The following is a 57,671-nucleotide window of genomic DNA, read 5'->3' as shown; positions in this document are numbered from 1 at the left end:
CAGCAATTCAATATAAAGGCTTATCCGACTTTTATCATTGCCGACCAGCAAGGTAATGCAAAAGTAACCATTACCGGTGCTTTCCCCGCCGATGCTTTCATCACGAAGGTAAAGAACGAACTAAATCCTGAGCTGACTCCTGAGCGTATGAAACAACGTTACGAAAGTGGTGAAAGAACTCCGGAGCTCGTTAACGCTTATGCCATGGATTTCATGGAAAAAAAGAAATACGATGAAGGGTATAAAATCATTAATGACTATTTCAATTCACTGACTGACAAACAGAAACTTTCGGCAGAAAATCTGTTTGTTTTCTCACGATACACTTTTGACATCTCCGACCCGAAATGTCAATATTGGGTAAAACATATCAATCAGGCTGACGCAAAAGTAAAAGAAGAAGCATTAAGCCATATCCAGAAGCTATATCATTCGGCTCTTTCTACTTATCTGTCAGGCTATACGTTCGAAGAAAACAAATATAATGAAGCAGAATATCAGCAGACGAAAAAGGATATCCGTTCACTGAAACTTGACAAAAAATATCCTTTCGCACCAATGTTCGAACTGATAGAATGTTATGCCAAAGGAGATAAAAAACAATTTTTCGAAATGGTAAAAAACAAGAAAGGAGAATTAGACCAAAAAGATTTCGAGCTTATCCTGCTCAATGTAACTCGTCTGTTCCCCAACTCACCGGAATTGACACCGGAGATTATCAGTTACATCAGAACTTCGCTTCCTGAGCTCCGTGGATCAACTATCATGATGCTGGGACGTGTATTAATGAATTTGGAAAAAAATTAATTGTCAGCTTTTTTAAAATTTCAAGAGAAACCTTGGCTTTTTGTCGGGTTTCTCTTTTTTTATATCCGGTACTTCCCAAAGTACGGACATAAAAAAAGGAGTACCGCTGTACTCCAACCTTTGTTAACCTTAAATCTAATACTATGAAAAACACAGTGCAAAGATACGGAGTATCTGGGAATTAGCAAATAATCAGGTCAAAAAACTGTGTTTTACAACATAAATTAAGAAAACAGCCTCAGTTTGTAACAGTGATTCACAAATAAATGATTCCTTACAGCCAGGAAAACAGACACAGCCACAAAAGAAAACTGAGTTCCAAGAGGCAACATGCCATCTTTAGAACTCAGTCTATCTTAAAAAACTATGAAGCAAAAATATATTTTAAAGAAATAAAACTCATTGTACAGTAACTTCATCGATAAAGAACCAAGAAGGATGTCCTACTCCGTAATGCCAGTGAGGACATACCTTTGTTCCGGTGACCTCTACTTTCAGATAACGAGCCTGCAAAGGTACTTCCGAGTCGGCTTTTACACCTCTGAAAAGCACCATACCCGAACGCTCTTCAGGCATATCGATGGTCTTCCACAAATGATATTCTTTTCCGTCGGTTGAATAGCTGTATGACACACTCAGCGGGAAGAGAATCCACTGCCCTATCTGATGCAAGAAGTCTGTTTCAATACTTCTCACCTCTTTCACCTTGCCCATATCAAGAACGAAAGCTCCATCGGTTCCTTCCCAGCCTACCCAGCTCTCAACAAAACTGGAACCACCAAACAGTCCGTCGGTCAGTGCTGTTTCACCTAATTTCATATAACGGTCATGAGGTTTCTCCAGCCAGGTTACTTTGGCACCTTTAGCCAGATTGACTTCTTTTCTCGGCAAATAACGCTCGCGGTACAGTTTACAATAATCCATTGCATGATTATTACGTTCGTTTAAAGCCGGATCACCCATACGTTCTACTTCTTTTTCAAAATAATCCAGTTTCTGAACAACAGCAGTAAAGTCTTTTTCCTGCTCAGTACGCAAAAGTTCCAACTCAGAATAGAGCAACGGAAGACGTGCTCTCTTTACACGTTCCAACAGCACCGGATCATTGCTTACCGAAGCTTCAGCCTCATCGAAAAGCTGCTGATAGCGCTTCATCAAAGCCGGACGAAGCATACCGTTTTTATGTGATACCGGAGAGTCGTAAATCCACAGACGCAATCCACTTCCCAGTAAAGCTCCTTCCATCACTTTGATATAACGGTATAAATAATCTCCTGCTGCACCATAATAACCGTTCAGAAAATGCTTCATCAGCTTATCAACATCAGCATCCGGATTCCACATCAGTTTGGCAACAAGATAAGCTCTCAATTCGGCAAAATCGCCACACCAGCTACCTGCTATCTGAGAGAAATGCATCTTTACATGATGATCACGGAAGGTACGTATATTATCCTGCAGAATATGAAAATTCGGGAAAGGTGACAAATAATTGTCGAAATTAATTCCATAGTCCCATACAAAGAGATTGTCTGATATCTGCGACCAGCCTTCGAGGGCTTTCATAAACTGACGTCCACTGGCATTTTCGGTCAACGAAACTTCTCTCTCGCAATCAATATCACACAACATCACCGTTACATTAGGCAAAGGTTTAATATGCTTGGGAGGATTCATCGTATACAAATAAGCAAGTGTAGCAAACTCCTTGTCGGGGAAACGTGCAGCCAACTTATTCAAGAAATAAATCATAGAGCCAGACAAAGCTCCTTCTTCCTCGTCTATTTTCCGGCAGTTTTCACATGTACAGTTTGTATAATTTCCATCATTCTGACTTACACAAATCAGCTTCTTGTCAGGATTTGCCTTAAAAATAGAATCTATACGCTGCGATACTATTTCGAATACATCCGGATTGGTCAGACACCACTGACTGGCTTTTCCCGGATGTCTTTTTCCGTTGAAATATGCATAATACTCGGGATGTTTCTCGCCATATACTTCAGCCGGAAGCAACTTGTCGAAAGTATGTACCCAATATCCGGCTGCAAATGTTTCCTGAGGTTCTTCCAGGCGGTTCCACCATTTATAAATGGAATCGCTCCGCATGGCATAGCACTGACTCTGACGATAGCGGAAAGCCGGGTTATCCACTTTCTCTATCATGGGCAGGGAAATATCAGCCGACTGCTTCAGTGAATACTCGTTTTCTCCCCAATAATCTACTCCCAGATAATCTTCGAGCAGAGAAACCGCTCCATAAACTACTCCATTAGCCTCACCGGATATTTTTAAGATACCACCGGCAGTAGACAAAGCATAGCCGTCTTCTTTCACTCCGGCAGGAGCCTGTCCACCAATCAGTATATCCCCTTTCTTTACTTTACGGTTTGCTACAACTGGAATATCAGCTCCCGAAATACGTCCTACAAAAAGTTGCAGGATATTTGCTGCTGTACGGTTCTCTCTGGTGTCATCTTGTAGAATAATTACCGATTTAGTCTTACCACCCCTGACTAAATCAACTTGTGCTTCTGCTTGCAGGCAGGAAGAAGCCAGCAAGGCACAAAAAGCCAATTTTGAAAATTGTCCTAGTGTTTTCATAATATTTTATCAACAATTAAAAAAAGGTACGGTCTTTCTTAATCAAACAGACAAGAATATAAATCCCTATATATTTTGCCATTTTTTATATTCAACGACAAATATAATAATATTTTTCATAAAGCATAAAATCAATAAACAACTACATCGGAACTAACAAGGCTTATTTATAAAAATCAATAAAAACCCTTTCACCGTCACTAACATAATATGAAAGCAACAAAAAGAACCATATCATTCCCAATCAAGAGTCTGATACGGTTCTTCTATGTTTATTTTTATCTCTTTCTGTTATCGTTGCTTACACAGTACTACATGTGTCGGAAAGGAGGTTTCACTACTTTGGCTTTCAGGCGACGCCCGCGATTATCCAGATAAATCTCTGTATCCGGTTTGGCAAATGCAATCTGTACATATCCTAATCCGATTCCGATTTTACGGGTTGGCGACATCGTTCCAGATGTTACATGTCCGATAACATTTCCCTCGCCGTCCGTCAGTGCATATCCATGACGAGGAATACCACGGTCTATCATCTCAAAGCCTACCAACCGGCGAGTTACACCTTCTGCCTTCTGTTTCTCCAGTGCCTGACGATTGGTAAAATTCTTGCCGTCGACAAATTTGGTAATCCATCCCAAACCGGCCTCCAAAGGAGAAGTAGTGTCGTCTATATCATTGCCATACAGACAGAATCCCATTTCCAGACGAAGCGTATCACGTGCTCCCAGTCCGACAGGTTTAATGCCATATTCAGCTCCAGCTTCAAATATAGCATCCCAGATACGATCGGCATCCTGAGGATAAAAATATAATTCAAAACCACCCGCACCGGTATAACCTGTATTCGAGATTATCACATTCGGTACTCCGGCAAAATCACCTACACGGAAGGTATAATAAGGTATTTCCGAAAGATTAAGAGAAGTGAGTTTCTGTAAAGTATCAATAGCCTTTGGTCCCTGAACAGCCAACTGAGCAATACGGTCGGATGAATTTTCGAGTTCCGCCCCTACCGTATTATGAGCCACACACCAGTTCCAGTCTTTTTCTATATTAGCTGCATTGACCACCAGCATATATTTATCGGGTTCATAAAAATAGACAAGCAAGTCATCGACGATACCTCCGGTTTCATTTGGGAAGCAAGTGTACTGCACTTTTCCCGGAGTAAGTACAGCCGCATTATTGGATGTAACCTGCTGAATAAACTCGAGTGCATGCGGTCCCTTCACCCAAAATTCTCCCATATGGGAAACATCGAATACTCCTACCGACTGACAGACTGTATGGTGTTCATCAAGAATACCCGAATACTCGATAGGCATGTTATAACCAGCAAATTCATGCATTTTGGCACCGAGAGCAATATGCTTCTCGGTAAAAGGAGTAGTTTTCATCAGATAGAATGTTTAAGGTTAATATTTTATATAATCACCACAGATTCCTCGCTTTCCTGTAAAAACCGACGGTTCATCTGGAAAAGCCAACAATCTGTGGTGAGATTGTGATAAATTTCTTTATCGGATCAGCTTTCTTAGTATCTCTTGGCAGTCAGTTCGGCTATCTTGACAATCACGTTCATAGCCTTTTCGATAGACTGAATAGGAACAAATTCGTAACGTCCGTGGAAATTCAGTCCGCCGGCAAAGATATTCGGACAAGGCAGTCCCTTGAACGACAACTGAGCACCGTCTGTTCCTCCACGGATAGCCTTCACTTTCGGTTCCACTCCGGCTTCCTGCATGGCGGCAAAAGCAATATCGATGATATGCATCAACGGCTCTACCTGCTGGCGCATATTGTAATACTGATCTTTAATATCTACCCTAACCGTACCTTCGCCATATTTTTCGTTAACCTTTTCGGCACATTTCTGCATAAAAATCTTACGTGCCTCAAACTTCTGGCGGTCGTGATCGCGGATGATATAAGATACAGTAGCCTGCTCTACCTCACCTTCCATACCGATCAGGTGATAGAATCCCTCATATCCTTCGGTTGTAGCCGGTGTTTCGTTTTCAGGCAGCATACCCACAAACTCGTTGGCTACCAGCAGCGCATTAATCATCTTTCCTTTAGCATAACCCGGATGTACATTTCTACCCTTTACATGTACCTTGGCAGCAGCTGCATTGAAGTTTTCAAACTCCAGTTCACCTACTTCACCTCCATCCATTGTATATGCCCATTTACATCCGAATTTCTCTACATCAAACTTATGTGCTCCCAGTCCGATTTCTTCATCCGGATTGAAACCTATGCGAATTTTTCCGTGTTCTATTTCAGGATGTTCTTTCAGATATGCCACAGCAGCAATGATTTCGGCAATACCAGCCTTATCATCAGCTCCCAGCAATGTACGGCCGTCGGTTACAATCAGATCCTCTCCTACATGATCGAGCAGTTCTGGAAACTGCTTGGGAGAAAGAATGATTCCCTCTTCTTTACACAGTGTAATATCCTCGCCTCCATAATTACGGACGATATTAGGATTTACATTTTCTCCCGACATGTCGGGGCTGGTATCCATATGAGCTATGAAACCGATTGTAGGTATATCTCTATCTACATTTGCAGGAAGAGTGGCAAACAGATAACCATTGTCATCCAACGAGATTTCCTCCAGCCCCAATGCCTCAAGTTCTGTTTTCAGATATTTGGCAAAAACCATTTGTTTGGGCGTACTAGGAGTTACACCGGTTGACTCGTCAGACTGTGTGTCGAAAGTTACATACTTCAAAAAACGTTCTATTACTGTCATTATTCTTTCGTTGTTAATAATTCTGTTGTGTAAAAATAGGAAATAGCTTTCGAACAGCCAAACGCATTACCATTTTTTAGCCGTTATTTATAAACGATACTCCCGTTTTAGCATAAAGCAGTTAAAAACACGTACCATACCACAAAGTCTTATAAAAAGACGGGAGCTATAACGCTTTTTTTCTTACTTTTGTCATCGAAATTTATAATTTATGAAAAAAATAATTCTACTGTGCACCGCATGCTTGCTTACCATTGCCTGTCTTGCTCAAGAACCCACAGGCATCTTTGCAAGCGATACGCTTTCCATTCCATCTTCAAACATCAAAAAGAAGCATCAGAAAAAATCAGCAGAACGCAATTTACACTATAACATTCTGGGAGGTCCGAGCTTTAGCCCAGACTTCGGTCTTCTGGTGGGAGGTAGTGCGCTGATGACATTCCGCATGAATCCACAAGATACAACCATGCGGCGCTCTGTACTGCCCGTCGCAATGGCATTCATGTTTAAGGGAGGGCTGAACATCATGGTTAAGCCTCAGCTTTTCTTCAAGGATGACAAGTTCCGCATCTTCGGACAGTTCAGCTATAAAAATACTCAGGAAAATTTCTACGGAGTAGGATACAGCACAAACAAAGACTATGTGCGCAGCGATACTACCAGTCAATACCGGTACAGCGGTATACAGATAAACCCATGGTTTCTGTTCCGTATAGGAGAAAGTAATTTCTTCGTCGGTCCGCAAATCGACTTGAACTACGACAAGATAACTGATCCCGCCAAGTATCTGACAGAACAGGAAGATTACAAAAGAGCTGGAGGAGGTACAAGCGGATACAGCAATTTCAGCTCCGGACTGGGATTCTTGCTGACTTACGATACACGCGATGTTCCCGCCAATCCGTACAAGGGAGTTTATCTGGACTTCCGTGGAATCATGTATCAGAAATGGCTGGGAGGTGATGACAACTTTTATCGCTTCGAGTTCGACTACCGGCAGTACAAATCAGTTGGTCAGCGAAAAGTGCTGGCATGGACGGTGCAGACCAAAAATGTTTTTGGGAACAACATACCTTTAAATAAATATGTGCTTAGCGGTACACCTTTCGATCTGCGCGGTTACTACATGGGACAATACCGTGATAAAAGCTCGCACATCGCTTTGATGGAATACCGCCAAATGTTCAATACTGATCAAAGCAACTGGATAAAGAAGGTCATTCATCACCTGGGATTCGTGGCCTGGGGAGGAGCCGGATTCATGGGACCAACTCCCGGAAAAATTGAAGGAGTATTGCCTAACGCCGGAGTAGGTCTGCGCATAGAAGTGCAACCTCGCATGAATGTCCGACTGGACTTCGGACGTAATTTCATCAACCGACAGAATTTGTTCTATTTCAATATGACAGAAGCATTCTGATATAGTGTAAACCTGCTTCAGAAGTCTATAAAAAGAATAAGCGCAGAATCCATAATTCCGGTAGTTCCGGATGGATTCTGCGCTTATTTCATATCAGAAAAAGCTGTTTAGAAGTGGCTTGAACCATCGAAACAGTGTGTGCACACCTTGCATTTCGGCAGACCGATAGCCTCTATCAGCGTTTCCAGTGTATTGAACTTCAATGATGTCAGTCCGAAGCGGGCACGGATGCGTTCTACCAGTTCCTTGTATTCAGGTGAGTCGGTAGTAGCATACTTATCCAGCTTAGCATTTTCATCACCTTCTATTTCCTTAATGATACGGCGGGTAATCAGTTCCATATCGCTCTTTGAAGAAGTGAAACCGATAAACGGACAACCGTAAATCAGCGGCGGACAGGCAATACGCATGTGAACCTCTTTAGCTCCGTAATCGTACAACACATTCACATTGTCACGAAGCTGAGTACCGCGTACGATAGAGTCATCACAGAACAGAATACGCTTACCCTGCAACATGGCACGGTTGGGAATCAGTTTCATCTTTGCCACAAGCGAACGCATAGCCTGATTGCTGGGAGTAAAGCTACGTGGCCAGGTTGGTGTATATTTCGCAATGGCACGATGATAAGGAATACCCTTTCCTTCGGCATATCCCAATGCCATACCTACACCTGAATCGGGAATACCGCAGGCACAGTCCACTTCCGACTCATCGGTCTTACCCATTTTGTAACCGCTCATGAAACGAACTTCTTCTACATTACGTCCTTCGTAGCAAGATACCGGGAAGCCATAATAAACCCACAGGAACGAGCAAATCTGCATGTCTTCATTCGGCTTGCGAAGCTGCTCCAGTCCGTCAGCACGCATACGGATAATTTCTCCCGGACCTACATAACGGTCGATTTCGTAATCCAGATTGGGCAGACTGCTTGATTCGCTGGTAGCTGCATAAGCACCATTTTTCTTTCCTATCACAATCGGAGTACGCCCCCATTTGTCGCGTGCCACAATAATGCCGTCTTCTGTCAGAATCAGCATCGAGCAGGAACCTTTGATTTTCTTGTAAACATTTTCAATACCGTCTACAAAATCTTTTCCCTGTACAATCAGCAATGCAATAAGCTCTGTCTGGTTTGTTTTTCCCAAACTCATTTCCGCAAAATGCATATTTGCATCGAGCAAATCTTTTTCAAGTTCAGCCACATTGTTGATCTTCGCAACCGTTACAATGGCGAATTTTCCAAGGTGAGAATTTATCATGATAGGCTGAGGATCGGTATCGCTGATTACACCTATACCCGACTTGCCTCTGAATTTTGGAAGTTCCGATTCAAACTTGGTGCGAAAATAAGAACTTTCCAGACTATGAATAGAACGAACGAAACCTTCGCCTTCCGAATATGTTGCCATACCGGCACGTTTCGTACCTAAATGTGAGTTATAATCCGTACCGTAAAATAAATCGGTTACGCATTCAGCCATTGAGACTGTACCGAAAAAACCACCCATTCCTTTTTTATTTTATAATTAATAGTTCGATTTTCGAGTGCAAAAATACGCAAAAGACAAGAAGTACAGAAGAATGCAATGCGAAATCTTAATACGGTATATTGAAAATTTTCACTTCAAATGTTTTACAGAAGACTAAAGATTCAGTATATTTGTTTTATTGCCTGCTTATTAACCTCTCTAATAATCAAACAAATGAGAAAGATCTCACTTACAAGGTCCGCGTTAGTTACCGGATGTATCCTTACCTCTTTCATACCACTTCAAGGGAAAGCAAAAAATCTCTTTTTGGAACAAGACATACAGTCTTTCTCGGGACATGCCCGGGCAGATACAAGGGTGGCATACAAGGAAAAAAGAGATACACTCATACAAAATGACCATACGTTACTGATAGCCGGACAATTTGTAGAAAATGATACACTCTTTTTTGTGCAGGAATACGACTGTGAGGCTGGAAAAATGTCACGAAACACGTATATCTTTTTGGAACCGGACCGACAAAGCGAGTATTTCCAACCGGACTACTGGATTAATCGTTTCGAAGGTAACCATGAAGATTACCTACAGCAAATCAAGGAACACAGAAACTATCACCTGAAAAACAATGGTACTCCTTACCAGAAAGTAAACACCTTCGGACTACCTGCCGACTGGATTCCTCTGCATTATTTCGACGGAAAGCCCTATGCCTACATTCCGCCTGAAGCAGACAGTCCAGCTCCCAGAAGATTAACAGACTCTCTTCTGATACAGAAAGATTTTGAAATCTATACCTTTCCACTCAGAGAAAGCCGAAAACTGTCGCCTACTCTCTATCATTTCCGACTTGAAGAAACAGATCTGTTCATCCATATACTAGACGAACAGACCCAGACCGCTGTCTGGGAATATAGGCAAGGAAAGAAAAACAGGTATCACCTGATGATACCTGTCGCTTCTGTTCGCTATTTCGATCTGATGCATAGCATCGCACCTAATCACAAATACTTTGAAACACACCGAGCACCTGTATTCGACTCAGTCAACATAAAGGCTTTATTACAGCAGAAACAACAAAGCAATATTCCCGAAAAAGAATAAACCTAATAACGGAATCCATTTTCCGCTATCAGGATACATCATACCATAGGCATGATTGCTGATATAATGTTTTTTAACAAATAAACATAGGGGGATTCGGTTGCTTTGACGTTTATATGAAAAAGACATTAAAGACTTTCAGTCAAATCCGAGAAAACAATTATAAACCCAAACCATTAGCAGTATGACAAAGATTATTTTACCACTAGACTTTCTTTTTTGGGGAGGCATGCAGACTGCCGCATGTGGCGATGAAGAACGAATGACTGAACCGACTGGTTCATCTGGCCTTCTGCCGAATCAGGGCAATCAGGAAATTCCTGCGAACGAATTGCAACAGTACATAGACTAAAATGTTAGTTGACAAACTGACATTTTGCATATTTTTCCCTTCGAGATTCGTTTCTTTTCAGCCTGCACCGAAGCCGATATTTTCAAAGGAACAATCTCGAAGAGATACTGCTCATAACCAAGATGATAGATAAAATTTTAACACTTTATGAAGAACAAAACAGCTCCTTCCAGAAACATTAAAGCACCTTTTTTAAGGGTATCTGTACATGTTACCGGAAGAGTCAGCCAACTTATCGAGTCATTTTTTTAATTTATCTCGATGTTTTTTTTAATTTTCCACAATATTTTTCCAAAACATGAGGGAGAAATACGCATAAAAGCAGACTTTTCTTTTATCTTTTATGCAGGAATCTGAATAATTTTTCAGTTTTCACTAGCTTACTTTTCTCTTGAACAACAAAATTTGATACAGGCCATGTCAATAATCTTCCGTTTTTCCTAACAAACAGACAACCGTTATCGCTTTATGCTTTCTTTTGGAATCCGGTTGTATACCTACGGCAAAGCCTGACTGAAAAATTTTAATAAAAAAACTGGAAGTTTTTAAAACAAAAACGAAACAAGATTGTTTTATATGCAGAAGAATTAAAGAGGAAAACAATTAGACTAGACTAATTTTATGTACACAAATGTCACCGCTACAACACCGGTGACATTTTTTTGTACTTAAATAAATTCTTCGGAGGGAATAATCGAGTAGGAGGAAAACGAAGTAGTTTTCTTCCTACTTTCGTTTTCCGACCTCTCACACCACCGTACGTGCCGTTCGGCATACGGCGGTTCTTTACTATGGATGCCTTTCGTATTCTTCGAAAGACACTTCCACGACATCTTCTTCAACCATCCATTTGTAGGTCTGCGCTCCTTTATACCCTTCGGATTCCGTCCTATCTCTTTAAAGGTAGCCCAATACTTCTGTTTTGGTTTTATGCATTCGTTCCAACAAACGGTAGTTTTCAGTTATGCCGTTTAAATAAAGTTTGGTCCTTCCCTATAGGCATACATGCCTTGGGTACTACGACCTCTGCTGACTTCTCACGGCAAGCTTTACTCCATCATGGTACTTCGAATCATTCATCCTCACCATATGTCCGTGAGACCTCCTCGGATAAGGGTATTAACTTTCAATCTTATGTCTGCTCCATTTACACTAACCGTCCCGAATAGCTATAGGGCTTTAGTTTGTTTCGCAACCTTACCCACGGTCATATGCCTTATATGAAGTTTCTGTTCGTCAGACCAGATGTTTGCCGCCAGCTTCTTTCAGATTCCAACTCGCGATGGACACCCTTGCTTTTGGCTGTATGATTCCCGCTATTAGGGCTCATTGGGGGTCAGTAGAAATTTCGTGGGGATTATTTTTTATACTCGTAAAGTATTGCTTACTTCGCATTATGAAAAACGATTATTTGAACATGCTAGCCAGCCTCGTGTTGCCGGCTCAGATATTAGATTACTTTCTTATCTCTGGAGTTGAACAAACCTCTCAAGAGATTCATATTAGTCTGGATGAAAAGATGAATCCCAAGTTAAGCAATGACGAACATTTTGAATCCAAAGGTTTTATGGAAGCTGTTAATGTGACAGACTTTCCCATACGGGACCATAAGGTAATCCTCAAGATCAGACGTCGTCGTTGGACGGACTTGCGCACAGGTAAAAGTTTCAGTATTCCCATCGACCTCGATGTTGTAGCCAAGGGAACCAGATACTCCAAAGAATTTGGGGCTTTTTTAAAAGAAACGTATGGAGACATCCCCAGTGACCTGCCGTACGCTTGAGGAATTCTATCATATAGATGGTCATACATTTGAAAAACAGTACAAGGAGGTCCTCAGCGGATATCGTAATTGGGAACAGTTATCCCATGCCGGTGAATGGATGCTGTTTCCGGAAAATATGGGACCGTATCTGGCGATTGACGAGACCTCACTCTCCAACGGTGAACTTTACACCTTTGTAACCAACCGTGATGCCTGTACGAGAGAGTGCTCCCTGGTAGCTGTCGTGGCAGGAACTAAATCAGAGGATGTAATAGCTGTGCTGCAACGAATTGACGAGGAAAGCCGTTATGCCGTTAAAGAAGTGACACTTGACCTTTCAGACTCCATGCGCAAGATTGTACGGACTGCATTTCCTGAAGCCAGCCGTGTGATAGACCGTTTTCACATTCAGAGATTAGCTTGTGATGCTGTGCAAGAATTACGCATCAAACACCGTTGGGATGCCATACAGCAGGCCAATGAGGAAATGGAAGAAGCTAAGCGGAAGAACGAAGATTATGTCCCATACCGATATTCCAATGGCGACACCCGTAGGGAATTACTTATACGCTCCCGGTATCTGCTTTTCAAGTCAGCTGATAAATGGACGGAAAAACAGAAGCAAAGGGCAGCAATCCTATTTGAGGAATACCCTGACATCAAAAAGGCATACGGTTTGTGCCATTCCCTGCGGATGATTTTCTCTAAGAACACCATAAAGGACGCTGCACGTTTGGCTATGGCACGATGGTATAATAAAGTAGAAGAAGCAGGGATGCATTCTTTTAATGTCATTGCTGCTACTTTCTATGAGCACTATGATGAAATACTGAATTTCTACAACCATCGTTCTTCAAATGCGATGGCAGAATCGTTCAATGCAAAAATTAAACTGTTCAGAGCAAATCTAAGAGGAGTAGCTGATAAGAAGTTCTTTTTATTCCGCATTGCGAAGCTATATGCGTATCCCCACTAAATTTCTACTGACCCCACAAATGTCACCGCTACAACACCGGTGACATTTTTTTGTACTTAAATAAATTCTTCGGAGGGAATAAAAAAGAAAAAGGTTGGATTCATATTCCAACCTTTTCGAGCCTCTTGTCGGATTCGAACCAACGACCCCGAGATTACAAATCACGTGCTCTGGCCAACTGAGCTAAAGAGGCAATAAATATGTTTTTTTCGAGCCTCTTGTCGGATTCGAACCAACGACCCCGAGATTACAAATCACGTGCTCTGGCCAACTGAGCTAAAGAGGCAGGTGGGCAAGCTTGCCATATCGCGCCGCTACAACCAACTACCTTTGCTGCGATCAAGCCCTGGAGGATTCGAAGGGAGCTGGCCGTATGGGACTTACCCATGTTATGTCTGCATCAGAGATTCATCATCGATGTTTCTCGATTGCGGGTGCAAAGGTACACATATTTTTTGAACCTGCAATACTTTGCCACAAAAAAATGCACAAAAATTGAAAGAAATACGTTTTTTACAAGTTTTATAGCCCGGAATATCTCCAAAAAGCGTACTTTTGTAGTCTTAATATATAAAGTTATAAAGTAAAGACAGAGATGCCAACAGACAAACCGATTACACTTCAGGAACACGCTATGCGGTTCGGTACTTTTATGGGAATATTCTGGATATTCAAATTCATTTTTCTTCCCTTGGGATTCACTATCCCTCTCCTTCAGCTATTGTTCGTACTGCTTACCCTGTTCGTTCCTGTGTTAGGATACATTTACGTACGCAAGTTCAGAAATACATACTGTAACGGTGAGATTTCATTTTTCCGTGCTTTTTTATTTACCCTGTACATGTATCTGTTTGCCGCGTTGCTGGCAGCAGTAGCACACTATGTCTATTTCCGCTTTATCGATCAGGGATTTCTGGCAGACTCATACCTGCAACAGCTGGAAAACATCAAAGCAAGTGCCCAGGGCGAAATGGTATCTTCCATCGACCAGCTTATTCAGGCTTTTGATACGATTTCATCGTTGACTCCGCTGCAACTTACATTTCAGTTGATTTTTCAAAATATATTTTACGGCATCCTGCTGGCTATACCTACCGGCCTGGTGGCAATGAAACAAAAAAAACGTTTTTAAACTATGGATATATCAGTAATCGTTCCTTTATATAATGAGGAAGAGTCTTTACCCGAACTGCATGCATGGATAAAGAGAGTTATGGACGCGAACGGATTCAGTTACGAAATCATCTTCGTAAACGACGGAAGTACCGACGGTTCATGGAAGGTCATCGAATCTTTAAGTAAAGACAACAAGGAGGTGAAAGGAATAAAATTCCGCCGTAACTATGGAAAGTCTCCGGCACTGTTCTGCGGATTCGAACGCGCGGAGGGAGATGTGGTCATCACAATGGATGCCGATCTTCAGGACAGTCCCGACGAAATACCGGAACTCTACCGCATGATTACTGTCGACGGATATGATCTGGTTTCGGGATGGAAGCAGAAACGGTATGATCCGCTGTCGAAAACAATTCCGACCAAACTGTTCAACGCTACGGCCCGCGCAGTTTCAGGTATCCATAACCTGCACGATTTCAACTGTGGACTGAAGGCTTACCGCAAGGAGGTTATCAAGAACATTGAGGTATATGGCGAAATGCACCGCTATATTCCTTATCTGGCAAAAAATGCCGGTTTCAGCAAGATAGGCGAAAAAGTGGTTCACCATCAGGCACGAAAATACGGAAAGACAAAATTCGGACTGAACCGTTTCGTCAACGGTTATCTGGACTTGCTCACACTCTGGTTCCTGTCTAAATTCGGTATCAAGCCGATGCATATCTTCGGCTTCCTGGGTTCTATCATGTTTATTCTCGGTTTCATAGCCGTAGCTATCATAGGAGTCAACAAGTTGTACGACCTGTATGCCGGTAATCCGTACAGACTGATTACAGACAGTCCGTATTTCTATCTGGCTCTTACAACCATGATTATCGGTACACAACTCTTCCTTGCCGGATTCATCGGAGAACTGATAGCCCGCAATGCTCCTGAGCGAAACAAATATCAAATAGAAAAAGAACTGTAACCATGAAGAAACTACCGGCCATATTAGGCTTGCTTTTATTAATATGCATATTCTTCCCGGGGTGTGAAGTAGAAAACTGTCCACCCAACTCCATGTCGTATGCATATTTTTCATTAGTAGACCAGCACGGAAGGTCTTTCAATACATCGGACACCATTACGATTGTGGGACAGACACATGCCGACATCGTAGTATACGATACCCTGCCCGACGGAAGCCTCCAGCCCCGTACCGTACAGGATTCACTCGTATCGGATACACTCATCAACAAGGAAGCGGGTGCCAGCAGTTTCGAACTCCCGTTCAGCTACGGCACTCATACACGGTTTGTCTTTATTTATCGCAGTCTGGAAAGACGGTATGCCGGTACTGATACCATCAATATCGAACACCGGAACATCCCGTATTTCACCAACCTGGACTGTGGCTCCATGATGTTTTACGAGGTCACCAAAGTAGAAAATACCCGTCACCGCCTCGATTCATTGACTATAACCAATCCGAATATAGACAATAATGAAAAAGAAAACTTTAAAATATATTTCACTGTTCTTGATACTGACGAGTAGTCTTGTCCTATTGCCGTCGCATGCATATGCACAAAAAAAGGACAAAGAGACATTGAAGGCAGAATACAAGGCTTCTCCACTTTATCAGGGAACTTCCGTCGGCATAGAAGTTGCCGGCGCAGGAGGATATTTGCTGGGAGGTGACATTTTGAGCAGTGAAATCATCGTTCAGACTAACTTAAAAAACCGCTTCCTGCCCGTAGTGGAAATAGGATATGGAAAAACTGACGTCATCAATGATGCCAACGACATGCATTACAAGACGTCGGCTCCTTATTTCCGTATTGGTATGGACTACAATGTCTTCTACCAGAAACCTTATCTGCCGGGATACTTATATGTAGGCTTACGATATGGTATGAGCAGCTTCACTTATGATGCCAGCGGTCCTGACATGACCGACCCAAACTACGGAGGACATATAACAGTTCCTTTTGCCGATCTGGGTGTAAAGAGCAATGCCAGCTGGTTGGAAGGAGTTGTGGGGATTAAAGTTAAAATATACAAGCGTTTCCACATGGGATGGGCTGTACGATATAAAATGCGTATGAGCGTAGACAGTCATGAAAACTCTAACCCATGGTATGTTCCCGGTTTCGGTAAAAACGCTGGAAGCAGCTTCAATCTGACGTATAACTTAATATACAATTTACCTTTTTAAAAGCACATGAGTACACTTGAAATATGGTTGCTTGCCGTCAGCCTGGCTATCGACTGCTTCACGGTTTCGGTGACAAGCGGCATCATACTACGCCGTATCCAATGGCGGACATTTTTAAAAATGGCTTTTTTCTTCGGGTTCTTTCAAGCTTTGATGCCACTGATAGGATGGTTCGGAGCCAGCCGTTTCAATCACCTTATCGAATCGTACGACCACTGGATAGCATTTGCCTTGCTGGCATTTCTCGGTATCCGTATGATACGCGAACATTTTAAGGACAGCGAAGAATGCAGTTTCGACCCCACCAGCCTGAAGGTAATCCTTACCATGGCGGTAGCTACCAGCATCGATGCACTGGCAGTAGGAATCTCTTTCGCATTTACGGGATTCAACTCTATCGGCCAGTTGTTCTCTCCACTCATTATCATCGGCATCGCTTCATTCGTTCTCTCGATAGTCGGAAACCTGATCGGTATCTTTTTCGGAAAACGCTTCAACCTGCGTATGGAACTTTTCGGAGGTCTGGTATTAATAGGTATCGGTGTAAAAATTCTTGTAGAACATCTTTTTTTATAAATTAAACTCAACGATATAATCTATGGCAAACAACAAAGGTTTAAAATGGCAACTGCCTTTTCTGGCATTCCTGATAATCGGAACGGTATTGATTCTCCGGAAACAAGCTCCTTTCCAGACAGACGAAGGACTGGTGTTCGGCACAATGTACAAGATAACTTACCAGTCGAAAGAAAACCTGAAAAAAGATATAGAAGCTGAATTGCAGAAAGTAAACAATTCGCTCTCTCCATTCAGCAAGGAATCGGTTATCACACGCATCAACAACAATGAAGAAATGACGGCCGACAGTATGTTTACTTATGTTTTCCGTCTGGCGAAAGATATTTCTCAGGAAACTTACGGAGCTTTCGACATTACCGTTGCTCCGCTGGTAAATGCATGGGGATTCGGATTCAAGAACGCCACAAACATACAGGCACATACCATAGACAGCATACGTCAGTTTGTCGGATTCGAGAAAATAGACCTTATCGATGGAAAAATCGTCAAGAAAGATCCACGCGTAATGCTCGACTGTAGCGCCATAGCCAAAGGGTTCGGAGTAGACTGTGTGGCACGCCTGCTCGACAGCAAAGGTGTAAAAAACTATATGATAAACATCGGAGGAGAACTGGTTATGAAAGGAGAAAACCAGAATCTGGAAAGCTGGCGCATCGGTATCAACAAACCGATAGACGACTCACTGGCTGTAAATCAGGAATTGCAGACTGTGCTCGAAATCACCAACGCCGGACTTGCCACTTCGGGTAATTACCGCAACTTCTACTATAAAGACGGTAAAAAATATGCGCACACTATCGACCCGCGTACGGGCTATCCGGTACAACACAATATACTCTCGTCTACTGTCGTAGCAAAAGACTGTGCAACAGCCGATGCTTACGCCACTTCGTTCATGGTGCTCGGACTTGATTCGGCAAAGGCAATCTGCAATGCTCATCCTGAACTCGATGCTTATTTCATCTACGAACGTAAAGACGGGAAAATGGATATTTACTTTACCAATGGCATGAAGAAATATTTAAAAAACTAAATACCTGAAAAACCATGAAAGAAACAAACGAAAAACAGACAGGACTGCCGGAAAATGCATTCCGCCCACTGAAACCGGGAGAGCAGTATCATCCGCTGATGTCGCCCGACAAAAACTATCCGGAGGTAAACCTCTGGTCTGTATTATGGGGTATCGCCATGGCGATACTTTTCTCTGCCGCCTCAGCTTATCTGGGACTGAAGGTCGGTCAAGTATTCGAGGCTGCTATTCCTATCGCGATCATTGCCGTAGGTGTTTCGAGCGCAGCCAAACGTAAAAGTGCATTAGGAGAAAACGTCATTATACAATCCATCGGAGCCTGCTCGGGAGTTATCGTAGCAGGAGCTATCTTCACCCTGCCCGCATTATACATCTTGCAGGACAAATATCCGGAAATGACAGTCGACTTTTTCCAGATGTTCATCAGTTCACTGCTGGGAGGTGTGCTGGGAATCTTGTTCCTGATTCCGTTCCGCAAATATTTCGTCAGCGAAAAGCACGGAGAATATCCGTTCCCTGAAGCTACCGCCAGTACACAAGTGCTCGTTTCGGGCGAAAAAGAAGGAAGTCAGGCTAAACCGCTGCTCTTTGCCGGACTGATAGGTGGTCTGTACGACTTTATCGTAGCTACCTTCGGATGGTGGAACGAAAACTTCACAACCCGTGTCTGCGGATGGGGAGAAATGATAGCCGAAAAGGCCAAACTGGTTGTAAAAATCAATACCGGAGCTGCCGTACTGGGACTGGGTTACATCGTAGGTCTGAAATATGCTGCCATTATCTGTGCCGGTTCGCTTGCCGTATGGCTGATTATCGTTCCGGGTATCTCACTGATCTGGGGCGATCAGGTACTGAACGCATGGAATCCGGCTATCACCGAAACTGTAAGCAGCATGTCGCCTGAAGCTATTTTCTCTCAGTACGCCAAAAGCATCGGTATCGGAGGTATCGCCATGGCCGGTATCATCGGAATCGTACGCTCATGGAGCATCATCAAGAGTGCCGTAAGTCTGGCTGCCAAGGAAATGGGTGGCAAGAAAGCGGAAGCCAATGTAGTACGTACACAGAAAGACCTTTCGATGAAGATTATTGCAATCGGCTCTATCATTACGATTATACTGGTAGCTCTGTTTTTCTACTTTGATGTAATGCAGGGCAATCTGCTTCACACCATTGTAGCCATTGTCCTGGTAGCAGGTATTTCCTTCCTGTTTACTACCGTTGCAGCCAATGCCATTGCCATCGTTGGAACGAATCCGGTATCGGGTATGACACTGATGACACTGATTCTGGCCTCTGTAGTGATGGTAGCTGTCGGTCTGAAAGGTGCAACCGGAATGGTAGCCTCACTGGTCATGGGAGGTGTAGTTTGTACAGCATTGTCAATGGCTGGAGGTTTCATCACCGACTTGAAAATCGGTTACTGGCTGGGTAGTACGCCTGCCAAACAGCAGACCTGGAAATTCCTGGGTACACTGGTATCTGCCGCTACCGTAGGAGGTGTCATCATGATTCTGAACAAGACTTACGGATTCTCATCGGGTGCTCTGGCTGCTCCTCAGGCTAATGCCATGGCTGCCGTTATCGATCCGCTGATGAACGGTGTAGCTGCCCCGTGGCTGTTGTATGGCATAGGAGCTGTACTGGCTCTCGTACTGACTTACTTTAAAGTACCGGCACTGGCTTTCGCTCTGGGTATGTTTATTCCACTAGAACTGAACCTGCCGCTTATCGTAGGTGGAGCAATCAACTGGTATGTAACAACCCGCAGCAAAGATGAAGCTGTCAACACCGCACGCGGAGAAAAGGGAACACTCCTCGCTTCCGGATTTATTGCCGGAGGTGCACTGATGGGAGTAGTCAGCGCTGCTATGCGTTTCGGAGGAATCAACCTCGTAAACGAAGCATGGCTTGAAAATCCGCTAAGTCAGGTTGCATCGCTAGTAGCTTACGTACTGCTGATTGTATATCTGGTAAAAGCAAGTATGAACATCAAGAAGTCATAATAATCAGATAGACATATATTTATACATTAAAACAACATTCACCCACAGACATTCTGCTCCGACGGAAGTCTGTGGGTGTTTTTGTTATCTTAAAAGATTTATGCTATCTTTGAACCTGCCAATCCGACCATCCGGCTGTTATGATTCAAACCGTCATCGGACAACTTTATGTCCGAAAAAGCATATAGGCTCACTCCTATAACCATAACAGCGGATAAGGTACAAACAACCGGATAATATTCAAACAACCAAATAAAATTAATACACGTATGAAAAAACTATTTCTTATGAGCCTGGTCTTTTTTTCGACTATGCTCACAGCCCAAAAACCTGTGGAAATCAAATTATGGCCCAATGGAGCTCCTAACACAAACAACATGACTCAGCAAGTAGAAAACGGTCCGCTTTATGTAGCAGAACCCACTCTGACCGTTTATCCGGCTAAAGAAGGAAATGGAATGGCCATTGTTGCCTGTCCCGGAGGAGGATATACTCACCTTGCGATGAACCACGAAGGTCACGATCTGGCAAACTGGTTCAACAGTCAGGGTATCACCTATGCCGTACTTACCTACCGCATGCCAAATGGAAATAACGAAGTCCCGTTGAGTGATGCACAACAAGCTTTGCGCATCATGCGACAACATGCTGCTGAATGGAACCTACAACAAGTTGGTATCATGGGATCTTCGGCAGGCGGACACCTTGCCAGCACTGCTGCCACTCATTTTACCGATGCTGAAACCCGTCCGGATTTCCAGATTCTTTTCTATCCAGTAATTACTATGGACCCGACTTATACCCACATGGGATCTCACGACAACCTGCTGGGCAAAAATCCATCGAAAGAACTCGAACAGAAATATTCCAATGAACTGCAAGTCACCCCACAAACTCCTCCGGCTTTTATCATGCATAGTAGTGACGACGGTGCAGTACCGGTAGCAAACAGCGTGAACTATTATATGGCACTGGTAAAAAACAAAGTTTCTGCCAGCCTGCACACCTATCCCATCGGAGGTCATGGATGGGGATTCCGTGATTCCTTCATCTACAAACGCCAGTGGACAGGCGAACTGGAAAAATGGCTTCGCGAAATAAATAACAAATAATAACTACTTAACCTTTTGTAATACAAATAAAAGTCGTACCTTTGCACCCGCTAATACGGGATATTAGCATAATTCAAATCATTAACATTAAAAAATTAACGTTTAAGAAATGGCAACTAAAATCAGATTGCAGAGAAACGGACGCAAAGGTTATGCGTTCTATTCAATTGTTATTGCAGATGCAAGAGCACCACGTGATGGTAGATTTACTGAAAAAATTGGTACTTACAACCCTAATACCAATCCTGCCACAGTAGATTTGAATTTTGAACGTGCATTACATTGGGTAATGGTAGGTGCACAGCCTACCGATACCGTACGCAACATTTTGTCACGCGAAGGTGTTTACATGAAGAAACACTTGCTGGGTGGTGTTGCAAAAGGTGCATTCGATGAAGCTGCTGCTGAAGCTCGTTTCAACGCTTGGAAAGAAAACAAGCAGAACGGTCTGGCTGCTTTGAAAGCTAAAGAAGAAGAAGCTAAGAAAGCTGAAGCTAAAGCACGTCTGGAAGCAGAAAAGAAAGTAAACGAAGAAATCGCTAAGAAAGTAGCTGAAAAGAAAGCTGCTGAAGCTGCTGCAAAAGCTGAAGCAGAAGCTGCTGCTAACGCAGAAGAAGCACCTGCTGCTGAAGAAGCTCCGGCTGAAGCATAATTCGTTACTTCAAAACGACATTACAAAGAGGTTGTCCGATCGGGCAGCCTCTTTTTTTTTATGCTAAAAAACAGAGATCTAAAAGGTTTAAAAAAGGAATGTTTAAAATATATTAATAAATAAGGCTTTTTCAACCAAATAAAACAAACGTTTATATATTTGCACCAAAATTTAATACAATTAATATTTGATAACCTGATCTATTACAAGATTCCTTTGTGGAAGATATATACAAACCAAACAAAATACGACACTAAAAAACATGATTTATGAAAACACATTTTTTTTTGATCTTTATCCGTGCGCGTTAACACACATATTCTTTACTAGAGTTGATCTACTATTGACAGTCACATTACATCTGAAAATCTTCAATACAGAATTATTTCACTATTTAAGACACGGCAACAAAATTATTCATATGTATTGACCTAAACTTTATGTAATAACAAACTATTAATTACTATGAAAGACAAATTATCAATTTGGTGGAAATTCTGCCTGCTAACCCTTTTACTAGTATTAGCTCCACCTGAAATTATGGCACAAGGTTTAACCATAAAAGGACAAGTCTTAGATTCAAACAATGAACCTATCATTGGAGCATCTATCGTAGAAAAAGGGAACACTTCCAACGGAACCATCACAGACTTCGATGGAAATTTCAGTTTCAAGATCTCAGGCAAAGGAAAAACAATCGTTATTACCTACATCGGCTATCAGACTCAGGAACTGACTGTAACTTCCGGCAAAGCCTTGAAAGTTATAATGAAGGAAGATGCACAGGCTATGGACGAAGTCGTAGTCATCGGTTATACCAGCAAAGCACGTAAAGACCTTACTGGTTCTGTAGGTTCTGTTTCAGGAGTTAAAATCGCAGCCATTCCGGTCAGCTCGGCAGCTGTTGCATTGCAAGGTAAAATCGCCGGTGTACAGGTTACTACGGTCGATGGTGCTCCGGGAGCAGATATCAACATCCGTGTACGTGGAGGAACATCTGTAACCCAAAGCAACGAACCTCTTTATATCGTCGATGGTTTCCAGGTAGACAATATCAACGATATTCCTCCTACAGATATTGCATCTATCGATGTATTAAAGGATGCGTCTATTACAGCTATCTATGGAGCCAAAGGTGGTAACGGTGTAGTTGTAGTTACCACAAAATCGGCAAAAGCCGGAAAGATCCAGGTGAGCCTCAATGCTCATCTCTCTACCAGCCAGCTTGCTAAGAAACTGGATCTGATGAATGCAGCAGAATTTGCACGTTATCAGTATGAGTGGTCTGCATGTAACGGTAGCCGTTCATCAAATGCCAAATTCTTCCGTGCAAACTTCGGTAACCCGCAAGACCTTGACATGTACAACACCTTACCTACTCACGACTGGCAAGATGAAGTTATGGGAGAAAATCCGATTAACTACTCTACCAATGTCAGCATCGGAGGAGGTACTGAAAAAATGCGTTTCAACGCTTCATTAACCCAGAGTGAAGATAAAGGTATCATCATGGGTTCTGGAGTTCGCCGTACTAACCTTAATATCAAGACAGCTATTGATATCACCAAGAACCTGACTTTGCAAATCAATCCTAAGTTCTCGTTCCGTCGCGATGAAGGAGCTGGTGGTGACAATATCGGTACAGGTGGTATCATCGATGTATTGCGCTATCGTCCTACCAATGGTTTACGTGAATTCGGATACATCGACCCGTCTTATGCAGACCCGGATGAAGAAGCTCTTTTCACTTACACCAATCCTAAGAGCGATATCAGCATTAACCAGCAGAAAAAGTATTCATACAACTATACCAATGCTTTCTCTTTGGAATGGAAACCGATCAAAGGTCTGGTACTCCGTTCTGAAGCAACAATCGGATTGACTTGGAAAGACCAGTACCGTTTCTATGGTGCACTAACCAGCGAAGGTCAGAAAAACAACTCACAGCCTGTTGCCAATATTCAGAAAGACTATACATTCAAGTATATCTGGACCAATACTGCATCATACGGCTTCACACTGAAAAATGTTCATAACATCTCCTTGCTGTTAGGACAGGAAATCTATCATAGCCAAAATACCAAGAACGTACAGAAGAACCGCTATTTTCCACGTGCATTCGAAGCTGATCAGGCTTGGGCAAACATGGGATTCGGTACTCCACAGGAATCGTATACACAGCTTTCTACTCCTGACCGTACAGCTTCATTCTTCGGACAGGCAAGTTATAACTACAACCACAAATACTTGCTTTCATTGACAATGCGTGCCGATGGTTCTACCAAGTTCGCACCAGGAAACCAGTGGGGCTACTTCCCTTCTATCTCCGGAGCGTGGGTGCTTTCTGAAGAAAACTTCCTGAATGATGTAGAATGGATCGATCAACTGAAACTTCGTGCTGCTTTCGGTCTGGCAGGTAATAACCGTATCGACAACGATATGTGGCGTTACTTATATTCTGTCAATTCTACTGGCGGTCCTGGTTTCGGAGAATCTACTCAGTTTGGTGAACAATGGTACGGCAACCAGGGAAATACTACCTTTGCCAACAAGGATATCAAGTGGGAAACTACATTGACACGAAACCTTGCTGCCGATATCACTTTGTTTGGCGGCCGTCTGACTGTAACTCCTGAAGTTTACTGGAATACTACCAAAGATTTGCTTTACAAATCAGACATACCTTCTTCTGTAGGTTATATCAGCCAGATGCAGAACATCGGTCAGGTAACAAACAAAGGTATCGAGTTGAGTATATCAGGCGATATCCTCAGAGGTAGAGATTATGTACTTTCTGCCAACCTTTCTCTTGGTATGAACAAAATGAAAGTAGACAAACTGAACGGTACCGACAATGTTATCTGGGACCAGAACAACCGCTGGAAATCAAGCTACAATGACTACTGTCTGAAAGTAGGCGACCAGGTAGGTCTGATCTACGGTTTCGTTTACGACGGACTGTACTCGATGGATGAATTCTATTTCGACCCGACAAATAACCTTCAGGCTCTGCCTTGGGGATCGACAGCTGCCGAAAACGGAACATCTAAAGACGCTCCGCTGGTAGATGAAAATGGAGTAGAACATCCTAAGACAGTCATCAACGAAGTATCAGGAAACTCTAACTCAGGTATTGCTACTCTTCCTGGAAAAATCAAATTCAAAGATTTGAATGGTGACGGCAAAATTACAGAAGACGACCGTACTGTCATTGGTAACACCAATCCGAAAGTACAGGGAGGATTTGGCGTAAGCGGACAATGGAAGAACTTCGACTTCGCCATGAACTTCAACTTTATGCTCGACTTCGATGTAAACAATGCAACAGCTTATCAGCTTTCTTCATCAGAAGGCAACGATAAAAAGTTCTATAATGTACTCGGTACATTTGCCGACAACGGATGGAGATATACTCGTGATGGCGACGGTGAATGTATGTACAAATGTTATTTCATCGATGGTTCTATCGACATGTACCGTCAGCTGAACGAAGGCAGAACACTTTGGAACCCAACCGATGTAACTCAGAAGATCACTCATTCTTACTTCATCGAAGATGGTTCATTCGTTCGTTGCCAGGACTTGACTATCGGTTACACACTGCCAGAAAAGCTGACATCAAAAATGGGTATTTCAAAAGCTCGTTTCTATGTTTCAGCATCCAATCTGTTTATCATTACCGGATATTCTGGTTACGACCCGGAAGTAGATATTCAGACAGGTCTGACTTGCGGTATGGACTACAACCGCTACCCACGTAGCCGCAGCTTCGTATTTGGAACAAATATCACCTTTTAAAACTTGAAAGTACATGAAACTCAAAAATATATTAGTCATAGGCTTGACTTCTCTGACATTGGCATCATGCAATGATTTTTTGGATGTCGAATCCCCGTCAAGCTACAGCGAAGAGTTCGTTTTCAGCCAGAAAACAGAAATCAACCGCGCACTTAATGGAGTATATGCATCTATCCTTGTAAACGACTTGTATGGAAAAGCTTTCCAGAGAAGCTTCATCCTCAACAGCGATGTAGAAATGATGATAAGCAGTACAAACGTAGCTACCCACAACAGTTATGCACGCTTCGACTGCGATGATCAGGGTAGCGAAATCAACAAGTACTGGCAAGCTGCATACAAAGCTATCGAAGATGCCAACCGTTTTATATACAATCTGGAAAACAGCCCGCTTTACAATGAAGAAGACGCTGAAATCATGCAGATGATGGGAGAAGCCAAATGTATCCGTGCTATGGTCTACCATGACATGGTCGTTATGTTCGGAGATATTCCTTTCACTTTCCGTCCGGCTTCACAACTGGGAGGTGATTACGTCATTCCTATCATGGACCGTAAAGAAATACAAGACAATCTGATAAATGACCTGAAGGCTATCGCTCCTAAAATGAGTTCATCCGCTTCTGTCACTGTAGAACGTACTTCACAGGAATTTGCATACGCCCTCATCGCACGTATTGCACTTACAGCAGGAGGATATTCACTCCATCCGGATAAAAACAATCCTAAAAGCTACGGTGTCATGAGCCGTCCGGAAAATTATCAGGACTACTACCGTATTGCCAAGGAATATACCAATCTGGTTATCTCGTCAGGTTCTCACTCCATAGGAACTTCTTATAAAGATGTATTCCTGAAAGAAAGTAATTTCGAACTAATCAGCAAGGGAGATCCTATTTTCGAAATACCTTTCGCTAAAGAATCAACAGGCGAAACTGGAAATATCCAGGGTCCTACCTCTACAGCCAATGAAGGACAGACACTTGGTAAGAACGTATGGGGAGCAGCCGACGGAAACGGCAGACTGAATGCATTCTACCGCTACTCATTCGATGAAAAAGACAAACGCCGTGATTTCGTCAACGGACTCTGGTATTACGGAAACAGTACAAACAATGTCAGTCAAGATTCCTGCCTGATCCGTTCAGACTACACCGTACACAACAACAAATGGTCTAAACTATGGGCCAATGCCGGACAATTCCTTAATACAAGTTCAGGAAGTACAGGTATCAACTTCCCTTACATGCGCTATGCCGATGTCTTGCTGATGAATGCCGAAGCTATCAACGAACTGGAAGGTCCGACTAAAGAAGCCCAAGAGTCACTCCGTCAGGTACGTAGCCGTGCCTTCGACGATCAGGGTGCTGTCAATACTTACGTTACCAATGCAGCTTCTTCGAAAGAGAAATTCCTCCAGGCCGTACTGGACGAACGTAAATGGGAGTTTGCAGGTGAAAACATCCGCTGGCGCGACCTTGTACGTAACAACCTGTACAGTCAGGAAGTAGTATACAGCTTCTTACGTTACCTGTCGGTTGCCATGTCAAACGCCGGTACATATACCGGATTTGAAGATGATATAGCCGAACACGACGGAAGCAATTATCTGGACGAACTGCCAGAATATATGTATTACCATGTACTTCCTCAGAGTGCAGAATGGCGTGTAGATCCCAGTCAGGTATATGGTTATCCATATCCGAACACCACACTGGATATCCTCTATATTTACAATCCTTACAAATCGGCAAGCCAGCCGGCAACAGCTCTTACCGCTATCGATGGAAAAACATGGGAATCAGCCGAATTCTATCAGTGGAGTAGCGATTCTGAGCCAACCAACCAATGTAAATATTCATTCTATGGATATATCCGCCACACAGAACAAGGTACTATAGTATTGGTAAAAGACGGAACAGAAGTTCCATTGGAAGGCAACAGCGTTCCTTCAGTCAGCGCATTGCCTCCGGTACGTTATATTCTGCCTTATCCAAATGCAGCTATCCAGCGTTCTGCCGGAGCCTATAAGAACTATTATGGATATTAATAACAACACTCAAAAAAGATTACCATGAAAAAACTATTTCTATATTCCTTAATGCTATCATCTGTGCTTTCATTCAGCTCATGCTCTGACGAAGATGAAAGTTTTGGAGCGTCACTAGACCGGGAATGGATGACAATGTTCATCTGCGACAACAACAGAGGCAAGGGAGATGACTACGCATACAACTGTAAGGCAGAAGGTCCTAACGGAAACGATATTCATCTGTACTGGTACGGTGTAAATGACTGTGCCGGATACCAGATTCGCCAGGCACTCCAGCCTAATGTGTCAAACGGAGCTGATGCATGGGGAACATCTGCTGAAAACGGCTTACTGCTACTCGACACAATTGTGGGTCCCGACGTACTCGATCTGGTTATCAAAGACCAGCAGTACTCTACCGATTTCCGTTTTGCCATTCGTGTATTGTCGAAGAAAGATGACAATATAACCGACTTCTCACATGCATCCAAATGGTACGGACACGGCGATGGAAGACAATGGGCTGAATTTCTCGGTATTACTACAGCCGACCGTTATGCTACTCCATTCTGTGTATATGTCGACGGTTCAAAAACGACTGAAACAACCATGCGTGTCATGCTGAACCGTAATTTTGATGTAGTATCCGAAGGTGTATCCGAAGATGACAAAGCCATCTATCGTGAAAAATTTGAGCTGGATGCCAACAACAACTTCGTTTACCAGTGGCTGGAAGTAGCTCCTTCACCCAACAATCCGGAATCTACAGTAAACGAAAAATGGAAAAACTATAAACTCACAGAAGAAGACTTTGCAAGAGGTTATGTAGATATCGACGGACTTCAGAAAAACTCAGTATATGTCATCAACGTACGCAATGAAAGCGTCAAGGTAAAATGGGATGCATATTACAATACCTATTCTGCACGTTCCGACGGTGAACCGGGAGAACCTATCCTTGTTACTCACGAACTGACAGCTCCAAGCCGTGACTACTTCGATACAGAAGAAGCTTACCAGACAGCTCTCGAACAACACGAAGTTGCACTGAAATATGACGCAATGCGTATCGACTTCATGCTGACCGACTTTATCTCGGATGTTAATCTGGCAGAAGGACAAACATACTATCTGGAAGGTGGAAAAACTTACTGTATGTTCAATAACCTGACAACCTGTAAAGGATTCATCCTCCGTACAAATCCGGAAGATGTAGCTGCTGGTAAACGTGCAAAAGTATTGCTTGGAGGTATGCATACAACAGGAACAAATGTCAACTCAATGAACCTGATGTTTGGTCGTCAACCACAAGCCGGAGAAGGTGGAGAAATCTACATGAAGATGCTTGAGTTCTATGACATCGATTTCGACTGTCCGCTTGCCCTCAACTATGGTGATAATATAGCTGGAGTTGGTTCTACTACAGGTAACTACTTCATCAATATGTTCTCTAACGGAATGGCAGTACACTTGGAAAACTTTGTTATCAAGAACTGTACATTCAAGAGACTTGTCCGTGGATTTATCCGTGAACAAGGACCTAACTACAAAATCTGGGATCATGTATTGATTGAAGACAACCAGTTCTTCGACTGTGGATACTACAGCAACGGAGCCGGAGGTTATCCTTGGATTGCTGGTTCGGGCAACAATGCCAACTCTAACCTTTACAAAGATTTTGTTGTTCGCGGAAATACATTCTACGATTGCCCGTTCCCGTCATTCTTCAATGAAACCAAACAGGCTAACTGGAAGGGCGGAGCATGGAATATCACATTCGAAAACAATACGCTGGTCAACTGGAATACCCGTGCTGCCGGTAATATTTTCAACATGCGTAATATTCCTGACGGAAGTACCTATACCGTAAGAAATAACCTGATTATCCTGACCAAGCAAGATGGCGATGCCCGTAACATGATTATGGCAGGAGCTGATATCCGTAAGACTATGACTTTGCCAGACGGATCTGCCGGACATGTCACACTGAACTTTGAGAATAACTATTCTACAAATACTTTCCTCAGCAACGGACAGATATTCAGTAACAACCCATGGACTGCAACCAAGAACAACTTCGGTAGTCTGGTCAACGTTGGTTCTGCAACCCTGAACGGTTCTCTGGAAGTTCTGGTAGACGACATCTCACCGCTGGAACTGATGATTGCTCCTAACCCACCTCACAAAGCTGCAACTAACAGTGACCGCTACATGCACCGTGCAGATGCATTGGACGGAACAGGTGGTGAACATGGTGTGAACCTGTACTACAGACAAGATAGTAAGGTATTGAATTCTAAGATTTACCAGCTGGGTATCGGTGCTCCAAAATGGAGAAACGGCCAGAAATAAGTCTGTAAAAAGAAATCTCAGAATCATTAAAGTCATATTCTGAAACCCAAAGCCCTACCATTACCCCGAAAAGGAGTCTTGATAGGGCTTTTTTATGTTCATCTTCTACACTGGCAATTGCCCGATAACAGTCAGCGCATCCTCAATACATTATTCCACAGCTGCCACCTAACAGTCGGGTAATAAGGGATAACTTTTTTTTATGGTAGATTCTCTTGAATATATTGTACCTTTGTAATGGAAAAAATCAAATAAACCATTACCACTATGTATAAATCAATTATTCGTCCCTGTCTGTTCCGTATCGACGCCGAAAAAATCCATGATCAGATTATAACCCTGCTTCATATATATCGCCATCTGGGACCAATAAGAAGCCTGACCCGCTCACTGTTTCATCCCAAGGCTGTTCCCTTCCAATGGCAAAATCTGAACTTCAGCAACCGTGTAGGATTGTCAGCCGGATTCGATAAAGAAGCAAACTGTTTCGATGAACTGAGTGACCTGGGCTTCGGATTTATAGAAGCGGGAACGGTTACTCCACACAAAGTCGATGGAAATCCTTCTCCACGTATATTCCGGTTACCTAAAGACCATGCTCTCATTTCACGTACCGGATTCAACAATCCCGGAAAAGAAATGGTATTACAGAATCTGAGGCAGAAACAAAACGGGAAATATATATTGGGAGTCAATATCAATACCAATTATCCTGCCGACGAAGAGCTGGCTAGAGCAGAAATTACAGATCTGTACAGCACTTTCAGCGAATATGCCGATTATTATACAATCAACTGGGGAAGCATTGCTCCAGAAATCCTCAGTTCCGTACTGATTGCAGTAGCAGACAAAAAGAAGCAGATTGGCAAACCTATATTTCTGAAGCTTCCGGCTGATGTACCTATAGAAAAGCTGGACGATATTATCAGCTTTGCCCGCCAGCATCATATCGACGGATTTATCGCAACCGGTCCGTCACAAGACCGCTCCTTGCTTATTCATTCTTCTCAAGCTGAAGTCACTCACGTAGGTGCCGGAGGAATCAGCGGACTACCGATTATTTATAAATCAATAGAGGTTGTCAGATATCTTTCTGCACATACTCCTAAAGAAATGCTCATTATCGGAGCAGGAGGTGTCATGACTCCAGCAGAAGCAACCAGCATGCTGAATGCCGGAGCACATCTGGTACAGATTTACTCAGCGTTCATCTACGAAGGACCCTTTGTCGTAAAACGTATTGCAGAAGCATGCAAATAAACAAGTGTTTGATATAAAAAGAAAATAGACCGCTCCAATCGGAACGGTCTATTTTCTTTTTATATCATTAAAACGTAACGTATTACTTTTTAATAAAATATACTACAGTCGGAAGATGGTCGCTATATCCGTTCATCCATCTGCCTCCAGCCTGCGTACGCAAAGGATAGCCTTTGTATTTTCCATCCGCTTGCATCAGGTAATCACGCTTGAATATTTCATGAGTGAAATAACTCAGCTTTTTATGGCGTTTGTTCAGGAAATTGCCAGTAAAAACAATCTGGTCGAACAAATTCCATTTACCTCTATACTTTAATGTACCATCGCCTCCGGCAAGCGTATTCCACCAAGGATTATATAAATCTTTCTTCTTCACATCCTTCATTTCACGCTTTGCTCCTAAGGCTTCTGCCATACTTTTATCCATAGGATCATCGTTCATGTCACCCATGATTACAATCTTGATTTTCGAATCCAGACGTTGCAGCGAATCCTTCAGTGCACGTACCTGCATACCTGCACGCTCACGAGCCGGAGATTCAGCTCCACGCGACGGCCAGTGATTTACAATAAAAGCCACACGTTCGCCAGCCAGTTTACCGTCAGCAATCAGAAAACCGCGTGTCGGACGATCTGTCGGTTGAGCCAATACATAAGGAACCAGTTTGGTAGCTGTCACTGTATACAGTTTCGGGTTGTAAAAGAAAGCACAGTCCACACCTCTTTCGTCCGGTCCCTCATAATGAATAATCTCATACCCGCGATCGGTCAGTGCCGGCTGTTTCAGCAAATCTTCCAGCACATGACGGTTTTCCACCTCAGCCATGCCTATTACCGCAGCCCCCTCAGGTGTCTTGTCGGTAGCCAGCGATCCAAGTACCGTCGACATATTTTTCAGTTTCGACTGATATTTCTTATCGTCCCATTTATTTCTTCCGTCGGGCAGATATTCATAATCTTTCTTACCCTCATCGTGCTTCGTATCAAACAAATTTTCGAGGTTATAAAAGGCAACTCCGTAAACCGTACCTTTCTGCTCTTGAGCATAGCCCGCTATTACCAGACATACCCAGAAAAACGCAAACAGATATTTTTTCATATATGTGCCTCCTGTTACCATGCCCAGTCATTCAGGTTACAAGCAGCCTCTACCTCATTTTCAAGTACATCAGGCAAATTACAGAAGAAATCAATGCCTGTTTCTTCTTCCAGTTTGTCTACAGAAACCACATATTCTTTCAGTTCGTCAGACGAAGGATTTTCGGTCATACCTTCTTTATGAGGTACCAGGAAAGCAATAGCATGGAATACATCGTCTTTCTGGCTCAGAACAGCCATATAGTAATATTCCGGACAAGCCAGTCCGTGTATAGTAAATCCGTTTGCGTCTGTTGTAGGAGTACCACCATTAACTGTAGTACCTTTGAAGTTTTTCAGCAGCTTATTCAGCGTACCACCTTTTGTAACATACACCTTATCGTATACACCATCGGCTGTAGAACGTCCCCATGTCTGTACACGAGCCTCCAGCTTACGCCAGAAACCACCATTGAAATCATTCAACTGAGGTGAAATGTTGCTGTAGTAGAAAGTCTGATCGTTTGCCTCCTTCAGGTACACACGGTCTTCCGAAGCACACAGGTGTCCTTTATCAAAACCGTCGTTCTTATGATCGCTTTCCTGAACTTGCATTTCTGCCGGAAGCTTCGGATCTACGGACCAGGCATCTGTACGTTTCACATTATCAGCCGAAGTTGTAGTATCGAACGTAAAAGCTACCCAGTTGGCATGACGTTTTGTATTATCCCATTCTAATGCATAGTTCAGAATCTGTACTCCGTCCATTGTTACATAATGATCGGCGTATACATTCTGGTCATTCAAATGAGGAATTTCATAACCGGTTACCGAAACATTATCATAACCAGTATTTGCATTGACATTATCGTTCGGACGTTCTTCGGTCTGGTCGGTAACGACATACTCAATCGTTACATTATTTCCATTAATATCAGATACACGGAATTTTACAAAACGATATACCGTTGAAGCAGCATAGCGAGCCCAGTAAGCCGCACCAGCTGTTACAGTAGCATCCGACTGCCATTCTACATTTGCAGGAACAGTTGTCATTTCATCCAGACGTGCAGCTGCTACCTGGGTAAAACTGTAAGCGTTTCCGGCAAACTTTTTATCCTGTATATAAAACGGAGAATCAAATCCTTCCAGTTGGAATACAGAAAAGCCTAATGCAGCATTTTCGTATCCTTTCAGAACAAGTGTAGATGCTCCTTCCTGAGTTGTCTGTACATAACCATTAGGTATGGTATTCTGATCATCACAACCGACATTGAACAAAGCCAGTGCCAGTCCTAAAATAAATAAATGTTTTTTCATGACTAAACCTGTTAGATTTCATTAGTAAAGAGAAAAATATCCGCCGGTTCTCACCCTTCGGCAGAGAAAGAACCAGCGGATATACATTATAAAATTATTCTGCTTCGTTTACCAGAACATTCTTAATTTCCCAAGTAGGAGCAGCACTGCTTGTGCTCTTGTAAACAAAGGCAATACGGATAACCTGACCAACATATGCGCTCAAGCTATAAGGACCTACTTTGTAGAAGTCCCAGCTCTGTCCGTCAGACCACTGTGTTTCATCAACTTCAACGGTTTCCCATGTACAAGATTCTACATCGTCTATATAATCAGTAGAAACTTTTACCATCATGTATTCAGAAAGCGGATTACCGTTCAGGAACTTATGAGCTTCTTCGAATGACAGCTGAGGTGTCATAGCTTCCGACAAATCGATAGCCGGAGTCAGCAGCCAGCTTTCAGTTTCATTGTTCGTATTGTTCATAAACGCTGAAGCCTTCCATCCATAGCTTGCATCACTCTTCCATACATAACTTACACCTGTCAGTGCAATATCCTGTACAGTAAATCCTCCGTCATTGCCACCAGTCAGCGCTTCGTCCAGATAAACACCAGCCTGTGCTGTATATGTACCGTCGGCAGCTTTTTCGAAGATAGTAGTACGTGTAGAGTAGTTAGTAGAAGCAGCCCATCCACCGTTGAATGTATACTCTTCAACAATCGGGTTACTGTCGGCAGTCTTCTTATAGACTACAGCTACCTGTTCTCCCTTCACTGCATACGGGAACTTCTGTGCCAAATAAACCGGGAAGATAATAGACGGTTTAGAAACATAGTCAGTACCAATTTCAGCGTAGAACTTCGGATCAGCAACTAATACATTAACGTCTTCTTTAGCATATTCAGCCCATGTACCATTAGTGTAGACATACAATGCAGCAGTATTAGCATAAGCACCCGATGCACGTGTTGTCATACGCATCATAGCAGCAGCTACTTCGTTTTCAGGAACTTCCTTAAACAAGCATACATCCCAGTATTTTGCATCTTTTTCTTTCACTAAAGTGTTTTTCAGTTCTACAGTCGGAGCGCACTGGTCTGTACTCTTATAGCCGTATGCAATCACGATTTTCTGTCCCTTAAACTGGCTCAGGTCGATAGACTGATCGGTAAAGGTCCACGAGCTGCCCACCTTCGATGCATCGTAAGTCAGGTCTGTCCAGGTAGCGCCTGCCACATCACCCGTATAATTAGAAGAAACTCTCACGGTAAAGAAATCGGTAGCCTTGTTACCATTCAGGTAGTTGATAGCTAGGTTGAAGCTCAGCACCGGAGCAGTAGCATTCGAAAGATCGATTTCCGAAGATACCACATAACTTTCAGACGGCAGATTCTTTTTGTTTACGAAAGCAGAACCTTTATAGTAACCATATGAATCGATTTTCCATACATAATCAGAACCTTCCGGCAATTTTACATCCTTAATGGCAAACTTATCAGTTTCCTTATTCATCGGATCTGAGAAATAAGTATAAGTAGACTCCGGATAAGCACCGAAACTATATTTTTCGTTTACATACGTCAACTTCACAGTTTTGTTTTTCTCAACATTCTTCAGTGCAAATGTACCGTCACCGTTTTCACTCAAGGTCCATTCTCCACCTTCTGTCGGAACAGATGAAGTTACATTAAAGCTATTGAATGTACCGCTCATGTAAATATACTGCGACCAACCGTTCAGCAAGGTAAAGCCATTATCAGTCTTACCCAAAGTAACTACCTGTTCTGCACCGTCGGCATTTGCAATTACACCATTTTCACCAACTGTAATAGGCGACGGATTCATATATCCATAGTTATAGCTTTCCTTATCCAGCTTTCCGAACGGATAGTAATTACCGTCGTCAGCCTTGGCAGCTATTACATAATTGCCTCCCTCACCGTCGAATGAAGTCACCTTCTGGTATACCATCGGAATAACAGAACCACCGCCACTACCGGGTTCAAATTCTGAATATGCATAATTCACAGCCACCATATCTCCTTCGGCAGGATTGCTCATAGCACCAGCCAGCACTTCAGGAAGCTTCTTCATCGTAGACGGAGAAAGGTAAGTAGCCGATGCAGTTTCTCCCCATACATTCCGGTAGTCTGCATTCGAAAGTGTATACTCTTTCAGATTCTTGAAGTCGGCCAAATAGGTAGACGGAGCTTTATACATATTATATGAAACAGAAAAACGAGATCCGGCATCAGCCTGCGGATATTTTTCTGTAATAAAAGCTGGCAGGAACCATTCTGCTTCCGTTTTGTCTGCAAAATATCTGTTTTTACCAATTGCTTCAAGAGCAGCTACATATGTACCGTTTTCAGGATCTTTCGACAAAGCGATTTCCTTATTGGTTGCATTATTGGCAACTGTCGCATAATCTGCTGCAGCCAATTTGATAGCGACTCCCTTCTTGACATCCGAGATCTGAGAGCCGAGGTTAAACTGGTCATTGTAATCTTCACATGCAGTCAGTGAAGCTAACAATGCTGTAGATATAAATAATATTTTTTTCATAAATTCTTTTCTTTAAAACAGGTGATTAGAAATTAACTCTCAGTCTTAGACTATATGTACGTCCGAAAGCATAGTAACAGTAGATAGTTTCTTCCGAAACAACACCTGATTTAGGATTATATGCCTTAGAGATGTACTGGTAGTCAAGTAAGTTATTTACATTTCCTGACAATGTAGCATCCAGTTTGCCCAATTTGAAACGATAAGAAGCATTCATATCGATCTGGCTTGCTGCAGGTACTTTCCATGGTTCAGCAATACTGATTTCCTTACCCAGTTTCAAATCACTTCCGCTGAATGAATAGTAAGCATAGTTACGTCCGTAATAAGTCCAGTCAGCACCAACACGGATAGACTTGCCAATCTTGAAAGTTGCACCCAATGCAGCAGTAGTCTGTGCAGAACCACCCACACGTACACCCTTCAGGTTGATAGAAGCCGACACATGATCGGGAGCACCGATTCCGCTTGCCTGAGTACCGTCTTCCTTCAGCGGCATACCCTTGTCATCGTAAGCATAACCGGTAGCATTGCTGTCCCATTTCCAATCACCCAAAGAGAACATACCTGTAATATCCAACCATTTTACCGGAGTAACCTTCACATCCAGTTCCACACCTTTATGCAAGGCATTTACACCAGTCATGTTCATATAGTATTCAGTACGTTCCTGATTATCCAGCTGACCAGATTTAGTCATCGCCTTATCCAGCCATTTGGTCCAGTAAGCATTGACATTAGCAGTCAACCAGCTGTTGCGGAAACCATAACCCAATTCGAAAGAAAGCACTTTTTCATTCTTAGCATCCTTGTTGATGGCATGACTTGCATTCGCCTGCATGAAAGCACCATAAGAGAATTTAGGCGCACGGCTGATATAACCCAAGTTGAAGAAAACGTTATGATTTTCAGTAATGTTGTAGTTAGCTCCACCTTTTGCAGTAAATCCGAGGAAGCTAACTTTATCTGATTTAGCATGAGCTTTGTCGTAGAACAAGCGGTCGTAACGCCAATAAGTAGTATTTGACAATGAACCGGCAACGAAAGCCGAAAGTTTGTCTTTATTGAATTCGCTCTGGAAGAAAGCACCTTCCTGCATTACATGTCCGTCATAATCACGGTAAACTACATCACCAACACCCAGCTTTTCATATTTCCACATCGGATCGGCAGCTGCGATATTATTTTCAGCCAACACATCACCACGAGTAGAGTCCATGAAATACTGACCACCGTACAAGTCCGAAATTTCATTGGTATGAGTTCCCTTGTAATAACGGAAGTCTACACCACCATAGAAGTCGATGTACTTACCGAACTTAGTGGTATAAGTCGACAGCAAACCATACCAGTTGTGATAGTTCTTCGACAAGCTCATGGCAAGCATAGAACCATATTCACTTTCCGCGTTGATATCCTGGATGGCTCCATAGTCGAATGTACCATCAGGATTACGGAACTTAGTCTGAAGCACACCATAGTTGGCACCTTTCCAATCCTGATAAGAATATCCGTAATATTCGTTACCTTGTCCGGAATAACCATAACCACGTCCGATAGAAACATAAGCAACAGTACTCAAAGAAGATTTGTCATCAATCTGCCACTGATGATTCAAGCTGATCTGCGGTTTGTGGTAAGAGTTGTACTCACTGGTTCTGCGACGACCTTCGTTGTCAAAACCGTAAGTTGAATTATATTTATAATTCTTAATGCCATACACTTCTTCAGTCATTTTCCAGTCAGCAATTGTCAAAGCGCCATTACGCTGATAATGTGTTTGAGGAGCACCAAATACTGTAAACGACAGCTGATGAGCGTCATTCAATCGTTTTGAGACATTCAGGAAGTAGTTGTAGCCTTCAAAGTCAAGTCCTTGAGCATATCCGTTACCCCAGTTCTTAGAACCCAGCAAAGTCATAGCCCATCCTGATTTAGTAAGACCAGTAGAAACACTGAACAAGATTTTGTTCATACCATCGTTACCCAAAGAATACGATACTGTACCACCTTTCTTGCTTTCCAGACTCTGAGTAATGATATTGATAGTACCTCCCACAGAAGGAGCAGAAACTTTTGAAGCACCTAATCCACGCTGCGTCTGCATTGTACGAGTCACGTCAGTCAGTCCTGACCAGTTAGACCAGTAAACGCCTCCCCATTCCATATCGTTCATCGGCACACCATTTACCATCACAGCAATATTCTCATTACCGAATCCACGCATATAGATTTCAGAGTCACCGTAACCACCACCATCTTTATTGGCATGCACACCCGGAGTAGATTTCAGGATTTCAGGAAATTCCTGAGTACCCAGTTTTTCTTCGATGAAGTCCATTGCCACGCTTGATACGGCAACAGGAGTTTTACGTGCTACCGCAATAGAAGAAGTTACTACGACATCATTCAGTACATGTGAATCGGCCTCCATCGAAACTGTACCCAAATCCACAGTACCCTTCTGAGTTATTTTCATTGTTTTGGTCTTATAGCCCAAATACTTAAATTCGACAGTAGTTCCCGATGTTGTAATTTTCAACGAGAACACTCCGTCGATATCGGTTACAGAACCTTCAGTAGAACCTTTTACGGAAACCGTTGCCCCGATAAGAGGCTCATTACTTTCCGCATCTACAATCTTGCCTTTCAATGTAGCCTGAGCTACTGCAGTGGCTGTACCAAAAATTACAAGCACCGCAAACAATAGAAAATGCTTCAATTGATTTTTCATACGTTTTCTTAAATTGTTTTTGTGTTATTAATAAATCAGAGACAAATATACTAAAAAAATTAAAAAATCAGCATAAAAATTCAACTTTGTCAACACATTAACTTGTTTATGTTAATTATTCGATCAGCTTTCCAGACAGAATATTCAAGTAAAGCCAACTTATCCTTTTTATAACAAAACAGTATCACACTTAAACATGCAAAATTCCTTACAAATTCAAACAACAATACACAAAACAACTAGCAAATTATCAGAAAGTCCAAATTTTAATCGGAATGTCACACACCTGCCGTACTTGCGATTTTAGCAAGTTTCCTATAACACAAAAAGCAGGCGGGCCACTAGTGTACCCAAAAGGTAGCATACCTACCACACTTATTTACAAGCTATTACAAGCTCCTACGGGCCACAACAGCACCACTAGTGTTGCCACCCTTTCCTATTATATATTAAAAGAAAGAGTAAAAGCAAGGGAAGTTTTTTCCGAAAAAACTTCAACCGGATTTTTTTAAGAATTCGTCAGATCGTTTTTAACACTTCAAAGCATACTGTAAATCTCCTGCAAGAATACGATATATTTTGTACAAAGCATTTCTCTATTCGTACATAAATTAGAGAAAAGTTCGGCAAGTTTTCGCTAAAACACCAGCATTTTTCATTTTCAAAGACCACACAGCCACTAAAGAAAGACATCCAAACATGAGGAAAACAGTCCGGTTTTTAGTATCTTTGCAAAGATAAGCAATCAATCGGAATAAAAAATCATGGCGAAAGAAAAAACCGTATATGTGTGTACCAACTGCGGACAGGAATCTCCCAAATGGGCAGGCAAGTGTCCGTCGTGCGGACAGTGGAATACGTTTGTAGAGGAAGTGGTACGCAAGGAAATGCCCGTAGCCAAGCATGTGGCACACGGTATCGAATCGGTGCGTTCGAAACCCCAACGACTGCACGAGATTACCTCAGGCGAAGAACAGCGCATCGACATGGGCGACGACGAGCTGAACCGCGTACTGGGAGGCGGACTGGTAGAGGGCTCGCTTACGCTGATAGGCGGTGAACCGGGCATCGGAAAGTCGACGCTGGTACTTCAGACAGTGCTCCGCCTCACGGACAAGAAGGTGCTGTATATCTCGGGCGAAGAAAGCGCACGGCAGCTGAAATTGCGCGCCGACCGTATCCCCCATCCTGAAGCAAACAACCTGCTGATAGCGTGCGAAACGTCGCTGGAACAGATTTTCACAAACATCAAGAATACGGCTCCCGATCTGGTCATCATCGACTCGATACAGACCATCTCGACGGAAAACATCGACTCGTCGCCGGGCAGCATCGTACAAGTGCGCGAGTGTTCGGCTTCTATTCTGAAATTCGCCAAAGAAACAGGAACACCGGTTATTCTGATCGGTCATATCAACAAAGAAGGCAGCATTGCCGGACCGAAGGTGCTGGAGCACATTGTCGACACGGTGCTTCAGTTCGAGGGCGACCAGCACTACATGTACCGCATCCTGCGGAGTATCAAGAACCGCTTCGGAAGTACGGCGGAACTGGGTATCTACGAAATGCGGCAGGACGGACTGCGGCAGGTGAGCAATCCTTCGGAACTGCTGCTTACGCAAGATCATGAGGGTATGAGCGGCATTGCCATCGCCTGTGCGGTAGAGGGTATCCGTCCGTTTCTCATCGAGGTACAGGCGCTGGTGAGTACGGCGGCGTACGGCATGCCCCAGCGCTCGGCTACGGGATTCGACCTGCGACGCATGAACATGCTGCTGGCGGTCCTGGAGAAGCGTGTAGGATTCAAACTGGCGCAGAAGGATGTCTTTCTGAACATCGCAGGAGGGCTGAAGGTGAACGATCCGGCCATCGACCTGGCGGTAATCAGTGCCATTCTGTCGAGCAACATGGATACGGAAATCGAAGCGGGCGTATGCATGGCGGGTGAAGTGGGGCTGAGCGGAGAAATCCGTCCCGTAAACCGTATCGAGCAACGCATCAGTGAGGCCGAGAAACTGGGATTCACACGGATGCTCGTACCCAAGCATAACCTGCAGGGACTGGACCGCAAGAAGATTAAGATTGAACTGGTTCCCGTGCGCAAGGTGGAAGAAGCTTTCCGACAGCTGTTCGGATAAAAGAGTGCAAAAAACAACATACAAGTCATGACGCAGAATGAAGAATTGGACAAGATTTTCTTTGTGACTTTCTGCATGGAACAGTACAAGCATGAGCACAATATGACAGGAAAAGAGGTTGCCGACCTTTTCTCCCAACAAGGAGCATTGACTTATCTGGAAGAAAATTTCGAAATTCTCCACACACAAAGCCGCCAGTGACTGATGGAGGAAATCAACCATCAAGGAGGTACATCTATGAATCTGGAAGTGACAGATAATAACCTGTATTTGTTTTTACCCGGCAAGATAGCCCGGATGATACAGATTTGCCCTGTTACGCTTTTACCGTTCTGATACATACCGCCGTCTTACAGACCAGTCAACCAAACTGTGGCATTATGATCCCACAGCCGTATGAAGAATTCATGGAAGAAGAAAACGTAAACAAGAACAACCAGTTATGATACAAGAATATCAGTTAAGAGTTCTGCCCGAGCAGGCAGCCAGCGAACAACATATCAAGCAATACGTGAGCCGTGAAAAGGGGCTCGACATTCGTACCATACACGCCGTACGGGTACTGAAACGGAGCATCGACGCCCGCCAGCGGACGATTTACGTAAACCTGAAGGTACAGGTGTTCATCAACGAAACGCCTACCGAGGAGGAGTTTGTACGGACGGAATACCGCAACGTGGAGGGAAAGCCTCAGGTGGTTGTGGTGGGAGCCGGACCGGGCGGTCTGTTTGCTGCCCTGCGTCTGATAGAGCTGGGACTGCGTCCGGTGGTGGTGGAGCGCGGAAAGAATGTGCGCGACCGCAAGACGGATCTTGCCCGCATCAGCCGTGAACACAAGGTGGCCCCGGAATCGAACTACAGCTTCGGCGAAGGAGGTGCGGGAGCTTACTCCGACGGCAAGCTGTATACGCGCAGCAAGAAGCGTGGCAGCGTGGACAAGATTCTGAACGTGTTCTGCCAGCACGGAGCAAACACATCTATCCTGATAGACGCGCATCCGCACATCGGAACCGACAAGTTGCCGAGGGTGATCGAGAACATGCGAAACACCATCCTCGCCTGTGGCGGAGAGGTGCACTTCCAGACACGTATGGATGCCCTGCTCATCAAGGACAACAAGGTAGCAGGCATTGAAACGAATACGGGAAAGACTTTCCACGGTCCGGTGATTCTGGCTACGGGACATTCGGCACGCGACGTATACCGCTGGTTGTATGCCAACGGGGTGACCATCGAACCCAAGGGTATCGCCGTAGGGGTACGTCTGGAGCATCCGTCGATGCTGATCGACCAGATTCAGTACCACAACAAGAACGGACGCGGAAAGTATCTGCCGGCAGCCGAATACAGCTTCGTGCAGCAGGTGGAAGGCAGAGGGGTGTACAGCTTCTGCATGTGTCCGGGAGGATTTGTGGTTCCGGCAGCCAGCGGGCCTCACCAGCTGGTGGTAAACGGCATGAGTCCCAGCAACCGTGGCACGAAGTGGAGCAACTCCGGCATGGTGGTAGAATTGCGCCCCGAAGACCTGCTCCTGCCCGACTTGCAGCTTCAGGAGTGTGAAACCATTCAGGGTTCGGCAGAAGCGCAGACCGAAGAACTGATTGCCCGTTCGGGAAAACTGCCCGAGGGAAGCGTACATACACTGGCTGTAATGCACTTTCAGGAGAAACTGGAGCAACTCTGCTGGCAGCAGGGTAACATGCGGCAGACGGCTCCTTCGCAGCGTATGGCGGACTTCATCAACCGGAAAATCAGCTACGACCTGCCCGATACCTCGTACAGCCCGGGACTGGTTTCTTCGCCGCTTCACTTCTGGATGCCGAAATTCATCAGCAGCCGACTGAGCCGGGGCTTCCAGTTGTTCGGCAAGAGCTCGCACGGCTTCCTGACCAACGAGGCTGTGATGATTGCCGTAGAAACACGTACTTCGGCCCCTATCCGCATCGTACGCGACAATGAAACCTTGCAGCACGTCACCGTAGAGGGACTGTTCCCCTGCGGAGAAGGAGCGGGATATGCCGGCGGTATCGTGTCGGCAGGTGTAGACGGCGAACGGTGTGCCGATGCCGTAGCGGCGTACTTGCAAAAATGATTCTAATCCTCCAACAACCTATCAACCAAGATGCAACATATCCCTGAAATAGCAATCGTAGAACAGAATACGCTGACAGCATTGGGCTTGCAGACCATTCTGGAAGAGCTTATCCCCGTAGCGACCATCCGTACGTTTCCGTCGTTCGCCAGACTGATAGACGATACGCCGGATATGTACAGCCATTATTTTGTTTCGGCACAGACATACTTCGAGCATACGTCGTTCTTTCTGGCACGCCGTCCGAAGACTATCGTGCTGGCGGCAGGCGAACAGCCTTCACTGAGCGGCATTCCCACGCTGAATGTCTGCCTGCCTCAGGACAAGCTGGTGAAAGCCATCATGCAGATGCGGAAACAGGGACACGAGGTGACACATCATCCCGTATCACCGCAGGAAATGCAGCAGGAGCATGATCTGTCGCCTCGTGAAATAGAGGTACTGACTCTGATTACCAAAGGGCTTATCAACAAGGAAATAGCCGACAAACTGAACATCAGCCTGACGACGGTTATTTCGCACCGAAAGAACATCACCGAGAAGCTCGGTATCAAGTCGGTTTCGGGGCTTGCCATCTATGCCGTGATGCACGGGTATGTAGAAGCGGACCGGATATGATACGGGGCACGTATCAGTCCAGTCTAATCTCCGCCAGCGGAAAGTCCATCTTCTCTCCGCCTATATGGAGATGATAGCTTCCTTGGAAAATTCCGGAAGAGAGATAGGGACAAAAGAAAAGGTACTGATTGGCAAATCATAGCAATCAGTACCTTTTTAAGATATTCAGACTATACTGAAATTCTGCCTTTTATTTGGCTTCGTTACGATAAACCAAGTTTCCATAACGTCCAGCTTTAGGAACGATTTGCATCTGTTCTAACGGCTTATACAAATTAAACGGAATTTCATTCAACGAACGAGTCTTTGTTTCGAAGTCAGGAGTTTTTCCCATAATATGACAATAAACCCAATAGAATGCCAAGTTATATCCAAGTTCATCCCAATTACCGAAAGAATACGGGAAAACATTGTCTATATCATCATTATAACTTTGATTCTGGTTATTCAAGAGATAATCCGGTTCGAAACCATCAGCATAATCACTGAACCCTTTAGCGTTTTCTACCCAGAAGGTAATCGGAGCAAATTCAAAATAACGCGAACCATATTGCAAGGTTTGCACTTCCATACCCACATTCTTACCTTCGCTACGGCTACCATAAGTTCTTACGTCAAAGTCAATGCCCTTCAAACCATTGATAACCATTTCTGCAGCAGAAGCAGTATTTTCAGACATAATGATAAATACACGTTTCAAACCTAAATCCGGAGCCTGTCCTAAACCATCAGGACTTCCTTCTCCAAATGTCCAGGTTTCCTTACTGCCATCATTCATCTTTAATTTAGCAAACACCTTATCCTTATTGGCTGCACCAGCAATAGCGCTTGTCAGATAACGGCTCTGAGCCACAGCACCACCTACATTAAAGCGGAAGTCCAGAATCAGTTCATCAGGCTTGTTTTCAGCTAACCAGTTCACCACTTCTACCACCTGATCATGAGCTCCCAAATCAAAAGACTCCATAGCAACATAAGCCACTACCTTTTTTTCTCCTTCCAATGCGAGTTCAAACGTGGAAGCATAAAGAATCGGATTGTACAGATAAACTGCTGCAGATACGGTAGCAGACATAGCCTTCATGTCATATTTACCCGTATTGGGATTAGACACAAAACGATAGAAATCCAATTTATAGGCAGAAGAACTCGGACTATAGAACAATTCATCCCGATATGCCAAATAATTGCTGGTACGCAAAGCAGTACCGTTTACCCGGTAGATAATGTCACCGCGCTGCATGCCTGCTTCAGCAGCAGGAGAACCGACATATACATACCCCAAAGCCAAGCCTACTTCATCACCCGTTTCTCTTAATGCAGAAGCGAATGAAGGACCTAAGCCTAAACCACCTTGCTGACTGGCACGAGTACCTGCATTTATTTCAGAAATATTAGAATAGATGTAACGTTGACCCCGTAGAGAGCTATAATCACGATAAATACCTCCATCTTCAATGTTTACATCACCTAGTTTAGTCAAATTCTTAAAAAGAAATTCATCAAAAGGAACTTCCATTTCAAGATTAGACAAAGCTGCATATTCTGTGCTCCACAGATACTTTTCCTTCAGAATCTTATCCATTTCCGCATTCAAATATTTGCTGACAGCTGATGTTGTATTACCATTAGATTCCTGCTCGAAATCTGCTACAGCAACCTTTTTATAACCATCTACCGTTACATAGAGAGTAGCTGTGCGCTTAGCACCTGCCTGATTCTTGGCAAACTTCAGCATCACTGCCCCCTTACCAGCCTTATCACTACCTGTTTTTTCGAGAATAGAAACCCAGTTTTCTTCTGATTCTACCTCTGCAGTCCACTTAGCAGGAGACTGAAAAGTAATCGTTACTGTTTCACCGAAATAAGAAACTTTTTTTCCACTTAACGGATTATTCACATTCGTCACCGGACTTTTATCATCCGGTTTTTCAATCGGTGTAGTGCTGTCGTCATCATCCGAGCAGCTACCCAATGTCAAAGCACCCAAGGCAAAAAGGCTTAGGAACAGCCAAGGTTTCAAAAAGTTGTTAATCATGTCTGATTAATACTAGATTAAATGATAAAAATCCACAGAGTCACGAAAACCTCAGTTCTGTAACCCTGTGGATAAGTTATTTAAGATTATTTTCTATAAAGACCATAATTGTTCATATTCAGGAAGACAATCTTATTATTGTCTAATACCTTGCGAACATTTACATTTTTCAATGTAGCAGCCGGAACGAATTCAGCAGCACCTTCAGCCTGACGAATTAACTTCGCAGCCTTGGTAGCTCCCTTAGGAGACTTGCCAAAATCAGCCAGTGTCATCACTTTACCATCTTTCAAGATAGCATATGCCAATGCACTCTGCTTGTCATCCTTACCGTAAGCCAAGCCTAAAGACAACTGTACTCCCTCTTTAAACTCAACCTGTTCTGCCATTTTACCACTGGATGCATCCAAGCCATAAGTTACAGTACAGTAGGTAAAGGCATCAATCATTTGTTCATAAGTTGTTTTAGGATCACTCAATTTATCCAGCAACGCTTCAGTATATTGCTCATTGATTGTAGCGTACTTCAAGCTAAAAGCATCTGTAGTAGTCCATTTTACATCATAGTAACCATCCTGAACCTTAGCTTCAATTTTCACTTGAGGATTATCACCCATAGGAGCAGCCAGAGTTTTGAAAGTAACAAACTTCACATCACCCAGCACACCGCTCCAGTCTTCTGCCATGTAAGCAATCTTATATTCATTACCTGGTTCCAGATTAGTATCCACAGATGCTGAGATACCTCCAGCTTCTGCATACCAAGTATTGACAAAGCTTGATTCTGTAAACGGTTCACGAGCAAAGAACAAATCTATAAAGTCTTCACGAGGATCGCCTTCCATCGGAAGGAAGGCACCTGCAAAGTTCGGAGCAATGTATTGGAAACGGATATTAGCCAATGTTTCTTCATTAAAACGGAAAGTCAACTTAGCTTGATTACGTTCAATATCTGTTACTTCGAGAGTCAAATCATTAGCCTTACAAGCTGACGGATTATCTTCTACCGGATTTTTAGTAGAAAATGGTTCAGAGAATTTCAGTTCTGTAAGCTGATCATAGAAATTACGGCCAACATATACAGCCATATATTCAGTACCAGGATATAAGTCAGCCAAGAAATCGCCACCTGTATATTCTTTACCAGTAGCCTTGCCTGCTGCTTCATCAAAAGCAAAATTCTTATTGGCAATACCCCAACCTCCATCGCGCAATTGTACGGCATATTCCAAACGGGTAGCCTCATCTGCATTTTTCAGATTTTCAGCTTCGCTCTTCGGTATAATGTTGAAGAAAAGAGCAGCACAAGCCTTGCTCAGCTTAGCATTCATGAAAGCTTGAGTGGAAGAAAGTTTTTGAGGATTTACTTCAAGATTACATTCTGCCACTTCTGCTGTTTCCGGAATAGCCTTCAAACTGAAATCCTGACGCTGGAATGTCTTGGCAGGAGTTTTGTTAGCATCCAGACCAATAGCCGTAGCTGTAATCATAAAATTAGCATTGGCTGTTTGTCCGAAATTCTGAGTATAAGTACCCGGATCGTTAGACGGAGTAGCTTCGTACACAGCCTGACGCATGAATTCACCATACATGGCTTCACCACAAAGATCAATATACTCCTGAATCTGAGTCTTATCTGAAGCAAAATAATAATAGTAGTGACAATCATCATTAGGATAGTGTGTTACAGAGAAACCTCTATAAGTAGCATTGACGTCGATACCTACTTCCGGATCACCAACCAATGGCTTAGAAGCTGTCTTTACATACACCATATTAATGCCGGCCGGCTCCATACCATCCTTGTCAAAGCAAGGCACAGCAGTGATGATATAAGAAGCATTCGCCACCAACTTAGCCTGAGCAAACTGAGAGTTACCCCAATCCAATTCCAATTCAGCATAGTCGGGATCATCTACATTCATAATATAACCACCGGAACCTGTTGTATTAGTCATATAAGAGATAATCTTATCATCAATTTCATCAGCAGTCTTGCCTACCATTTTGTCGTTAAGCAACTGGTTGTAAAGCACACTCAACGGGAACACATCAAAACGGTAAGACTGAATTTCATCACCCGGACGCAATGTGAAGATCACGTTATCTTCTGTTACAGTAGAAGCCTTGATAGATACGCCACTGGTACCTCCGTCTACTTCCTTATCGCTCCAGCGAATAGGCAGTTGAGCTACCACTGGATTATACTCCTGTTCCGGTTGTTCTGGTTCCGGCTCTTCATCTGTACCCGGATCTACATTTTCAGCAGTCGTATCATCATCGTCAGAGCACGATGTTGTAAGGCATCCGGCAGCAAATAAGAAACTTGCTGCGAACATCATGTTTAAAAATAACTTTTTCATAAACCTTTTTTTTAGTAATAAATATTATTCTGTAACATACCAATAGTCAGTATCTCCATTCTTCAGCTTGCAAACAGCCATGTTATTCACATGTCCCTGCTCATCAATAGCCAAAGCATAAATTTCAGTATCATCCAGTTTCCAGGACGAATCAATCTCTAAGGTATATTCCTTAGCAACTTCTTTACCAGCCTCTACAGTACCTAGTTTATCTCCCTTATAGCTGGCTGACAACAGACGACGGGTTACATGACGATGCAAATAGTTATCTACATATTTACCGCCCTTATTCTGTTTGCTACGAATATTGTCTTCCACAACATAGATAGCCAATCTGTATTCAGCTGTTTTTTCAGACTGCAGACGCACTGTTATTTTTGCCTGAGAATTATCCAACTGTGACTTCACAGCTACTCCGCAATGAGGCAAATACTTATTGAGAGATTCATCCAGACTCGTTCTGAAGAGCGGACGTTCACCATTCAAGCTTCCCTTTACACGAAGATCTACTACAAAAGCCGGAAAACCTAACGGTCCGTTGCCCAGTTCGTTGTTGATTTCATCAGTCACATCCAAATGGAACGGATCACTGTCGCCTCCTTTAGAATGCATACCCATTACATGCACTACATCCTTATAAGTAGACATATTAACGATGGTATTAAGAAATACAAAGCCATCAGGACACATAGAACACCATGTACCGGTCAAATCCATCACACATACCTGGCGCACAAAGCGAGACGTATTGCCAGAGGGTTCATCTGCCTGCACCGTAATAGTAACCTTAGACGATTTTACCCCCTCATAAGAGGCTTGAAAAGTAAAATCACCCACTTGGGTAGCAGTAAATGAAGATGTATCCAGCACTTTTCCATTGGTAAGGCAGCTGATTTCTGCCTTCTCTGTCACACTTTCTCCAGAGAAAGTTACCGTAAATTCTACGGTTTCACCGACCTTTACTTGAGTTTTATCCGGCTGCAAAACCAAGTTGGCTACTCCTAGTTCTTCCTCTGTATAACCTTCACAGGAGATGTTCACCAAGAGAGTCAAGGCTAACAGCCAATATATCATCTGTTTCATATACATCTTTTCTTTTATTTATATAGATAACCAGCAGATTCACCCAACTTACATTCGTTGCAGTTCGTTACATAATAAGTGCTTCCTCCATCATTTGAAGCCATTACAGCCACTACTACACGCATATTTTCAGATACCCAATCTTTACCCAGCGTAGCTGTACGTTCCGCTGTATATTCCTGTCCGGATACTAAGGCATTTCCCTTATTCAGACGTTCACCGAACAAGTTATTAGCCAACACGGCACGCACTACATTATTATGCGTATAAAGGCCGTCAGCACCTGCTTGGAAATGTTTAGTAATACCATCTTCTACCAAATAAATCAAGTATCGGTATTTAGCCTCTGTTTCAGAAGTTACTCTAGCAGTAACCGTTACCTGATCACCTTCCAGTTTAGATAGAATGGCAACCCCACACATGGTCGGATAGCTAGTCATTTCCTTTTTCATGGCAGCTTCAATCTTGTACTGTTCACTTACAATCTGATTGCCATGACCATTCAAATAGAAAGCAGGCAGACCACCATCACCTTCATACAATTCCTGCATTTTATTATATAATTTGTCGGCCCATTCTATATACATCGGATCTTGACCATTCAGATGTTTGTGGAAAGATACCACAGCTAATCTATTCGGCTGGCTAGCCTGAATATTTTCCAGCGATTGACTGAGTTTCGGGCAGAATGTACAGCCCACAGAAGTAAACTGAACTCCTAACATCTTCTGATAGAAATTACCTTTCTGACCAGATTCTACAGCCACCACCTGACACTCATTCTGGCTAATGAATTCCTTGCCAAAATAATAAGAAGCCTTAAAAGAATAAGTACCAGGTACAGTAGTACTGAACACATTCACGCCGCGTTTCATCTGTTCTTCTTCTCCATTAAAGGTACGCAGCAGGCGTGCTTTAGCTGTTACATCTTCTGAACCATACATCACCTTGAAAGTCACTTCTTCGGCTCCATTAGCTGTAATTTGCTCTTTATTTGCAATCAACTTCAACACCTTATCCTGACCTTCCGGTTCTTCCGGTCTTACTACCTCATCATTATTGTAGAGATAATCCACACTAGCACCCAAAGCACACTCATTGGCATTATCCACCAACGGACTCATCTTATTAACATCACGCAGTGCTATAACTGCAACTCTCATATTCCCCTTTTCCGAGAAATCTCCCTGGATGCTAAACGTTACCGAATGTTCCTTACCTGCTTCAAGTGTAAAGCGTGTTGCACTTCCCTTCATAGACAAGAAGTTAGGAGAAATCCATTTCACAATATGACTATACATTCCATCCGAAGCCGTACCAGCCGGATAATATTGGTTGTCAAGCAGTAAAGCACATGCTAAATCAAAATCACCGCTCTTGCTAGCTTTCAGTGTAGCTTTCACTTCTGCTTGCGTAGAAGATACCACAGTAGATTCAATCTTCACACCACAAGTTGCAGGATTATCAATCCGCTGCTGCATCACCTCATCTTCAATCACAGATACTGCACGACTACCAGAGAGTTTATCCAGATTATAAACTAATGATGGATAACCTTGTCCACTAAATGCCTGCAACAAAGTACTGCCTAAATCTAAAGAACCAACATTCAGAGCAAACGGATCTTCTCCCCCACCTGCACTATGACAGGCCAACTCTAAAATATGATTTTTAGTATCATCAGACAAAGCTGAAAGAGCTGTATTCATTTGAGGACAAAAACCACACCAAGTACCCGTAAGTTTATAAATCACTACCTTACGACTGAACTCTTCATATTTCTTACGGTTCTGTACCTTGATCACTACCGTGTTTTTAGACTGCTGACCTTTGTACTTAGCATAAAACTCATATTCGCCATTTATAATGGCTGAGAATGAAACCGACTTACGAGGCAGTGCCTTACCAGTAGCCTTATTATAAAAATAGACATTACGAATCTCAGCATCGGTTGTCAATTCGCGGCCATCAGCATCCACTAACGAAAAGACCGCCTTATCCTTACCATCTGCCTCAATCACATCCTTATCAACAGAAATAGTCAGTCCCGGCTGAGATGGATCATCACCCCCCGAGGGGTCATCTGTGATATCCTCCAAATATCCCTTACAAGAAGCCAATACGGCAATCATTAGGGCAGAAAGAGCATATTTAAAAAAATTCATAAGCATTAATATTTTGTATTATCCTCCTATAATAAATTAGAAAGAAGTAGTGATAGACAAGTTAGCACCTGTATAAGCCGGGATTGTACGGCACACACCACCAGAACAGATATAACCTGCTTTGAAACGGCCATAGCTCAAAGCTACGCGTGTACGACTCTTGGCATAGCTTACACCTGCATTATAATAATGAATCTTGGTAGAACCATGGTTATACATATCACTGCCATAGATACTCCACTTCGGAGCAAAGTTGATTTCAAGCAATGCAGCCATCCAATCTTTTTCTTCTTCATGGGTCAGCAAATACTGCAACTCCATACGAGCTGACAGTTTCGGAGTAAACTTATACTGCATATCAGTTACAAAGATATTCTGCACCATGGTATTCTTATTAGCACCATAGCTAGTACTCTTTTCCTGAGCAGAATAGAGGAAGAGCATTTTGAAATCGCGTGACCATTGCTTTTCAATATCAATACTAAAATCACGGAACAGCATTTGACCTGCTTTTAAACTCTTTTCCTCATCCAATGTATAATAAGTAGAAAAGTTTGCATGCACTTTCATACCTCTCTTACCGCCAATAGCCGTACCGCGCTTAAAATTGTAATATACATCCAATTGAGCACCCATTTCACCACTACTGATGTGGTTACCAGACAACCAACTGGTCATAGAAGTATAAGGGTGCAAAGTAGTCAGCATATAAGTGTACTGCGTACACATAGCCGGTACATAATTAATCAGGTTGGAAGTAGAACCGTTTCCGTAAAGAATCTTATTGTCCATCCATTCCAAACGGCGACCTGTAAGATTGATACCCAAGCCATTACGATTATATCCCAATTCCAACAACTGAGCATTACCACGTTTCTTCAAGAAGAAATTTTCTTCTTGTTCACTGCTGCCATAGCGAGGGTTTTCATAAAATTTATTACCAGCATCTACATATTCAGCCTTCATAGAAAAACCGGAACGCTCCAAGTTGATACGACCGGAAAAACCGTTATTATAAGATTTTCCACCTTCTTCTTCCAAATCTACCGGTATTTCCTTAAACGTACGGTTCAAAGCCGAAGCCTCTAAACTTAAAGATGTCTTTTGCCACTTCAGCAAATTAGATAAAGAAAAACTGATATCTGCTCCTCTCACCTGTGTATCAGAATATTCCATACCAAAGCGAGGCATACCCCAAATAGCTTTTACACTCACTAAGTCTTTATAATTATAAGTGAAGCGAGCACCCATAATAGCATTATTAAGACCTAAAGCACGATCTTCCCAAGCGCGGAACAACAAACCACTACCAAACTGCTCATAGAAAGAACCTGCTGTAATAGAGAAGTCATCATCTGTCCATGATACATAATAATTAGTCAGTTTGGCCTTTTCTAATTCATTAGGATAGCCTACCAATGCCGGCGCATACGCTTCAAGCTGTACGCCGATAGCAAATTTACTCTTGTAATAGTCCAGTTTCAGATAGTTATTGGAACCAAAGTGACCATCAGGAACCGTGGCATTTGTCTTGCCATCATTAGCATAATAATTCGTATTCGTTTCAAAACTACCTGTAAGGTATCCCTTATCTATATCTTGCGCTAAAGACGCAGTGGAGATGCCGGCTGCAAAAAGAGTCAGCAAAGAAATTTTACGTAACATTAAAAAAGATATTTAAGTGAAGGACTAAAATTACAATTTCTTGATTGTTTCAAGCAATTCCTGTTCACTACCTGGAGTATAACCAGTGTGAGAGTAGATTATCTTACCATTACCATCAAGTACATAAACCTGTGGAGTTAAGGTTACATTCATAGCTCTCATCAATTCTTGTTTTTTATCATATAATACTGTAAAATCGCTCCAACCATGACCTTGAACTAAAGAGTGGGCTTTTGCCGTAAAACGATTATCATCTACAGAGACTGCAACAACTTTGAAATTAGCTTCTTCCAACCAATCCGGAAGTACCTCATGAATAGCATCCAATTCTCTGATGCAAGGTTTACAAGTAGTAGACCAGAAAGAAACAATGAGGGGAGTTTTACCATCTAATAAAGTGGTTGTGTTGATTAACTCACCTTTCTCATTTTCCACCTTCACTGAAGGCATTTGTGCAAAGATTGCCAAAGAGACAAATAAAAGCACTACACTAAAAATACATCTTCTCATAGTTGTTTTTAATAAGTATAAAAATTTTATTTTTATTGAAAGATATAGAATTCTCATAGTATTTTATTATTTCAATACTATGCAATAGCTATGTCGTCATCTAAATTTTTTACAATTTTACATTAAAAAAAATATATTAATAAAAGTAAGCAGGTATTTTTAATATCATTTAACGGCATAAATCCAAATATTTGTATACGACGATTTAGTACAACTATCTTTTTGACACAATGAAAAAGCATCTTAGCATATAAAAGTAAGTTAAAGATAAGGTTTCATAGATAATATAAAGGCTTATTAAGACTTTATGATAGATTTAGAAATAAAAGAAAGGAGAATGTGCACATCTATATGAATGTCCGGATCCGAAGGACTACAGCAAAGCTGAAATTGTAGAAGGCCCGGTAACACGCCAGGCTGAAACCAACAACTTCAAGCCTCATTTTATTGATTAACTAAAGTTTCCCACCCCCAATAAAGAGGGTGGGAAACTTTAGTAATTAACGAGTCTATTTACAATTATTAAGAGACACTAGTGTAAAATAGACAAAAGACAACCTGAGTAATAAAGATCCCATCATATATCAATAAGAATCTTTATAGCACATAATGAAGAACGTCTTTGAACTATCCATACACTTTCGACAAAGTGGTATTAACATTTTTCCAATGAATCTGTACAAAAAATAAAAAAAAACAAGCCGATGTTTTTCCCTAAACTTCATATACTTTTTCCCACATAATCCTCATAAATTAGGATTGCCGGATAAAGAGAATTGACGTTACTTTGCAACCGAATTACAAAAAACCACTAGACAGATATGAAACGTACAATTCTCGCTTCGCTGGCAGCAGCCGTGACAACAACCGTTTTTGCTGCCCCGACTGATACAGACAATGCATTGGTCAAAGATACAACTAAAGTGATAGACATCGAGGAAGTAGTTGTCATCGCTACCCCGAAGGAAAACAATCGTCTGCGCCAACAGGCCATTTCGTCAACATCGCTTTCGCAAAATGAAATGCGTAACAACTCGGTGACCTCGGTCAAAGCGTTGTCGGGACTTGTACCCAATCTGTTCATCCCTGATTACGGCTCGAAGTTGACAACTTCGGTATATGTACGCGGTATCGGTTCGCGCATCAATACCCCAGCCGTAGGTCTGTATGTCGACAATATCCCATTCATCGACAAGTCGGCATTCGACTTCAACTACTCTGACATCGAACGAATAGACGTGATGCGTGGTCCGCAGGGAACACTGTACGGACGAAATACGATGGGGGGACTGATTCGTGTGTTCACTAAATCACCTTTCACTTATCAGGGAACAGATATCCGTCTCAGCGCAGCTACATACAATGACTATAAGGCTTCTCTTACCCACTATCACCGCATTTCTTCACAGTTTGCGTTTTCTACGGGACTCTTCTACGAACACAAGGGAGGTTTCTTCAAGAACAACTTCAACAACAAGCGCATTGATACAGACGATGAGTTCGGAGGACGTTTCCGCGCCATTTATCTGCCTTCGGAAAATCTGAAGCTGGACTTCACGCTGAATTATGAATATACCAATCAGGGAGGATATCCATACGAATATACCGGACGTACCGATGACAAGACAGAAGACCGCGGTGAATATATCGGAAAAATATCTTATAACCGTGAATGTGGCTACAAGCGTAACCTGCTGAACGGTGGATTGAATCTGGAACATCAGGCAGACAACTTTATTCTGAGCAGTGTGACTGGTTTCCAGTATCTGTATGACCAGATGAATCTGGACCAGGATTTTACGGAAGCTGACATTTATACCATCATGCAGAAGCAGAACTCCAAGACTATCAGTGAAGAACTGGTGCTGAAATCGAAACCGGGCAATCGCTGGCAGTGGACTACGGGAGTGAGCGGATTCTACCAGTGGCTGAAAACCGACGGACCGGTTACTTTCCAGGAAGCTGGTATACAGAGTCTGATTGAAGACAATATCAATGCAGGGCTTTCTCATCTTCCTGCCGGAGCACCTACACTGGCAGCAAAGATTACCACACGTCCCTTGCCTGTTTCGGGGGTATTCGATACACCTATATTAAACGGAGCTATCTATCATCAGTCTACTATCAATGATGTGCTGGTAGAAGGACTGTCTGTTACAGCAGGACTTCGCCTGGACTACGAAAAGCTGAAACTGGATTATAACTCAGTATGCGACATGAACTTCGATTTCAGTGTATCGGCTCCTTTCCTTCCAACGGCGATTGTCAGACAACTGAATGCCAAGACACAGTTCATCGGAAAAGAATCGACCGACTACCTTCAACTGCTCCCCAAATTCACTATACAGTATGCATGGAACAGTAAGAACAATGTATATGCTACTGTCAGCAAAGGATATCGTTCGGGAGGATACAACATCCAGATGTTTTCCGACCTGATACAAAACAACATGCGAAGCGACATGATGAACGCCATCAAGCAGGACGAAGTACTCGGAAAGTTCGCAGGTATGATGCCTGACGTACCAGCCTCTGATGTAAACGTATCGGATGCAACACTTTATAAACCTGAATATTCATGGAACTATGAAGTTGGTTCACACACCACTTGGTTTGATGACAGACTGCAAGCCGACGTCGCTCTCTTCTACATGGATACTCACGACCAGCAAATCTCACGTTTTGCCGAAAGCGGACTGGGACGTATCACGGTCAATGCAGGAAAGAGCCGCAGTCTGGGAGCTGAAGCTTCCCTGCGTGCACAGGTGACTGACGCTTTCAGCCTGAACGGAAGCTACGGATATACATACGCTACCTTTACCGATTACGTAGTGAGCGATGAAGAAAACTATAACGGCAACTATGTGCCTTTCGTTCCCAAACATACATTTAATGCAGGAGCACAGTATGTGTTCGGTCTGCGTAACGGAGCTATATTCGACAACATTACTGTAAATGCCAACTACAAGGCTGCCGGACGTATCTACTGGACAGAACAGAACAATGCCAGTCAAGCACTGTACGGCACACTCAACGGACGTGTAAGTTTCAACAAAGGCAACGGACAGCTGGCTTTCTGGATAAATAACGCACTCAACACCGACTATCAGGCGTTCTACTTCGAAACCATGAACAGAGGCTTTGCACAGAAAGGTCGTCCGCTTCAGGTAGGTGTGGATATCCGCTGCCGCTTCTAAGCTAAGGATTAAACAGAAGTTTTTTATTTTCTAACCGATATTTTATTAGTAAGGCTTTCTCAAACATAGAAAAAAAAATGAGAAAGCCTTGCTTTTTATATTTTCATACCAGCTATTACCTTCCGCCTATATTCACACTGTATTCCTCCTTGGAAATGCGCGCAAAATCATTATTTTTAGGTATTTCAAAACTCCTCCATACACCGTTACTTTGCAATGTCAAATCAACTAAAAGTATAAAGCAATGAAAAAAACTGGTGTATTTTACGGTTCTACAACAGGCACAACCGAGTCTGTTGCACGTACGATAGCAGAGAAGCTTGGCATTCCTTCAAGCGATGTATACAATGTAAGCAAAATGACTGCCGATGTAGCAGGAAGTTATGAAGCACTGATTTTGGGAACTTCTACCTGGGGCGACGGTGAATTGCAGGACGACTGGTACGACGGCATCAAGGTTTTAAAAGGAATGGACCTCTCCGGCAAGACGGTTGCCCTGTTCGGATGCGGTGATTCTGAATCTTACTCCGATACGTTCTGCGACGGCATGGGTATCTTGTTCGAAGACTTGAAAAACAGTGGCTGCCGCTTCATTGGTGTCGTTCCGGATGCAGACTATACATACAGCTCTTCCATTGCTGTAACTGATAGTAATTTCGTGGGACTCGCCATCGACGACATCAACGAAAGCGACAAAA

The 57,671-nt window shown here is 43.0% G+C and carries 40 protein-coding genes and 2 tRNA genes (2 of these 42 only partly in view); 26 read left to right on the top strand and 16 right to left on the bottom strand.

Annotated features, from left to right (window positions below; translation table 11 throughout):
* A protein-coding gene (locus BACCOP_RS19285; protein ID WP_007570265.1) for a thioredoxin family protein crosses the window boundary here: on the top strand, positions 1–807 show its 3' portion. The gene continues 276 nt to the left of window position 1, outside the view; 807 of the gene's 1,083 nt are visible here — the last part of the coding sequence; its start codon lies beyond the left edge, outside the window; the stop codon is at positions 805–807.
* Positions 808–1,206: 399 nt separating this feature from the next.
* Here BACCOP_RS19285 and BACCOP_RS14085 read toward each other — a convergent pair whose 3' ends face one another.
* The 3 genes from BACCOP_RS14085 to pepT form a co-directional block, all read right to left on the bottom strand.
* A complete protein-coding gene (locus tag BACCOP_RS14085; RefSeq protein WP_007570261.1) occupies positions 1,207–3,411 on the bottom strand; it encodes a DUF4838 domain-containing protein in 2,205 nt (734 codons plus the stop codon).
* 311 nt (positions 3,412–3,722) lie between these two features.
* On the bottom strand, positions 3,723–4,811 hold the full coding sequence (gcvT, locus tag BACCOP_RS14080; protein ID WP_007570259.1) for a glycine cleavage system aminomethyltransferase GcvT: 1,089 nt from the start codon (positions 4,809–4,811) through the stop codon (positions 3,723–3,725).
* 137 nt (positions 4,812–4,948) lie between these two features.
* Complete coding sequence (gene pepT, locus BACCOP_RS14075) at positions 4,949–6,175, bottom strand: peptidase T (protein ID WP_007570258.1); 1,227 nt, start codon at positions 6,173–6,175, stop codon at positions 4,949–4,951.
* Between the two features lie 211 nt (positions 6,176–6,386).
* Between pepT and BACCOP_RS14070 the strand changes: the two genes are divergently transcribed.
* A complete protein-coding gene (locus BACCOP_RS14070; RefSeq protein ID WP_007570257.1) occupies positions 6,387–7,595 on the top strand; it encodes a BamA/TamA family outer membrane protein in 1,209 nt (402 codons plus the stop codon).
* A gap of 107 nt (positions 7,596–7,702) precedes the next feature.
* Here BACCOP_RS14070 and BACCOP_RS14065 read toward each other — a convergent pair whose 3' ends face one another.
* Positions 7,703–9,109: an amidophosphoribosyltransferase gene (locus tag BACCOP_RS14065; RefSeq protein ID WP_007570256.1), complete on the bottom strand. Its 1,407-nt coding sequence runs from the start codon at positions 9,107–9,109 to the stop codon at positions 7,703–7,705.
* Positions 9,110–9,397: 288 nt separating this feature from the next.
* Here BACCOP_RS14065 and BACCOP_RS14060 point away from each other — a divergent pair, with 288 nt between their 5' ends.
* The 5 genes from BACCOP_RS14060 (at position 9,398) to BACCOP_RS14050 (ending at position 13,285) form a co-directional block, all read left to right on the top strand.
* Positions 9,398–10,192: a hypothetical protein gene (locus tag BACCOP_RS14060; RefSeq protein ID WP_040312099.1), complete on the top strand. Its 795-nt coding sequence runs from the start codon at positions 9,398–9,400 to the stop codon at positions 10,190–10,192.
* A gap of 184 nt (positions 10,193–10,376) precedes the next feature.
* On the top strand, positions 10,377–10,544 hold the full coding sequence (locus tag BACCOP_RS20495) for a hypothetical protein (RefSeq protein WP_007570254.1): 168 nt from the start codon (positions 10,377–10,379) through the stop codon (positions 10,542–10,544).
* Positions 10,545–11,206: 662 nt separating this feature from the next.
* Positions 11,207–11,713 carry a hypothetical protein gene (locus tag BACCOP_RS21435; protein WP_007570252.1) on the top strand — a complete coding sequence of 169 codons (507 nt, stop codon included), beginning with the start codon at positions 11,207–11,209 and terminating at the stop codon, positions 11,711–11,713.
* A gap of 227 nt (positions 11,714–11,940) precedes the next feature.
* On the top strand, positions 11,941–12,327 hold the full coding sequence (locus tag BACCOP_RS14055) for an ISAon1 family transposase N-terminal region protein (protein WP_007570320.1): 387 nt from the start codon (positions 11,941–11,943) through the stop codon (positions 12,325–12,327).
* Positions 12,293–13,285 (top strand): ISAon1 family transposase, encoded by a 993-nt coding sequence (locus BACCOP_RS14050; RefSeq protein WP_155162804.1) that lies wholly within the window; start codon positions 12,293–12,295, stop codon positions 13,283–13,285. Before BACCOP_RS14055 ends, BACCOP_RS14050 begins: the two co-directional genes overlap by 35 nt.
* A 119-nt stretch (positions 13,286–13,404) precedes the next feature.
* On the opposite strand, the gene BACCOP_RS14045 is transcribed toward BACCOP_RS14050, so the two are convergent.
* Both BACCOP_RS14045 and BACCOP_RS14040 read right to left on the bottom strand, forming a co-directional pair.
* Positions 13,405–13,478, bottom strand: a tRNA-Thr gene (locus tag BACCOP_RS14045).
* A gap of 19 nt (positions 13,479–13,497) precedes the next feature.
* Positions 13,498–13,571 (bottom strand) — tRNA-Thr (locus tag BACCOP_RS14040).
* Positions 13,572–13,880: 309 nt separating this feature from the next.
* Here BACCOP_RS14040 and BACCOP_RS14035 point away from each other — a divergent pair.
* The 13 genes from BACCOP_RS14035 (at position 13,881) to BACCOP_RS13975 (ending at position 31,425) form a co-directional block, all read left to right on the top strand.
* Positions 13,881–14,417: a DUF4199 domain-containing protein gene (locus BACCOP_RS14035; RefSeq protein WP_007570249.1), complete on the top strand. Its 537-nt coding sequence runs from the start codon at positions 13,881–13,883 to the stop codon at positions 14,415–14,417.
* Positions 14,418–14,420: 3 nt separating this feature from the next.
* Positions 14,421–15,371, top strand: a complete 951-nt coding sequence (locus BACCOP_RS14030; RefSeq protein ID WP_007570246.1) for a glycosyltransferase family 2 protein — start codon at positions 14,421–14,423, stop codon at positions 15,369–15,371.
* A gap of 2 nt (positions 15,372–15,373) precedes the next feature.
* Positions 15,374–15,940, top strand: coding sequence for a DUF6452 family protein (locus BACCOP_RS14025; RefSeq protein ID WP_007570245.1), 567 nt, complete (start codon positions 15,374–15,376; stop codon positions 15,938–15,940).
* Positions 15,888–16,601, top strand: coding sequence for a DUF6048 family protein (locus BACCOP_RS14020; RefSeq protein ID WP_007570243.1), 714 nt, complete (start codon positions 15,888–15,890; stop codon positions 16,599–16,601). Before BACCOP_RS14025 ends, BACCOP_RS14020 begins: the two co-directional genes overlap by 53 nt.
* Positions 16,602–16,607: 6 nt before the next feature.
* A complete protein-coding gene (locus BACCOP_RS14015) occupies positions 16,608–17,177 on the top strand; it encodes a manganese efflux pump MntP (RefSeq protein WP_007570242.1) in 570 nt (189 codons plus the stop codon).
* Between the two features lie 22 nt (positions 17,178–17,199).
* Positions 17,200–18,213: an FAD:protein FMN transferase gene (locus BACCOP_RS14010; protein ID WP_007570240.1), complete on the top strand. Its 1,014-nt coding sequence runs from the start codon at positions 17,200–17,202 to the stop codon at positions 18,211–18,213.
* A 14-nt stretch (positions 18,214–18,227) separates the two neighbouring features.
* Positions 18,228–20,219: an OPT family oligopeptide transporter gene (locus BACCOP_RS14005; protein WP_007570238.1), complete on the top strand. Its 1,992-nt coding sequence runs from the start codon at positions 18,228–18,230 to the stop codon at positions 20,217–20,219.
* A gap of 269 nt (positions 20,220–20,488) precedes the next feature.
* Positions 20,489–21,331: an alpha/beta hydrolase gene (locus BACCOP_RS14000; protein WP_007570236.1), complete on the top strand. Its 843-nt coding sequence runs from the start codon at positions 20,489–20,491 to the stop codon at positions 21,329–21,331.
* Positions 21,332–21,440: 109 nt separating this feature from the next.
* Positions 21,441–21,983 (top strand): 30S ribosomal protein S16, encoded by a 543-nt coding sequence (locus BACCOP_RS13995; protein ID WP_007570234.1) that lies wholly within the window; start codon positions 21,441–21,443, stop codon positions 21,981–21,983.
* Between the two features lie 540 nt (positions 21,984–22,523).
* Positions 22,524–25,781 (top strand): SusC/RagA family TonB-linked outer membrane protein, encoded by a 3,258-nt coding sequence (locus BACCOP_RS13990; RefSeq protein WP_397434040.1) that lies wholly within the window; start codon positions 22,524–22,526, stop codon positions 25,779–25,781.
* A gap of 13 nt (positions 25,782–25,794) precedes the next feature.
* On the top strand, positions 25,795–27,831 hold the full coding sequence (locus BACCOP_RS13985) for a RagB/SusD family nutrient uptake outer membrane protein (RefSeq protein WP_007570231.1): 2,037 nt from the start codon (positions 25,795–25,797) through the stop codon (positions 27,829–27,831).
* 24 nt (positions 27,832–27,855) lie between these two features.
* Positions 27,856–30,165, top strand: coding sequence for a hypothetical protein (locus BACCOP_RS13980; protein WP_007570230.1), 2,310 nt, complete (start codon positions 27,856–27,858; stop codon positions 30,163–30,165).
* Positions 30,166–30,432: 267 nt separating this feature from the next.
* Complete coding sequence (locus BACCOP_RS13975; RefSeq protein WP_007570228.1) at positions 30,433–31,425, top strand: quinone-dependent dihydroorotate dehydrogenase; 993 nt, start codon at positions 30,433–30,435, stop codon at positions 31,423–31,425.
* Between the two features lie 82 nt (positions 31,426–31,507).
* On the opposite strand, the gene BACCOP_RS13970 is transcribed toward BACCOP_RS13975, so the two are convergent.
* From BACCOP_RS13970 to BACCOP_RS13955, 4 genes are all read right to left on the bottom strand, one after another.
* Positions 31,508–32,524 carry an endonuclease/exonuclease/phosphatase family protein gene (locus tag BACCOP_RS13970; protein WP_040312109.1) on the bottom strand — a complete coding sequence of 339 codons (1,017 nt, stop codon included), beginning with the start codon at positions 32,522–32,524 and terminating at the stop codon, positions 31,508–31,510.
* A gap of 14 nt (positions 32,525–32,538) precedes the next feature.
* A complete protein-coding gene (locus BACCOP_RS13965; RefSeq protein ID WP_007570224.1) occupies positions 32,539–33,822 on the bottom strand; it encodes a DNA/RNA non-specific endonuclease in 1,284 nt (427 codons plus the stop codon).
* Between the two features lie 94 nt (positions 33,823–33,916).
* On the bottom strand, positions 33,917–36,370 hold the full coding sequence (locus BACCOP_RS13960) for a choice-of-anchor J domain-containing protein (protein WP_007570222.1): 2,454 nt from the start codon (positions 36,368–36,370) through the stop codon (positions 33,917–33,919).
* 25 nt (positions 36,371–36,395) lie between these two features.
* Positions 36,396–39,104 carry a TonB-dependent receptor gene (locus BACCOP_RS13955; protein ID WP_007570221.1) on the bottom strand — a complete coding sequence of 903 codons (2,709 nt, stop codon included), beginning with the start codon at positions 39,102–39,104 and terminating at the stop codon, positions 36,396–36,398.
* 764 nt (positions 39,105–39,868) lie between these two features.
* On the opposite strand from BACCOP_RS13955, the gene radA reads away from it, so the two are divergent.
* The 4 genes from radA to BACCOP_RS13940 all read left to right on the top strand — a co-directional run bounded on the left by radA (position 39,869) and on the right by BACCOP_RS13940 (position 43,952).
* Entirely contained in the window at positions 39,869–41,242 is a 1,374-nt protein-coding gene (radA, locus tag BACCOP_RS13950; protein ID WP_007570213.1) for a DNA repair protein RadA, read from the top strand.
* A 27-nt stretch (positions 41,243–41,269) separates the two neighbouring features.
* Positions 41,270–41,443 carry a DUF3791 domain-containing protein gene (locus tag BACCOP_RS19990; RefSeq protein WP_007570211.1) on the top strand — a complete coding sequence of 58 codons (174 nt, stop codon included), beginning with the start codon at positions 41,270–41,272 and terminating at the stop codon, positions 41,441–41,443.
* A 241-nt stretch (positions 41,444–41,684) separates the two neighbouring features.
* A complete protein-coding gene (locus tag BACCOP_RS13945) occupies positions 41,685–43,334 on the top strand; it encodes an NAD(P)/FAD-dependent oxidoreductase (protein WP_007570205.1) in 1,650 nt (549 codons plus the stop codon).
* A gap of 30 nt (positions 43,335–43,364) precedes the next feature.
* Complete coding sequence (locus BACCOP_RS13940) at positions 43,365–43,952, top strand: helix-turn-helix transcriptional regulator (RefSeq protein ID WP_007570202.1); 588 nt, start codon at positions 43,365–43,367, stop codon at positions 43,950–43,952.
* Positions 43,953–44,142: 190 nt separating this feature from the next.
* Here the strand turns inward: BACCOP_RS13940 and BACCOP_RS13935 are convergent, their stop codons facing one another.
* The 6 genes from BACCOP_RS13935 to BACCOP_RS13910 form a co-directional block, all read right to left on the bottom strand.
* Entirely contained in the window at positions 44,143–45,990 is a 1,848-nt protein-coding gene (locus BACCOP_RS13935) for a S41 family peptidase (RefSeq protein WP_007570200.1), read from the bottom strand.
* 86 nt (positions 45,991–46,076) lie between these two features.
* Positions 46,077–48,353 (bottom strand): hypothetical protein, encoded by a 2,277-nt coding sequence (locus tag BACCOP_RS13930; protein WP_007570198.1) that lies wholly within the window; start codon positions 48,351–48,353, stop codon positions 46,077–46,079.
* Between the two features lie 24 nt (positions 48,354–48,377).
* The gene (locus BACCOP_RS13925) at positions 48,378–49,436 is read right to left on the bottom strand and encodes an Omp28-related outer membrane protein (RefSeq protein ID WP_185150247.1); all 1,059 of its coding nucleotides are present in this window, start codon (positions 49,434–49,436) and stop codon (positions 48,378–48,380) included.
* A gap of 14 nt (positions 49,437–49,450) precedes the next feature.
* Complete coding sequence (locus BACCOP_RS19280) at positions 49,451–51,601, bottom strand: Omp28-related outer membrane protein (RefSeq protein WP_185150246.1); 2,151 nt, start codon at positions 51,599–51,601, stop codon at positions 49,451–49,453.
* Between the two features lie 36 nt (positions 51,602–51,637).
* Entirely contained in the window at positions 51,638–53,266 is a 1,629-nt protein-coding gene (locus tag BACCOP_RS13915) for a DUF6029 family protein (RefSeq protein WP_007570192.1), read from the bottom strand.
* 30 nt (positions 53,267–53,296) lie between these two features.
* A complete protein-coding gene (locus tag BACCOP_RS13910) occupies positions 53,297–53,776 on the bottom strand; it encodes a TlpA family protein disulfide reductase (protein ID WP_040312106.1) in 480 nt (159 codons plus the stop codon).
* A gap of 821 nt (positions 53,777–54,597) precedes the next feature.
* On the opposite strand from BACCOP_RS13910, the gene BACCOP_RS13905 reads away from it, so the two are divergent.
* A complete protein-coding gene (locus BACCOP_RS13905) occupies positions 54,598–56,973 on the top strand; it encodes a TonB-dependent receptor (protein ID WP_007570188.1) in 2,376 nt (791 codons plus the stop codon).
* Positions 56,974–57,217: 244 nt separating this feature from the next.
* Positions 57,218–57,671: the 5' portion of a flavodoxin FldA gene (gene fldA / locus BACCOP_RS13900; protein WP_007570185.1), read on the top strand. It continues 53 nt past the right edge of the window; 454 of the gene's 507 nt are visible here — the first part of the coding sequence; the start codon lies at positions 57,218–57,220; its stop codon lies beyond the right edge, outside the window.

The sequence above is a fragment of the Phocaeicola coprocola DSM 17136 genome, from assembly GCF_000154845.1.
GTDB lineage: Bacteria > Bacteroidota > Bacteroidia > Bacteroidales > Bacteroidaceae > Phocaeicola > Phocaeicola coprocola.
The sequence above is the reverse complement of the archived record's forward strand: the minus strand, read 5'-3'. Positions and strand labels throughout refer to the sequence as shown.

Excerpts from the sequence above, each read along its gene's own strand:
- BACCOP_RS14085 (WP_007570261.1), bottom strand. The coding sequence starts at position 3,411 with ATGAAAACACTAGGACAATTTTCAAAATTGGCTTTTTGTGCCTTGCTG.
- gcvT (WP_007570259.1), bottom strand. The coding sequence starts at position 4,811 with ATGAAAACTACTCCTTTTACCGAGAAGCATATTGCTCTCGGTGCCAAA.
- pepT (WP_007570258.1), bottom strand. The coding sequence starts at position 6,175 with ATGACAGTAATAGAACGTTTTTTGAAGTATGTAACTTTCGACACACAG.
- BACCOP_RS14070 (WP_007570257.1), top strand. The coding sequence starts at position 6,387 with ATGAAAAAAATAATTCTACTGTGCACCGCATGCTTGCTTACCATTGCC.
- BACCOP_RS14065 (WP_007570256.1), bottom strand. The coding sequence starts at position 9,109 with ATGGGTGGTTTTTTCGGTACAGTCTCAATGGCTGAATGCGTAACCGAT.
- BACCOP_RS20495 (WP_007570254.1), top strand. The coding sequence starts at position 10,377 with ATGACAAAGATTATTTTACCACTAGACTTTCTTTTTTGGGGAGGCATG.
- BACCOP_RS14055 (WP_007570320.1), top strand. The coding sequence starts at position 11,941 with ATGAAAAACGATTATTTGAACATGCTAGCCAGCCTCGTGTTGCCGGCT.
- BACCOP_RS14050 (WP_155162804.1), top strand. The coding sequence starts at position 12,293 with ATGGAGACATCCCCAGTGACCTGCCGTACGCTTGAGGAATTCTATCAT.
- BACCOP_RS14035 (WP_007570249.1), top strand. The coding sequence starts at position 13,881 with ATGCCAACAGACAAACCGATTACACTTCAGGAACACGCTATGCGGTTC.
- BACCOP_RS14030 (WP_007570246.1), top strand. The coding sequence starts at position 14,421 with ATGGATATATCAGTAATCGTTCCTTTATATAATGAGGAAGAGTCTTTA.
- BACCOP_RS14025 (WP_007570245.1), top strand. The coding sequence starts at position 15,374 with ATGAAGAAACTACCGGCCATATTAGGCTTGCTTTTATTAATATGCATA.
- BACCOP_RS14020 (WP_007570243.1), top strand. The coding sequence starts at position 15,888 with ATGAAAAAGAAAACTTTAAAATATATTTCACTGTTCTTGATACTGACG.
- BACCOP_RS14015 (WP_007570242.1), top strand. The coding sequence starts at position 16,608 with ATGAGTACACTTGAAATATGGTTGCTTGCCGTCAGCCTGGCTATCGAC.
- BACCOP_RS14010 (WP_007570240.1), top strand. The coding sequence starts at position 17,200 with ATGGCAAACAACAAAGGTTTAAAATGGCAACTGCCTTTTCTGGCATTC.
- BACCOP_RS14005 (WP_007570238.1), top strand. The coding sequence starts at position 18,228 with ATGAAAGAAACAAACGAAAAACAGACAGGACTGCCGGAAAATGCATTC.
- BACCOP_RS14000 (WP_007570236.1), top strand. The coding sequence starts at position 20,489 with ATGAAAAAACTATTTCTTATGAGCCTGGTCTTTTTTTCGACTATGCTC.
- BACCOP_RS13995 (WP_007570234.1), top strand. The coding sequence starts at position 21,441 with ATGGCAACTAAAATCAGATTGCAGAGAAACGGACGCAAAGGTTATGCG.
- BACCOP_RS13990 (WP_397434040.1), top strand. The coding sequence starts at position 22,524 with ATGGCACAAGGTTTAACCATAAAAGGACAAGTCTTAGATTCAAACAAT.
- BACCOP_RS13985 (WP_007570231.1), top strand. The coding sequence starts at position 25,795 with ATGAAACTCAAAAATATATTAGTCATAGGCTTGACTTCTCTGACATTG.
- BACCOP_RS13980 (WP_007570230.1), top strand. The coding sequence starts at position 27,856 with ATGAAAAAACTATTTCTATATTCCTTAATGCTATCATCTGTGCTTTCA.
- BACCOP_RS13975 (WP_007570228.1), top strand. The coding sequence starts at position 30,433 with ATGTATAAATCAATTATTCGTCCCTGTCTGTTCCGTATCGACGCCGAA.
- BACCOP_RS13970 (WP_040312109.1), bottom strand. The coding sequence starts at position 32,524 with ATGAAAAAATATCTGTTTGCGTTTTTCTGGGTATGTCTGGTAATAGCG.
- BACCOP_RS13965 (WP_007570224.1), bottom strand. The coding sequence starts at position 33,822 with ATGAAAAAACATTTATTTATTTTAGGACTGGCACTGGCTTTGTTCAAT.
- BACCOP_RS13960 (WP_007570222.1), bottom strand. The coding sequence starts at position 36,370 with ATGAAAAAAATATTATTTATATCTACAGCATTGTTAGCTTCACTGACT.
- BACCOP_RS13955 (WP_007570221.1), bottom strand. The coding sequence starts at position 39,104 with ATGAAAAATCAATTGAAGCATTTTCTATTGTTTGCGGTGCTTGTAATT.
- radA (WP_007570213.1), top strand. The coding sequence starts at position 39,869 with ATGGCGAAAGAAAAAACCGTATATGTGTGTACCAACTGCGGACAGGAA.
- BACCOP_RS19990 (WP_007570211.1), top strand. The coding sequence starts at position 41,270 with ATGACGCAGAATGAAGAATTGGACAAGATTTTCTTTGTGACTTTCTGC.
- BACCOP_RS13945 (WP_007570205.1), top strand. The coding sequence starts at position 41,685 with ATGATACAAGAATATCAGTTAAGAGTTCTGCCCGAGCAGGCAGCCAGC.
- BACCOP_RS13940 (WP_007570202.1), top strand. The coding sequence starts at position 43,365 with ATGCAACATATCCCTGAAATAGCAATCGTAGAACAGAATACGCTGACA.
- BACCOP_RS13935 (WP_007570200.1), bottom strand. The coding sequence starts at position 45,990 with ATGATTAACAACTTTTTGAAACCTTGGCTGTTCCTAAGCCTTTTTGCC.
- BACCOP_RS13930 (WP_007570198.1), bottom strand. The coding sequence starts at position 48,353 with ATGAAAAAGTTATTTTTAAACATGATGTTCGCAGCAAGTTTCTTATTT.
- BACCOP_RS13925 (WP_185150247.1), bottom strand. The coding sequence starts at position 49,436 with ATGAAACAGATGATATATTGGCTGTTAGCCTTGACTCTCTTGGTGAAC.
- BACCOP_RS19280 (WP_185150246.1), bottom strand. The coding sequence starts at position 51,601 with ATGAATTTTTTTAAATATGCTCTTTCTGCCCTAATGATTGCCGTATTG.
- BACCOP_RS13915 (WP_007570192.1), bottom strand. The coding sequence starts at position 53,266 with ATGTTACGTAAAATTTCTTTGCTGACTCTTTTTGCAGCCGGCATCTCC.
- BACCOP_RS13910 (WP_040312106.1), bottom strand. The coding sequence starts at position 53,776 with ATGAGAAGATGTATTTTTAGTGTAGTGCTTTTATTTGTCTCTTTGGCA.
- BACCOP_RS13905 (WP_007570188.1), top strand. The coding sequence starts at position 54,598 with ATGAAACGTACAATTCTCGCTTCGCTGGCAGCAGCCGTGACAACAACC.